The sequence below is a fragment of the Agromyces sp. Y558 genome, from assembly GCF_059445415.1.
Map to the genome: position 1 here is coordinate 325,856 of NZ_JCAIUH010000004.1, position 53,017 is coordinate 378,872.

63 protein-coding genes and 1 tRNA gene (2 of these 64 cut by a window edge) are annotated in these 53,017 nt (G+C 69.0%); 20 read left to right on the top strand and 44 right to left on the bottom strand.

Features of this window, described 5'->3' with window-relative positions:
• Positions 1-347: the 5' portion of a YciI family protein gene (locus AC1C2T_RS19045; protein WP_495363041.1), read on the bottom strand. The gene continues 28 nt to the left of window position 1, outside the view; 347 of the gene's 375 nt are visible here — the first part of the coding sequence; it begins with the start codon at positions 345-347; the stop codon falls past the left edge of the window.
• Positions 348-422: 75 nt separating this feature from the next.
• Here AC1C2T_RS19045 and AC1C2T_RS19050 point away from each other — a divergent pair, with 75 nt between their 5' ends.
• Both AC1C2T_RS19050 and AC1C2T_RS19055 read left to right on the top strand, forming a co-directional pair.
• On the top strand, positions 423-590 hold the full coding sequence (locus AC1C2T_RS19050) for a hypothetical protein (protein WP_495386312.1): 168 nt from the start codon (positions 423-425) through the stop codon (positions 588-590).
• A 323-nt stretch (positions 591-913) separates the two neighbouring features.
• Positions 914-1,471 carry a beta/gamma crystallin family protein gene (locus AC1C2T_RS19055; RefSeq protein ID WP_495363042.1) on the top strand — a complete coding sequence of 186 codons (558 nt, stop codon included), beginning with the start codon at positions 914-916 and terminating at the stop codon, positions 1,469-1,471.
• Here the strand turns inward: AC1C2T_RS19055 and AC1C2T_RS19060 are convergent.
• From AC1C2T_RS19060 to AC1C2T_RS19100, 9 genes are all read right to left on the bottom strand, one after another.
• Positions 1,468-1,968: a hypothetical protein gene (locus AC1C2T_RS19060; protein WP_495386313.1), complete on the bottom strand. Its 501-nt coding sequence runs from the start codon at positions 1,966-1,968 to the stop codon at positions 1,468-1,470. The genes AC1C2T_RS19055 and AC1C2T_RS19060 overlap by 4 nt on opposite strands.
• Positions 1,965-2,603: an RNA polymerase sigma factor gene (locus AC1C2T_RS19065; protein WP_495386314.1), complete on the bottom strand. Its 639-nt coding sequence runs from the start codon at positions 2,601-2,603 to the stop codon at positions 1,965-1,967. The genes AC1C2T_RS19060 and AC1C2T_RS19065 overlap by 4 nt, the downstream gene beginning before the upstream one ends.
• Before the next feature lie 194 nt (positions 2,604-2,797).
• Positions 2,798-4,291 carry an aldehyde dehydrogenase (NADP(+)) gene (locus tag AC1C2T_RS19070; protein ID WP_495386315.1) on the bottom strand — a complete coding sequence of 498 codons (1,494 nt, stop codon included), beginning with the start codon at positions 4,289-4,291 and terminating at the stop codon, positions 2,798-2,800.
• Positions 4,292-4,316: 25 nt separating this feature from the next.
• Positions 4,317-5,318, bottom strand: coding sequence for a proline racemase family protein (locus AC1C2T_RS19075; RefSeq protein WP_495386316.1), 1,002 nt, complete (start codon positions 5,316-5,318; stop codon positions 4,317-4,319).
• Positions 5,319-5,354: 36 nt separating this feature from the next.
• Positions 5,355-6,272 (bottom strand): dihydrodipicolinate synthase family protein, encoded by a 918-nt coding sequence (locus AC1C2T_RS19080; protein ID WP_495386317.1) that lies wholly within the window; start codon positions 6,270-6,272, stop codon positions 5,355-5,357.
• Complete coding sequence (locus tag AC1C2T_RS19085; RefSeq protein ID WP_495386318.1) at positions 6,269-7,879, bottom strand: FAD-dependent oxidoreductase; 1,611 nt, start codon at positions 7,877-7,879, stop codon at positions 6,269-6,271. The genes AC1C2T_RS19080 and AC1C2T_RS19085 overlap by 4 nt, the downstream gene beginning before the upstream one ends.
• Positions 7,876-8,199 (bottom strand): (2Fe-2S)-binding protein, encoded by a 324-nt coding sequence (locus AC1C2T_RS19090; protein WP_495386319.1) that lies wholly within the window; start codon positions 8,197-8,199, stop codon positions 7,876-7,878. The genes AC1C2T_RS19085 and AC1C2T_RS19090 overlap by 4 nt, the downstream gene beginning before the upstream one ends.
• Complete coding sequence (locus tag AC1C2T_RS19095) at positions 8,199-9,383, bottom strand: NAD(P)/FAD-dependent oxidoreductase (RefSeq protein ID WP_495386320.1); 1,185 nt, start codon at positions 9,381-9,383, stop codon at positions 8,199-8,201. Before AC1C2T_RS19095 ends, AC1C2T_RS19090 begins: the two co-directional genes overlap by 1 nt.
• Positions 9,384-9,541: 158 nt before the next feature.
• A complete protein-coding gene (locus tag AC1C2T_RS19100; protein ID WP_495386321.1) occupies positions 9,542-10,213 on the bottom strand; it encodes a GntR family transcriptional regulator in 672 nt (223 codons plus the stop codon).
• A gap of 264 nt (positions 10,214-10,477) precedes the next feature.
• Between AC1C2T_RS19100 and AC1C2T_RS19105 the strand changes: the two genes are divergently transcribed.
• Positions 10,478-10,981 (top strand): GNAT family N-acetyltransferase, encoded by a 504-nt coding sequence (locus AC1C2T_RS19105; protein ID WP_495363052.1) that lies wholly within the window; start codon positions 10,478-10,480, stop codon positions 10,979-10,981.
• 155 nt (positions 10,982-11,136) lie between these two features.
• Here AC1C2T_RS19105 and AC1C2T_RS19110 read toward each other — a convergent pair whose 3' ends face one another.
• Complete coding sequence (locus tag AC1C2T_RS19110; protein WP_495386322.1) at positions 11,137-11,556, bottom strand: DMT family transporter; 420 nt, start codon at positions 11,554-11,556, stop codon at positions 11,137-11,139.
• 218 nt (positions 11,557-11,774) lie between these two features.
• Here AC1C2T_RS19110 and AC1C2T_RS19115 point away from each other — a divergent pair, with 218 nt between their 5' ends.
• Complete coding sequence (locus AC1C2T_RS19115; RefSeq protein ID WP_495386323.1) at positions 11,775-12,404, top strand: CGNR zinc finger domain-containing protein; 630 nt, start codon at positions 11,775-11,777, stop codon at positions 12,402-12,404.
• Positions 12,401-13,426, top strand: a complete 1,026-nt coding sequence (locus AC1C2T_RS19120; RefSeq protein WP_495386324.1) for an aldo/keto reductase — start codon at positions 12,401-12,403, stop codon at positions 13,424-13,426. The genes AC1C2T_RS19115 and AC1C2T_RS19120 overlap by 4 nt, the downstream gene beginning before the upstream one ends.
• A gap of 165 nt (positions 13,427-13,591) precedes the next feature.
• On the opposite strand, the gene AC1C2T_RS19125 is transcribed toward AC1C2T_RS19120, so the two are convergent.
• Positions 13,592-14,173 carry an NUDIX hydrolase family protein gene (locus AC1C2T_RS19125; protein WP_495363056.1) on the bottom strand — a complete coding sequence of 194 codons (582 nt, stop codon included), beginning with the start codon at positions 14,171-14,173 and terminating at the stop codon, positions 13,592-13,594.
• Between the two features lie 35 nt (positions 14,174-14,208).
• Between AC1C2T_RS19125 and AC1C2T_RS19130 the strand changes: the two genes are divergently transcribed.
• Entirely contained in the window at positions 14,209-14,862 is a 654-nt protein-coding gene (locus AC1C2T_RS19130) for an alpha/beta hydrolase (RefSeq protein ID WP_495386325.1), read from the top strand.
• A gap of 16 nt (positions 14,863-14,878) precedes the next feature.
• Here AC1C2T_RS19130 and AC1C2T_RS19135 read toward each other — a convergent pair whose 3' ends face one another.
• A complete protein-coding gene (locus AC1C2T_RS19135; RefSeq protein WP_495386364.1) occupies positions 14,879-15,259 on the bottom strand; it encodes a DUF5997 family protein in 381 nt (126 codons plus the stop codon).
• A gap of 141 nt (positions 15,260-15,400) precedes the next feature.
• Here AC1C2T_RS19135 and AC1C2T_RS19140 point away from each other — a divergent pair, with 141 nt between their 5' ends.
• The gene (locus AC1C2T_RS19140) at positions 15,401-16,132 is read left to right on the top strand and encodes a LysR family substrate-binding domain-containing protein (protein WP_495386326.1); all 732 of its coding nucleotides are present in this window, start codon (positions 15,401-15,403) and stop codon (positions 16,130-16,132) included.
• Complete coding sequence (locus AC1C2T_RS19145) at positions 16,129-16,878, top strand: glutamine amidotransferase (RefSeq protein WP_495386327.1); 750 nt, start codon at positions 16,129-16,131, stop codon at positions 16,876-16,878. Before AC1C2T_RS19140 ends, AC1C2T_RS19145 begins: the two co-directional genes overlap by 4 nt.
• Positions 16,879-16,947: 69 nt before the next feature.
• On the opposite strand, the gene AC1C2T_RS19150 is transcribed toward AC1C2T_RS19145, so the two are convergent.
• The 5 genes from AC1C2T_RS19150 to AC1C2T_RS19170 all read right to left on the bottom strand — a co-directional run bounded on the left by AC1C2T_RS19150 (position 16,948) and on the right by AC1C2T_RS19170 (position 19,880).
• On the bottom strand, positions 16,948-17,223 hold the full coding sequence (locus AC1C2T_RS19150) for a GlsB/YeaQ/YmgE family stress response membrane protein (protein ID WP_056011036.1): 276 nt from the start codon (positions 17,221-17,223) through the stop codon (positions 16,948-16,950).
• Between the two features lie 94 nt (positions 17,224-17,317).
• Positions 17,318-18,133 (bottom strand): YidC/Oxa1 family membrane protein insertase, encoded by an 816-nt coding sequence (locus AC1C2T_RS19155; RefSeq protein ID WP_495386328.1) that lies wholly within the window; start codon positions 18,131-18,133, stop codon positions 17,318-17,320.
• A gap of 104 nt (positions 18,134-18,237) precedes the next feature.
• Positions 18,238-18,531 carry a DUF6412 domain-containing protein gene (locus AC1C2T_RS19160; RefSeq protein ID WP_495380169.1) on the bottom strand — a complete coding sequence of 98 codons (294 nt, stop codon included), beginning with the start codon at positions 18,529-18,531 and terminating at the stop codon, positions 18,238-18,240.
• An 85-nt stretch (positions 18,532-18,616) separates the two neighbouring features.
• Positions 18,617-19,156, bottom strand: a complete 540-nt coding sequence (locus AC1C2T_RS19165) for a GNAT family N-acetyltransferase (protein WP_495363061.1) — start codon at positions 19,154-19,156, stop codon at positions 18,617-18,619.
• 85 nt (positions 19,157-19,241) lie between these two features.
• Positions 19,242-19,880, bottom strand: a complete 639-nt coding sequence (locus tag AC1C2T_RS19170) for a hypothetical protein (RefSeq protein WP_495363062.1) — start codon at positions 19,878-19,880, stop codon at positions 19,242-19,244.
• Positions 19,881-19,993: 113 nt separating this feature from the next.
• Here AC1C2T_RS19170 and AC1C2T_RS19175 point away from each other — a divergent pair, with 113 nt between their 5' ends.
• The gene (locus tag AC1C2T_RS19175) at positions 19,994-21,073 is read left to right on the top strand and encodes a DNA polymerase IV (protein WP_495386329.1); all 1,080 of its coding nucleotides are present in this window, start codon (positions 19,994-19,996) and stop codon (positions 21,071-21,073) included.
• 21 nt (positions 21,074-21,094) lie between these two features.
• On the opposite strand, the gene AC1C2T_RS19180 is transcribed toward AC1C2T_RS19175, so the two are convergent.
• Positions 21,095-21,445 (bottom strand): PIN domain-containing protein, encoded by a 351-nt coding sequence (locus AC1C2T_RS19180; RefSeq protein ID WP_495386330.1) that lies wholly within the window; start codon positions 21,443-21,445, stop codon positions 21,095-21,097.
• Positions 21,418-21,507 (bottom strand) — tRNA-Ser (locus AC1C2T_RS19185). Before AC1C2T_RS19185 ends, AC1C2T_RS19180 begins: the two co-directional genes overlap by 28 nt.
• Before the next feature lie 171 nt (positions 21,508-21,678).
• Here AC1C2T_RS19185 and AC1C2T_RS19190 point away from each other — a divergent pair.
• On the top strand, positions 21,679-22,509 hold the full coding sequence (locus AC1C2T_RS19190; RefSeq protein ID WP_495386331.1) for an SGNH/GDSL hydrolase family protein: 831 nt from the start codon (positions 21,679-21,681) through the stop codon (positions 22,507-22,509).
• Positions 22,510-22,518: 9 nt separating this feature from the next.
• A complete protein-coding gene (gene radA / locus AC1C2T_RS19195) occupies positions 22,519-23,883 on the top strand; it encodes a DNA repair protein RadA (RefSeq protein WP_495363067.1) in 1,365 nt (454 codons plus the stop codon).
• Between the two features lie 79 nt (positions 23,884-23,962).
• Here the strand turns inward: radA and AC1C2T_RS19200 are convergent, their stop codons facing one another.
• Positions 23,963-24,373 (bottom strand): dehydrogenase, encoded by a 411-nt coding sequence (locus AC1C2T_RS19200; RefSeq protein ID WP_495386332.1) that lies wholly within the window; start codon positions 24,371-24,373, stop codon positions 23,963-23,965.
• A gap of 299 nt (positions 24,374-24,672) precedes the next feature.
• On the opposite strand from AC1C2T_RS19200, the gene AC1C2T_RS19205 reads away from it, so the two are divergent.
• Complete coding sequence (locus AC1C2T_RS19205) at positions 24,673-24,999, top strand: hypothetical protein (RefSeq protein WP_495363069.1); 327 nt, start codon at positions 24,673-24,675, stop codon at positions 24,997-24,999.
• Positions 25,000-25,191: 192 nt separating this feature from the next.
• On the opposite strand, the gene AC1C2T_RS19210 is transcribed toward AC1C2T_RS19205, so the two are convergent.
• The 3 genes from AC1C2T_RS19210 to AC1C2T_RS19220 all read right to left on the bottom strand — a co-directional run bounded on the left by AC1C2T_RS19210 (position 25,192) and on the right by AC1C2T_RS19220 (position 29,147).
• Complete coding sequence (locus tag AC1C2T_RS19210) at positions 25,192-25,827, bottom strand: hypothetical protein (protein ID WP_495363070.1); 636 nt, start codon at positions 25,825-25,827, stop codon at positions 25,192-25,194.
• Positions 25,828-25,890: 63 nt separating this feature from the next.
• On the bottom strand, positions 25,891-26,394 hold the full coding sequence (locus tag AC1C2T_RS19215) for an amino-acid N-acetyltransferase (protein WP_495386333.1): 504 nt from the start codon (positions 26,392-26,394) through the stop codon (positions 25,891-25,893).
• A gap of 224 nt (positions 26,395-26,618) precedes the next feature.
• Positions 26,619-29,147 carry an ATP-dependent Clp protease ATP-binding subunit gene (locus AC1C2T_RS19220; RefSeq protein ID WP_495363072.1) on the bottom strand — a complete coding sequence of 843 codons (2,529 nt, stop codon included), beginning with the start codon at positions 29,145-29,147 and terminating at the stop codon, positions 26,619-26,621.
• A gap of 221 nt (positions 29,148-29,368) precedes the next feature.
• On the opposite strand from AC1C2T_RS19220, the gene AC1C2T_RS19225 reads away from it, so the two are divergent.
• From AC1C2T_RS19225 to AC1C2T_RS19235, 3 genes are read left to right on the top strand one after another with little or no spacing between them, the layout of a single operon-like run.
• On the top strand, positions 29,369-30,031 hold the full coding sequence (locus AC1C2T_RS19225; RefSeq protein ID WP_495363073.1) for a hypothetical protein: 663 nt from the start codon (positions 29,369-29,371) through the stop codon (positions 30,029-30,031).
• Between the two features lie 35 nt (positions 30,032-30,066).
• Positions 30,067-30,684, top strand: a complete 618-nt coding sequence (locus AC1C2T_RS19230) for a hypothetical protein (protein ID WP_495386334.1) — start codon at positions 30,067-30,069, stop codon at positions 30,682-30,684.
• Positions 30,684-30,932: a helix-turn-helix domain-containing protein gene (locus tag AC1C2T_RS19235; protein WP_495386335.1), complete on the top strand. Its 249-nt coding sequence runs from the start codon at positions 30,684-30,686 to the stop codon at positions 30,930-30,932. Before AC1C2T_RS19230 ends, AC1C2T_RS19235 begins: the two co-directional genes overlap by 1 nt.
• Here the strand turns inward: AC1C2T_RS19235 and AC1C2T_RS19240 are convergent.
• A complete protein-coding gene (locus AC1C2T_RS19240) occupies positions 30,925-31,407 on the bottom strand; it encodes a hypothetical protein (protein WP_495386336.1) in 483 nt (160 codons plus the stop codon). The genes AC1C2T_RS19235 and AC1C2T_RS19240 overlap by 8 nt on opposite strands.
• Positions 31,408-31,463: 56 nt before the next feature.
• On the opposite strand from AC1C2T_RS19240, the gene AC1C2T_RS19245 reads away from it, so the two are divergent.
• A complete protein-coding gene (locus AC1C2T_RS19245) occupies positions 31,464-32,516 on the top strand; it encodes a pirin family protein (RefSeq protein WP_495386337.1) in 1,053 nt (350 codons plus the stop codon).
• Positions 32,517-32,622: 106 nt separating this feature from the next.
• On the opposite strand, the gene cls is transcribed toward AC1C2T_RS19245, so the two are convergent.
• The 17 genes from cls to tilS all read right to left on the bottom strand — a co-directional run bounded on the left by cls (position 32,623) and on the right by tilS (position 47,657).
• Complete coding sequence (gene cls / locus AC1C2T_RS19250) at positions 32,623-34,089, bottom strand: cardiolipin synthase (protein WP_495386338.1); 1,467 nt, start codon at positions 34,087-34,089, stop codon at positions 32,623-32,625.
• Positions 34,090-34,093: 4 nt separating this feature from the next.
• Positions 34,094-34,270, bottom strand: a complete 177-nt coding sequence (locus AC1C2T_RS19255) for a hypothetical protein (protein ID WP_495363079.1) — start codon at positions 34,268-34,270, stop codon at positions 34,094-34,096.
• Positions 34,271-34,409: 139 nt separating this feature from the next.
• On the bottom strand, positions 34,410-34,568 hold the full coding sequence (locus AC1C2T_RS19260) for a hypothetical protein (RefSeq protein ID WP_495386339.1): 159 nt from the start codon (positions 34,566-34,568) through the stop codon (positions 34,410-34,412).
• 15 nt (positions 34,569-34,583) lie between these two features.
• Positions 34,584-36,131, bottom strand: a complete 1,548-nt coding sequence (gene lysS / locus AC1C2T_RS19265) for a lysine--tRNA ligase (protein WP_495386340.1) — start codon at positions 36,129-36,131, stop codon at positions 34,584-34,586.
• A gap of 83 nt (positions 36,132-36,214) precedes the next feature.
• The gene (gene panC / locus AC1C2T_RS19270; RefSeq protein WP_495386341.1) at positions 36,215-37,081 is read right to left on the bottom strand and encodes a pantoate--beta-alanine ligase; all 867 of its coding nucleotides are present in this window, start codon (positions 37,079-37,081) and stop codon (positions 36,215-36,217) included.
• Entirely contained in the window at positions 37,078-37,836 is a 759-nt protein-coding gene (locus tag AC1C2T_RS19275; protein ID WP_495386342.1) for a Rossmann-like and DUF2520 domain-containing protein, read from the bottom strand. The genes panC and AC1C2T_RS19275 overlap by 4 nt, the downstream gene beginning before the upstream one ends.
• The gene (locus AC1C2T_RS19280) at positions 37,826-39,712 is read right to left on the bottom strand and encodes a PH domain-containing protein (RefSeq protein ID WP_495386343.1); all 1,887 of its coding nucleotides are present in this window, start codon (positions 39,710-39,712) and stop codon (positions 37,826-37,828) included. The genes AC1C2T_RS19275 and AC1C2T_RS19280 overlap by 11 nt, the downstream gene beginning before the upstream one ends.
• Positions 39,709-40,311: a PH domain-containing protein gene (locus AC1C2T_RS19285; RefSeq protein ID WP_495386344.1), complete on the bottom strand. Its 603-nt coding sequence runs from the start codon at positions 40,309-40,311 to the stop codon at positions 39,709-39,711. The genes AC1C2T_RS19280 and AC1C2T_RS19285 overlap by 4 nt, the downstream gene beginning before the upstream one ends.
• Entirely contained in the window at positions 40,304-40,777 is a 474-nt protein-coding gene (locus AC1C2T_RS19290) for a DUF3180 domain-containing protein (protein ID WP_495386345.1), read from the bottom strand. Before AC1C2T_RS19290 ends, AC1C2T_RS19285 begins: the two co-directional genes overlap by 8 nt.
• Positions 40,774-41,259 carry a 2-amino-4-hydroxy-6-hydroxymethyldihydropteridine diphosphokinase gene (gene folK / locus AC1C2T_RS19295; protein ID WP_495363086.1) on the bottom strand — a complete coding sequence of 162 codons (486 nt, stop codon included), beginning with the start codon at positions 41,257-41,259 and terminating at the stop codon, positions 40,774-40,776. The genes AC1C2T_RS19290 and folK overlap by 4 nt, the downstream gene beginning before the upstream one ends.
• Positions 41,256-41,642, bottom strand: a complete 387-nt coding sequence (gene folB / locus AC1C2T_RS19300) for a dihydroneopterin aldolase (protein ID WP_495386346.1) — start codon at positions 41,640-41,642, stop codon at positions 41,256-41,258. Before folB ends, folK begins: the two co-directional genes overlap by 4 nt.
• The gene (gene folP / locus AC1C2T_RS19305) at positions 41,635-42,426 is read right to left on the bottom strand and encodes a dihydropteroate synthase (protein ID WP_495386365.1); all 792 of its coding nucleotides are present in this window, start codon (positions 42,424-42,426) and stop codon (positions 41,635-41,637) included. The genes folB and folP overlap by 8 nt, the downstream gene beginning before the upstream one ends.
• A gap of 79 nt (positions 42,427-42,505) precedes the next feature.
• Complete coding sequence (folE, locus tag AC1C2T_RS19310) at positions 42,506-43,126, bottom strand: GTP cyclohydrolase I (protein WP_495363088.1); 621 nt, start codon at positions 43,124-43,126, stop codon at positions 42,506-42,508.
• A 42-nt stretch (positions 43,127-43,168) separates the two neighbouring features.
• Positions 43,169-45,184, bottom strand: a complete 2,016-nt coding sequence (gene ftsH / locus AC1C2T_RS19315) for an ATP-dependent zinc metalloprotease FtsH (protein ID WP_495363089.1) — start codon at positions 45,182-45,184, stop codon at positions 43,169-43,171.
• Between the two features lie 263 nt (positions 45,185-45,447).
• Positions 45,448-45,999 carry a hypoxanthine phosphoribosyltransferase gene (gene hpt, locus AC1C2T_RS19320; RefSeq protein WP_495363090.1) on the bottom strand — a complete coding sequence of 184 codons (552 nt, stop codon included), beginning with the start codon at positions 45,997-45,999 and terminating at the stop codon, positions 45,448-45,450.
• Between the two features lie 38 nt (positions 46,000-46,037).
• Positions 46,038-46,460, bottom strand: a complete 423-nt coding sequence (locus AC1C2T_RS19325) for a hypothetical protein (protein WP_495363091.1) — start codon at positions 46,458-46,460, stop codon at positions 46,038-46,040.
• 48 nt (positions 46,461-46,508) lie between these two features.
• A complete protein-coding gene (gene tilS, locus AC1C2T_RS19330; protein ID WP_495386347.1) occupies positions 46,509-47,657 on the bottom strand; it encodes a tRNA lysidine(34) synthetase TilS in 1,149 nt (382 codons plus the stop codon).
• A gap of 92 nt (positions 47,658-47,749) precedes the next feature.
• On the opposite strand from tilS, the gene ppa reads away from it, so the two are divergent.
• The 4 genes from ppa to AC1C2T_RS19350 all read left to right on the top strand — a co-directional run bounded on the left by ppa (position 47,750) and on the right by AC1C2T_RS19350 (position 51,432).
• On the top strand, positions 47,750-48,235 hold the full coding sequence (ppa, locus tag AC1C2T_RS19335; RefSeq protein ID WP_495386348.1) for an inorganic diphosphatase: 486 nt from the start codon (positions 47,750-47,752) through the stop codon (positions 48,233-48,235).
• Positions 48,236-48,409: 174 nt separating this feature from the next.
• Positions 48,410-49,282 (top strand): LysR family transcriptional regulator, encoded by an 873-nt coding sequence (locus AC1C2T_RS19340; RefSeq protein ID WP_495386349.1) that lies wholly within the window; start codon positions 48,410-48,412, stop codon positions 49,280-49,282.
• Positions 49,283-49,360: 78 nt separating this feature from the next.
• Positions 49,361-49,879 (top strand): SRPBCC family protein, encoded by a 519-nt coding sequence (locus AC1C2T_RS19345; RefSeq protein ID WP_495386350.1) that lies wholly within the window; start codon positions 49,361-49,363, stop codon positions 49,877-49,879.
• Positions 49,880-50,052: 173 nt separating this feature from the next.
• Complete coding sequence (locus tag AC1C2T_RS19350) at positions 50,053-51,432, top strand: DHA2 family efflux MFS transporter permease subunit (protein ID WP_495386351.1); 1,380 nt, start codon at positions 50,053-50,055, stop codon at positions 51,430-51,432.
• Between the two features lie 19 nt (positions 51,433-51,451).
• On the opposite strand, the gene AC1C2T_RS19355 is transcribed toward AC1C2T_RS19350, so the two are convergent.
• Both AC1C2T_RS19355 and AC1C2T_RS19360 read right to left on the bottom strand, forming a co-directional pair.
• Positions 51,452-51,937 (bottom strand): GNAT family N-acetyltransferase, encoded by a 486-nt coding sequence (locus tag AC1C2T_RS19355; protein WP_495386352.1) that lies wholly within the window; start codon positions 51,935-51,937, stop codon positions 51,452-51,454.
• Positions 51,938-51,991: 54 nt separating this feature from the next.
• A protein-coding gene (locus tag AC1C2T_RS19360; RefSeq protein ID WP_495386353.1) for a C40 family peptidase crosses the window boundary here: on the bottom strand, positions 51,992-53,017 show its 3' portion. The gene runs 258 nt beyond the window's last position; the window shows 1,026 of its 1,284 coding nt (coding positions 259-1,284); its start codon lies beyond the right edge, outside the window — the gene reads right to left on this strand; its stop codon occupies positions 51,992-51,994.

The following is a 53,017-nucleotide window of genomic DNA, read 5'->3' on the forward strand; positions in this document are numbered from 1 at the left end:
CGCACTTCGATGCGGCCCTGCAGGGCCTTCGACGCCTGCGTCGCCCACTGCACGGCGGCCTCCTCGTCGTCGGCCTGGATCACCCAGAAGCCCCCGACGTATGACGCCGCCTCGACGAACGGCTCATCGAGCACCTGCGCCTGCTCGGCCGTCGCGTCGACCGTCTTGGCCGTCGACGGCGGCTGCAATCCGCCGGCGAAGAGGAACGCTCCAGCGTCCTTGAGCGCCGTGTTGAACTCGTCGACCGCGGCCATCACCGCCTCGAGCTCCGCCGGGTCGAAGTCCTGCATCGACGCCATCGTCGGCTCGTCTGCGGAGTCGTGCGGCACGGTCAGGAAGTACTGCATGAGAAGTCCTCTCCTTGGGGGCCGCCGTCCGCGTCCCGTTATTCAAGACGTCGAACGACGAAGGCGCCGATCGACATGTGCCCCGAATCACTGCTCGCGACCGGCATCGGCAACCTCGGCCAGTGCGACGTTCAGTTCAGCGACTGGAACCGCCTCGCTCGCGCGGCAGCGGACTCCGCGCGGGTGAGCGACGAACGGGCCGGTGTCCCCCGACACCGGCCCGCCGCCCGCCGCCCGCCGTGAGGCGGGACCGGCCCGAGTCCCCCTGCAGGCCGGCACCGCCTCACGGCCAGCGCGGCAGCGTGCGATCACAGCACAGACGTGACCGCCCGACCGATCTCGCCGCCGACCATGAGCGCCGCGGTGACGACCGCCGCGAGTGCGCACGCGACGATCGTGGTGGTCATCGCTCTCGTTGCTCTCGTTCCTCGCATCCACAGCCTCCGTCCCTGACACGGGTATGTCCGGCTCACCGTCGCCGGTTCCATCGGCATTCGCGGAACTCCACGCCCGTGCCGGACATAACGGTGTGTGCGGCCGAGCGGCCGCGTGAGAAGAGGAACCCGATGAAGAAGATCCGTGCGATCGGCGCTGTACTCGCAGCGACGTTCGTGTTCGCGAGCCTTGCCGCGGTCTCGCCGGCCACGGCGGCACCACTCGATGCCGCCGACCGGAAGACCACCGCCCCGGTGCACTGCGCCGTCGAAGTGCAACCCGTCGATGCGCCGGTCGCCGACGCGACGCCCGTCTGCTTCGCCGAGCGCAAGGGCGTCGACCGATATCTCGACCTGATCACCGCGGCGAATGCCTCGTCACGCGGTGTGGCTGCAGCCTCGACCCGGCTCGGCACCGTCTATTCAGACAGCAACGGAGGCGGCTCGAGCCTCACCTTCTGGGGGTCGAGCGGATGCTACGGCGTTCTCTTCGGCTTCTCCAGCATGCCCTCGGGCTGGAGCAGCAATGTGAGCTCGGCCGGCGGCTCCAACGGGTGCTGGGTCTCCCTGTACACGACGACGGGGTACGGCGGATCCCGCCTGACCTGCACGCCATGGTGCGGCGGCGTCGGCACCCTGAACGACAAGGTCCGCTCTGTCGTCTTCCGCCCCACCGGCACGTTCGGTTAGTCAAGCGGTGCCAAGCCGAGCGCGGGGCAGATCGACGCGTTCGACGACGGCACGATCGCCGCGCTCCCGTCAGGCAGGACACAGGCCTGCAGCTCGTCGGGGACGCGGCCAGGGGGGTTGCTCGGAGCCGTCGGGTCGTACTCGGCGTCGAGCACCCCCTGCTGCCACATCAGCGAGCAGAGCTCGATCGCATCGGCGACCCGGCCCTCGCCGCTCGGCGAGGCGATCGTCGCCGACGGGCCCGGGTAGCTGCCATCGGCGTTGCGTTCCGCGGCCGTCATGCACAGCACGATCTCGGTGTTCGAGACATCGCCGGGCTGCAAGAGCACCGCACCGGCTGTAGCAGCCGCACCGATCACGAGCACGCCGATGCCGCTCCAGCTGAGCAGTCGAACGCGACGACGCTTGGTCTGGGCGGCCGGCTCGGCGCGCGCATGCTCGACGAGCATCGCGCGGATCGCGGCGTCCCGCTCGGGGCGCATCTCGGGCCCGCTCATCCGGTCACCCCCAGGTCTTCGACGGATGCAGCGCTCGCAGCGCCCGCAGCGCTCGCAGCGCCGTGCTCTCGTGGCTCGCGAAGGTCGCCGAGTGCCTGCTGGAGCTTCGCGCGCGCCCGCGAAAGCCGCGACTTCACGGTGCCGACGGGCAGATCGAGCACACTCGCCACGGTCGCCATCGGGAGTTCGTCGACGAGGCACAGGTCGACGATGCGCCGATCGCTCGCGTTCAGCCGCTGGAGTGCGGCGGCGATGCCGCGCGACACGCGCTCACCGTCGAGTCGCTCACCGACCTCATGGCTCGGATCGGCTGAGAATTCGGCCGCCGGGAGTTTCGCGAGCAAGCGCCGGTAGCGTCTGCTCGACCGCTGGCTGTTGAGTGACACGTTCGTGGTCACGACGAGCAGCCATGGCAGGAGCGAACCGTCGACGAACCGCACCGCGTGTCGGCGCCGCCACGCCTCGAGGAAGACCATGGCGACGACGTCTTCCGATTCAGTGCGGTTGAGCGTGCGGGAATACGCCTTGCGGAAGATGCGCGCGCGATAGCGGTCGTAGACGACGCCGAACGAGGCCTCGGTGCCCGAGGTCGCCTCGAGCCAGAGCACCGCGTCCTCTCGGGCATCGTCAACCATGGTCGAGCCAGCCTAACCGCGCCGCGCCGTATCGGCGCGTGCACGCCGTCGTGCGCGCCGATGCCGCATCCCTTCGCGTCTCGCGTTCCGCCGGTGCCTTCCATGCCGCACGTTCCCCTTTCCATCGGCGAAGCCCGCCGCACAGAGAGGTATGTCCGGATGTCGACGCCGGGTTCCGTCGCGGCCGAGCCCGGCTAACCGACCGAGGCGCGCGACCCCCACGACGTCGACTGGCCCGCGGGCGAGAACGCCTGCGGCACGCCCCACGGATTCGCGGTCTGCAGGGGCGCCGGCAGCAGCGCTTCAGCGGCACCCTGGTAGGCGACCGGGCGGAGGAACCGCGTGATCGCTGCGGTGCCGACCGAGGTCGAAGAGTCGTTCGTCGTCGCGGGCCACGGCCCGCCGTGCTGCATGGCCGGGGTGACCGCGACGCCCGTGGGCCAGCCGCCGAAGAGCACCCGGCCGGCGTGCTCGGTGAGCACGCGCACGAGCGCGCGGAGCGAGGCATCCGCTTCACCGGTCGCCGCGTGCACGGTGGCCGTGAGGTTGCCCTCGAAGAGTGTCGGCACGAGGTTCGCGAGGTCGGTGCCCGCATCGTGCTCGACGAGCACCGAGAGCGGCCCGAAGGCTTCGCCCAGCAGCACGTCGCGCCCGGCGACGAGGTCGTCGAGTGAGACGGCGATGATCGTCGGCGTGGCGCGTCCCTGCCCGTCGCCGTCGATCTCGATGCCGCCGGGCGCGATGACGCGCACGCCCTGGGTGGCCAGGATCTCGTCGCGGCGCGCGCGGTAGCCGGCGGCGATGCGCGGGTTCAGCAGGCGATGCGGGGCGACGGATGCTGCGGCATCCGCGATCTCGCCGTCGAGACCGTGACCGAATGGCACGAACACGAAGCCCGGCTTCGTGCAGAGCTGCCCCGCAGAACCGGCGACGCTCGCGACGTAGCCCGCGGCGATCTCGCTGCCCCGCTCGTCGATCGCGCCCTGCGTGACGAAGACCGGGTTCACGCTGCCGAGCTCGCCGTAGAAGGGGATGGGTGCGGGGCGTGAAGCCGCGATGTCGGCGAGCAAGCGGCCGGCGGGGATCGAGCCGGTGAACGAGCCGGCCTTCACGCGCGGGTCCTTCAGAATCGCGACGCCCTCGGCCTGACCGGTGACGAGCTGGAACACTCCGGCGGGCATGCCCGCCGCCGCGACCGCCGCCGCGACGACCTCGGCGGTGCGCCGGGAGAGCTCGGGGTGGCCGGAGTGGCCCTTCAGGATCACGGGGCAGCCGGCGGCGAGCGCCGCGGCGGTGTCACCGCCCGCGACCGAGAACGCGAAGGGGAAGTTCGAGGCGGCGAAGTTCACGATGGGGCCGACCGGCACGAGGTAGCGGCGCACGTCGGGGCGCGCACCGAGCACGAACTCGGGGTCGGCGGCGTCGATGCGCACGTCGAGGTAGCCGCCGTCGACGATCGTGTCGGCGAAGAGACGCAGCTGCACCGCAGTGCGCTTGAGCTCGCCGCGGAGGCGTGCCTCGGTGAGGCCCGTCTCGTCCATCGCGATGCCGACGAGCTCGTCGGCATTCGCTTCGAGCGCGTCGGCGACGGCGACGATGGCCGCAGCGCGATCGCGCGGGTGGGTATCGGCGAACGGAGCGGCTGCGGCGGCAGCGCCGGCCGCGATGGTCTCGAGGTCTTGCGTCATGAGGTCTCCTGAAGTGCGTCGGCGGTCAGAACTGGAAGCCGGTCGGGAAGGGGTCGGCGGGGTCGAGCGAGTACTGGGCAGTGCCCGTCACCCACGCACGACCCGTGATGGTCGGGATGACGGCGGGCCGACCGTCGACCTCGGTCTCGGCGATCAGCCGCCCGACGAAGCGGCTGCCGATGAACGACTCGTTCACGAAGTCGGTGTCGAGCGCGAGTTCACCGCGGGCCCAGAGCTCGGCCATGCGCGCCGAGGTGCCCGTGCCGCACGGCGAGCGGTCGAACCAGCCGGGGTGGATCGCCATGGCGTGGCGCGAGAGCGCGGCATCCGACCCCGGGGCGATGAATTCGACGTGGTGACAGTGATCGACACCATCGATGAACGGATGCCGCGGCGGCGCGATCTCGTTGATCGCCGTCATGATCGCGAGACCCGCCGTGATGATGTCCTGCTGACGGGATCGGTCGAACGGCAGGCCGACCGCGTCGAGGTCGACCATCGCGTAGAAGTTGCCGCCGAACGCCATCGAGTACGGCACGGTGCCGTACCCCGGCACCTCGATGCTGGTGTCGAGCGCATCGACGTAGCTCGGCACGTTCTCGATCGTGACCGAGTCGGCATGACCGTCGGCGACTGCGACCCGAGCGACGACGAGTCCCGCAGGAGTGTCGAGGCGGATCTCGGTCACGGGCTCGACGACCTCGACCATGCCCGTCTCCACGAGCACCGTGGCGACGCCGATCGTGCCGTGGCCGCACATCGGGAGGCATCCGCTCACCTCGATGTAGACGACGCCCCAATCGCAGTCGGGGCGGGTGGAGGGTTGGAGGATCGCACCGCTCATGGCCGCGTGCCCACGCGGCTCGTTCATGAGGAACAGCCGCAGCTCGTCCATGTGCGCCATGAAGTGCAGGCGCTTCTCGTTCATCGTCTCGCCCGGAATCACGCCGACGCCGCCCGTGACGACGCGCGTCGGCATGCCCTCGGTGTGCGAGTCGACCGCAGAGATCAGCCGCTTCGAACGCATGTGTCCTCCTCCAACCTTGCTCGGCCCTCGCGAGGCCTAGCGGCTCGCGATGTAGTCGAGCGCCTTCTGCGTGTCGCGGCGCACGAGCGCCTCGTGCTCGGCCGAGAGCGGACCGCGCGGCGGGCGGGTCGTTCCACCGTAGCTCTGCCCGGCGACGTCGATCGACAGCTTGATGGCCTGCACGAATTCGGTCTTCGAGTCCCAGCGGAACACGGCGACGAGGTTCTTGTAGAGCTCGCGGGCGGCGTCGATCTGCCCGGACTTCACGAGGTCGTAGATCTCGACGGCCTCCTTCGGGAAGGCGTTCGGGTAGCCTGCGAACCACCCTGTCGCGCCCACGACGAGCGACTCGAAGAGCAGGTCGTCGGCGCCGGCGATGACGTCGATGTCGCAGAGTTCCTGGATCTCGAGCACGCGGCGGATGTCGGTCGTGAACTCCTTGATGGCCACGACGTTCTCGAGCTCGAAGAGCTCGGCGACGAGGTCGGGCGTCAGGTCGACCTTGGTGTCGATGGGGTTGTTGTAGAGCATGATCGGCAGGCCCACCTCGTTGAGGCGCGTGTAGTGCTCGATGACCTCGGCGCGGTTCGCGCGGTAGATGGTCGGCGGCAGGGCGAGCACGCCGTCGGCGCCGTCGGCCTTCGCGTACTCGGCCCACTTCACGGCCTGGTGCCAGCCGACGCCGTGCACGCCCGCGACGACGAGTCCGCGACCGGCCACGGTCTCCACCGCGACCTGGATCACCTTGCGGCGCTCGTCGTCGGTGAGGCTCGAGTACTCGCCGAGCGAGCCGTTGGGGCCGACGCCGCGGCATCCGTTCTCGATCAGGAAGTCGCAGTGAGCGGCGAACTTCTCGTAGTCGACGGCGAGGCCCGCGGGCGCTGATGCGTCTTCCTTGAAGGCGAGGGTTGTCGCGACGACGACACCGCCGAGGTCGAACTTCTGGGTGGTCATGGATGCCCTTCCTGGACGATGGGAGTGGAGTGGACGGAGAGGTCGGTGCGCTCACTCGGGCGTTCGCCCTCGGCGAGTTCGCCGAGGCGCACCGGCGAGGCGATGGGGCGGCGGTCGGTCGAGACGCGCTCCCGCTGGTCGAGTAGGCCGCCTGCGGCCACCCCCTCCCGCTGGTCGAGTAGGCCGCCCGCGGCCACACCCCGCTGGTCGAGTAGGCCGCCCGCGGCCACCTCCCGCTGGTCGAGTAGGCCGCCCGCGGCCGTATCGAGACCCCCAACCGAACCGGCTGCCCCCACGAGTTCCTCGACCGTGCGACCGCAGACGCGGCCCTGGCAGATGCCGAGCCCCGCGCGGGTCGTGAGCTTCATCGAGCGGAGCCCGCTGCCGCAGGTCGCCGTTGCGGTCTCGCGAAGACGCCCGTAGGGCAGCTCCTCGCACCGGCAGACGAGGGTGTCGTCGTCGAGCCACGCAGTCCAGCCCGGTCGGATGCCGTGCGCCGCCTCGAGGCGGGCTGCGAACCCCGTGAATATCGCGCGTGCACGAACAGCCCGTCGAACGGCGGCATCCGTCGGGGCGCCGCCCGCGGCGCAGTGGCCCGCGAGCTCCCCTTCGGCGAGCGCGGCGTCGACCCCGCCGATGCCCGTGATCTCACCGGCGGCGTAGACACCGGCGACGCTCGACTGCTGTGACGCGTCGACCTCGACGAATCGTGCAGAGGAGATCGCGCAGCCCGCGGCGATCGGCAGTTCGAGGCGCGGGATGAAGCCGTGACTGACGCACACGGCGTCGGCGGCGATGCGCCGCTCGGTGCCGGGTACGGGCTTCCAGTTCGCGTCGACCCGGGCGACCGTGACGGCCTCGACCCGGTCGAAGCCGTGCGCGGCGATCACCGCGCGACCGGTCGCGTACGGAATGCGGTGGCGCACGTGCGTGCCGACGTAGCCCGCGAGTTCGCCGCCCTTCTTGACGGCACCGAGGAGCTGCCACGGCTTCGGCAGCCATCCGCGCACGAGACCCGCGAGGCGGCTCGCCTCGTAGACGCCGAGCACCTTCGCACCGGTCGCGACGAGGGAGGCCGCGACGGGGAGCAGGAACGGACCGGCGCCCGCGATGACGACGCGCTGGCCGACGGCGACGCGCTCACCCTTCGCGAAGGCCTGCGCCGCCCCGGCGGTGAAGACCCCCGGCAGGTCCCATCCGGGGAAGGGCAGTGTGCGGTCGTGGGCGCCGGTGGCGAGCACGAGGGCATCGGGGCGGAACGTGCGGCCGGTGCGACCGGTGCCGTCGGGCGGGCCGACGAGCACGTGCACCGCCACGGGGGCGGCGGGGGCAGAAGCATCCGTGGGCTCGATCGCCCAGACCTGGGCGCCCATCACGATCTCGCAGCCGGCATCGGCCTCGAGCGCGTGGCGCATCGCGGTGAATCGATGCCAGCCGTGGTGCAGCACGCGCTCGTTCGCCGAAGGGCGTTCGGCTGGCAGGTGCCGCCAGTACTGGCCTCCGAGTTCGTCGGCGGCGTCGAGCAGGGTCACGGATGCCCCGCGAGCCCGTGCAGCGAGCGCGGTGGCGAGTCCGGCCGGGCCGGCGCCCACGATGACGACGTTCACTCCGTCACCTCCGGAAGTTCGTAGTGCTGACTCTCGACGACGTCTCCGTCGACCGCCCGGCGCTGGCACGCGCGCACGTCGCGCTCGCCGTTCACCGTCACGATGCAGTCGAAGCAGATACCGATGCCGCAGAAGAGGCCGCGCGGGCGGCCGTCGACCGAGGTGCGCCGCCACGCGAGCCGGCCGCTCGCGAGCACGACGCCGGCGATCGTCTGCCCCGCGACGCCAGGCACGGCCGCGCCGTCGAGCGAGATCGCGAGCGACGCGGCCGCCGAGGGACGGATCGGGTCGGAGGAGGCCGGCAGCAGTCGCGCGCCCATCACGCCACCGCCTCGAGGTGGGGCGCGAGGGACGCGCGGTCGAGCCGGAACGGTGTCACATCGATCGGCGCCGGTCGACCCGCGAACTCGGCGACGAGCAGTTCGGCGGTCGCGAGCGAGAGTCCGATGCCCGCGCCCTCGTGGCCGCTCGCGTGCCAGAGACCGGCCGCGCGATGATCGGCGCCGATCACGGGGAGGTGATCGGGCATGAACGGCCGGAACCCGCCGTAGCTGCGCATGATGCTCGCACCGGCGAGGAAGGGGAAGAGCCGCAGCGCCTTCGCGGCGATCTCCTGGAGCACGGAGACGCGCAACCGGTCGTCGAAGCCGATCTGCTCGCGGCTCGATCCGATGAGCACGGTGCCGGCGGCCGTCGATTCGACGACGCTCGAGGTCTGCAGTGCGGCGTCGCTCGACTGGGTCGCCCCGAAGTAGTCGCCGTCGTAGACCTTGTGGAAGACGCGGTGCGGCATGCGCGTCGTGACGAGCACGTTGCCACGGCGGGGCTTGACCGGCAGGTGCACGCCGAGGGAGGCGGAGACTTCACCCGACCACGGACCGGCGGCGACGATCACTGCGCCCGCCGGCACGTCGCCCGCCGTCGTCGTGACGCCGGCGACGCGGCCGCTCACGTCGCGCAGTGCGCCGGTCACGGTGACGAACGAGCGGATGTCTGCGCCATGGTTCCTGGCGGAGGCGAGAAGCGCCTCGGTGGCGATGACCGGCTGCACCTGTGCGTCTTCGGGGTAGTGCACGGCCGCGGTGATCGCAGGGTTCAGGTGCGGTTCGAGGGTGCGGGCCTCGTCGATCGTGATGGCACGCGCGTCGACACCGCCGACACGCTGGGATGCCGCGAACGCGAGCAGCGGCGCGGCGCCCCCGGCGGTGGTGGCGACGACCAGCCCGCCCTTCTGCTCGTATTCGATCGCCGGGAACGGCGAACGGAGCTCGTCGGCCAGTTCGGCGACGAGGCCCGGCCAGAGGGAGGCTGCGTACTGGGCGAGTGCGAGCTCAGCGCCGGGACCCTTGTCGGAGACGAGGAGGTTGCCTTCGCCCTTCGCGCTCGTGCCCGAAGCAGGGGCGTCGCGGTCGAGCACGGTGACGCGGAAGCCGGCCAGTGCGAACGCCCGCGCGCAGGCGGCACCGACGATGCCGGCTCCGACGACCGCGATGTCGCTGATCATGGCGCTGCTCCCTTCCCGTTGGATCGAATCCGTAATATGTCACACATTGCTGGCGTGAAGATGCACTGGGCTTGCCGCAGACCACCGCGTGCCGGGCACCGGCCACGGGACATCCGCTCGCGCTTCGCCCTCACCCTCGCCCCCAGCTCCCTCGGCCCCTACTCGGTCTCGGGGTTGCCCGCCCACCAGCCGAGCGTGCGATGGATGTGCCGGTGCATGAGCTCGCGCGCTCCGGCGGCATCCCCTGCCTCGAGCAGCTGCAGGAGCTCGAGGTGCTCGGCCGCCGACTCGTCGAGCCGATTGGTCTCGAGCATCGCCGAGAGCCCAACGAGTCTCGTGCGCGACCGGAGCTCGGCGACGGTCTCGACGAGCAGGCGATTGCCCAGCATGCGCGTGAGCGTCAGGTGGAAATGCACGTCGGCCTCGAGATAAGCGCGCAGGTCGCCCGTACGCGCGCCGACGACGATCTTCTCGGCGAGCTCGGTGAGCGCCGGCAACTCGCCGACCGGGAACCGTCGTGCGAGCTCTTCCATCGCCGGCGGCTCGAGCAACTGGCGCACCTCGACGATCTCGCGCAGCGCTTCGGGGCTCACCGTCGTGACCCGAAAACCCTTGTTGCGCACCGGTTCGACGAACCCACGCCCCTCGAGATCGAGCATCGCCTCGCGCGCCGGCGTCGCCGAGACATCGAACTGCGCTGCGAGCGTCGGCACGGTCAGCAGTGTGCCCGGCGCGAGCTCGCCGGAGATGATCGCCGCCGAGAGCGACTGCTCCACTTGCGCGCGCAGGCTCTGTTGCTGCTCGACCGGACGAATCGGGGTGACCCCCATGGCTGTTCCGACCTCTCTCATCGGTCGCGGACGGCGGACTACTGCCTGTACGACCAGACCCCTTTGTGCTGTGTCATGCATCACGATGTTGTAGTGGGTGACATATTACGTGCACGGGTTCGGCGTTCGTCAAGCCCCGAAGCCCTGAATTCGTCAGACTTCACATGATCGAAACGAACGGCGGGATGCGCTCTCGACACGCCCGGCGTCGCGGCGCGGCGTCGTCGATTTCGTCGCACGGGCGCGCTGGCTTAGTCTCGGGACATGAGCACCGAAGTCGTTGCCGATGTCGTCGTCCGCCCCATTCGGGACTCCGATGTGGAGGCCCTCGGTCGCGTACACGCCACCTGCTGGCACGAGACCTACGACCACCTGATCAGCGCCGCTGCCTTCGAGCACCTCTCCCCTCGCCGCATGGCCGAGCTGTGGAACCACTACGCAGAGCGCGGCGAGGAGTACTCGCAGTTCGCTGCACTCGTCGACGGCGAGATCGTCGGCTTCGTCGGCTCGGGTCCCGCCCGAGACGAGAACCCGCCGCGCGAGCGCGAGCTCTTCTTCATCTACCTGCTCGACGCCTACCACGGCACCGGCATCGGCCAGAAGCTCTTCGACGCCGCCGTCGGCGATGACGCCGTCTACCTCTGGGTCGCTGCAGACAACCCGCGCGCCCACCGCTTCTACGCACGCAACGGCTTCGTGGCCGATGGCGCGGAGCAGGTGCAGCCGTTCCTCGGCGAAGAGATCCACGAGGTACGGCTCGTTCGCTGAGCAGGACCGATCGCGGCATCCGTCACCGGCAACGCCGTGATCGCGGCGCGAGCCACAAGCGACCAGTACAGACCAAGGTCACCCACCGTCATCGATCATCCCCAGAAAGCCGAGCGCGATTGGGGGCGGCCGGTCCACCCGCCTTGTCTGAGGACTTACGGTTCCCGATGGAGGGCAACGGCGACTCCAATCGCAGCGACAAGAGCGGTCGGGTTGGTGAAGGCAGGCAGGGCGTCTGCAATGCCGAACGGCAAGGCCGCGATGGCGGCGATGAGTATCGCCATTCCGAGCCCGTCGATGCTCGAGAGATGCTCCTGGCGCGAGACTCGGTGGCCGAGGATGATGTATCCCGCGAAGAGGATCATGTTGGCGAAGGCCAAGGCGAAGCCGGTCGGAGCTCCAGCGAAGCTCATCTCGCTGAGTGCGACAACGCCGACGACTGCCAGTGCCACCGCGCCGAGGTTTCGCATGCTGCGGAGCGCGATTGCGGCGAGCGTGATCGGTCCGACGAACTCGATCGCGGCCACAGTGCTGAGCGGCAGCGCATCGATCGCGAGGTAGAAGACAGCGTTCATTGCCGCCAGCAGCATGCCCCAGGGGACGCGGCTCCGGTTCAGGGTGGACCATGCGCAACCTAACGCTCGTATTCAAGAACGCTCGTGATGTAGAGCAATCGCCATGCTAACGTGTCAAATACGAAACGAACGTTATGGAGGCGGCAATGGCGGTCGCAGTCGAACTGCACCCGGGCTCGTACCAGGGCACATACAAACTCATCGGTGGCACACCAGCGTTGGACTTCGCGAACCTCGTGAGCTATCGCAGTACAGAGCGCCGGCACGATTGGCTCGAACCGGACGAGAATGTGCATCGCTGGGCGAAGGCGGCCGGCCTTCCTTCTCCTCGCACCTCCGATGTGGCCACCCTTGCTGGGTTGCAAATGTTCCGCGAGGCACTCGCCGACGTTTTCCTCGCGGTCGCGGACGGCCAGACGCCCGATCCCGACGGTGTCACCCGGATCGGTGCTCGGGCGGCCGCTGCGTACTCCCGGAGACAACTGCGCTTCCCAGATGGAGCCGATGCGGCCGAGTGGACGAGTCCTTCACTCCTCGAAGGGCTCGCCATTGATGCCGCCGAACTGCTCACCTCGGCTGAACGCCTGGCCCGTGTCGTTGCCTGCCAAGAGTGCCGCTGGCTGTTTCTGGACAGCACTCGCAACCACAGCCGCCGCTGGTGCGACCCCGCCGACTGCGGCAATCGGGCACGTCAGCGCCGCCACTACCAGCATCGGCTCGCATCAGCACCGCGGCGATCCGCCGGTGACGTCCACGGTGGAAGCATCCCCGTCGTCGAGCGCGGGTCGACGGCGCGCCAGCCGCCCACCGACATCGCCACTCCCCAGCCGGAAGGATCCGCCCGATGACCGCATCTCCCGACGCGGCCGCTGTCGCTCGCGTTCGCCTCGGCGATGGACTGTTCACGAGCCAGCTCGGCTTCGGAGCGATGGGCCTTGCCGAGGTCTACGGGCCGATCGATGAAGCCGAGGCACTGGCCACCCTCAATCATGTCGTCGACACAGGCGTCGACCTGATCGACACTGCGGACGTGTATGGAGCAGGCTCCAACGAGCGGCTGATCTCCCGCCTACTCCGAGACCGCCGCGCGGAGGTCACGCTGGCGACCAAGTTCGGGATCGTGTCGCGGAGCGACACCGACACGATGGTCTCCACGCGAAACGACGCGGCATATGCCCGGCAAGCATGCGACGCCAGTCTGAAACGACTGGGCACGGAGGTGATCGACTTGTATTACCTCCACCGCCGCCAGGTCTCGGTGCCGCTGGAGGAGATCGTCGGAGCCATGGCCGAACTCGTGACCGCCGGCAAGGTCCGGCACCTCGGCCTGTCAGAGGTCACCGCAGACGAGCTGCGCCAAGCCCACGCGATCCACCCGATCGCCGCAGTTCAAAGCGAATGGTCGCTGTGGAGCCGCGACGTGGAACGACACGTCGTCCCGGCTGCGGCCGAACTCGGCATCGGCTTCGTCCCATACGCGCCGCTGGGCCGAGGCTTCCTCACCGGCACCATCACCAGCGCCGCCGAACTCCACGGCGACTGGCGAGCCAGCATGGACCGGTTCCACGGGGACGCGTTCGACGCCAACCAGACTCTCCTCGAAGCCGTACGCGGAATCGCCCACGAGAACGACGCCACACCGGCGCAAGTCGCCCTGGCCTGGTTACGCCAACACGGCACCCAGCTCGGGCTCCCCGTCGTTCCGATCCCCGGAACCCGACGACCAGCGCGCGTCGACGAGAACCTCCGCTCCCTGACTCTGAGCCTGAACGCGGAGGCGATGTCGGCCCTCGATGTTCTCGCAGCCAGCGTTGTCGGACGCCGCTCCAACCAATCCGACCCTGATTGGGTCTCCGACACCCGCGAATAGACCGCGCAGACGACCAACGGGCAAGGCGCCCCGATGGCGCAGAGCAAGTGCAGCCGTTCCTCGGCGACGAGATCCACGAGGTACGGCTCGTCCGCTGAGCCTCCCGTCCCCTGAGCTCGCCGAAGGGAGCGCGCTTCGACAAGCTCAGCGAGCGATCGGTGCGCGCTAGCGCAGTGCGCCCACCGAGGCGAGTGCCTGCTTGACGAGCGAGCCCCTGCCGCCCTCCATCTCGGCGGCGACACCCTCGCTCACCGCCTCCTCGGGGGTCATCCACGTCACCTCGAGCGCATCCTGACGCGGCTCGCAGGTGCCCGTGACGGGCACGACGAAGGCGAGCGACACCGCGTGCTGGCGTTCATCGGTGAAGTACGAGATACCGGGCAGCGGGAAGTACTCGGCAACGCTGAAGGGCACCGAGCTCGCGGGCAACAACGGGAACGCCATCGGCCCCAAGTCTTTCTCGAGATGGCGGAACAGCGCGTCTCGAATCGTCTCGCCGTACATGACCCTTCCTGAGACGAGCGTGCGGGTCATCTCCCCCACCGCGTTCGCGCGCAATAGCACGCCGACCTCGGTGACCTGCCCCAGCCCGTCGACGCGCACCGGCACCGCCTCGACGTAGAGCAGCGGCAACCTGCCCCGCACCTCGGCGAGCTCGAGGTCGGTGAGCCACCCCGGATTCGCCGGCGGCCTGACGTCGGGATCGTCGTCAGGATTCCAGTCCGGGTCGGGAGTGCGTACGCTCATGCCTTGATTCTGCCTCACACCACTAGCGTTGACCCATGGTTCCCGTGCAGATCGACGATGAGGCGGTGCTCTGGTCCGCATCCGCGGCCGATCGCGAGGGGCGTCCGCTCCTCGTGCTGCTGCACGGGTACAACTCCAACGAGGGCGACCTGTTCGGTCTCACGCCGTACCTGCCGCTCGCGCCGGCCATCGCCTCGCTCCGTGCGCCGACGTTCACGGGATACGGTCACGCGTGGTTCCCACTCACCGATGAGGGTGTCGAGCTCTCGATCGAGGGGGCGGATGCCGCGACGACGGCCGTCATCGATTGGCTCGACCGGGTGGCACCAGACGTCGCGTCGGTCGGCGTGCTCGGCTTCTCCCAGGGCGGCGCGATGGCGCTCGAGCTGCTTCGGCGCGCACCCGAGCGTTTCACGTTCGCGGTGAGCCTCGCGGGTTTCGCGCTGCCGGGCGACCGCGACGGCGATGAGCGGATGTCGGAGCTCGCCCCGCCCGTATTCTGGGGTCGCGGCACGGTCGATGAGGTGATCCCCGCGGCATCCGTCGCTCGCACGCAAGCCTGGCTGCCGACGCACGCAGATCTCGATGAGCGCATCTACGAAGGGCTCGGCCACTCGGTTTCCGAGCGCGAACTCGCCGACGCTTCAGCCTTCCTCGCCGCCCGCTACCCGACACCGCTGGTCGAGTAGCGAAGCGTATCGAGATCTAGACGCCCGAGCCGCCGCTGCGGCGCTCGGCCCGCTCCTTGTCGCGATCGGCGACACGGATCTTCTCGGCGCGCACGGCGGCCTGCGTTGCACGTTCGGTGACGAGCCAGGCAGGCGGGGCCTCGAGCAACGCCTTGATCTGAACGGTCGTGAGCGGTTCGGTGACCTCGCCACGGGCCAGGCCAGAGTTGGAGACGCCGAGCTTCGCCGCGACCACGGTGCGCGGGTGCGGGCCCTCGCGGCGCAGCACCTGCAGCCACTCGGGCGGGTCGGCCTGCAGCGCAGCCACTTCGTCGCGCGTGACGACCCCGGTGCGGAACTCCTCGGGCGCGGCCTCGAGGAGGATGCCGAGCTTCTTGGCTGCGGTCTCCGCTTTCATGGTCTGGGCGTTTCTCGACTGGGACTGGCTCACCTTCACACCGTAGCCCGTCGCGCGGCATCCGCCCACCCGAGCCGGCCGGGCGGCCATCGTCTACGCTGGATGCAGGCTGTGCGAGGCCGCTTGCGAACGGGGGCCGAGGTGACACTGACACTGCGATACGTCGACGGCGTGAGCCCCTCGAAGTGGTTCAAGGTGTGGGGCGAACGCCGGCCCGACCTTCCGCTCGAGGCGCTCGTCGTCGAACAGCCCGAGCAGCTCACCGCGCTCCTCGCGGGCGAGGCCGACGTCGCATTCGTGCGACTCCCAGTCGAGACCGAGGGCCTGCACGCCGTCGCCCTCTGGGAGGAGCTCGCGGTCGTGGTGCTGCCGAAGGAGCATCCGCTCGCCGATGCCGATGAGCTCACCCTCGCCGACTTCGAGAACGAGACGCCCGCACCCGTGCAGCCAGATGCCGCGATGACCATCGAACTCGTCGCCGCGGGCACCGGCCATGCGATCCTGCCGCAGTCCGTCGCCCGGCTGCATCGCCGCAAAGACGTCGTCGCGATTCCGGTGACGGATGCCCCGGCCACGCAGATCTCATTGGTCTGGCATCGCGACCGAGACGACACCGACATCCAGGAATTCGTCGCCGTCGTGCGTGGTCGCGGTGCGAAGAGCTCGCGCGGATCGGCCGACGACCCGCCCCCGATGAAGCCCGCGAAGGCGGCCAAGCTCGCCGCAGCCGAACGCCGAGCTGCTGCGGCCAAAGCGGCCGGCGGCGGCAAGGGCAACGCCGGCGGCAAGGGCAAGGCCGGGGGCAAGGCCGGCCGGCCGGCGCCGCGCACCGGCGGGGGCGCGAAGCAGCGCAGCCGACGGAGAGGTCGATGACGCAAAGGCCGTTCCTCTTCCTCTCAGCACGCCCCGAGGTGGAGGCCGTCGGCCCGGAGTACGAGTCGGTGCGCCGCGCGATGGGCGTCGATGCCGGGAGCCTCGAACACGTGCGCCTCGACGTCGACCCGCTCGGCGATGTCGCGATCGACGACTACGTCGGCATCGTCGTGGGCGGCAGCCCATTCAACGTGACGACCCCTGAGGCGGGCAAGCACGAGGTGCAGCGCCGTGTCGAGTCCGATCTCGCCCGTCTCGCCGAAGAGGCGCTCAGGGCCGACTTCCCACTCCTGCTCACCTGCTACGGCATCGGGGTGCTGACCCGATTGCTCGGCGGCGAGGTCGGCACGGCACACGGCGAACAGGCTCAGGCCGTCGAGATCCAGCTCACCGCCGAAGGCGTGGCCGACCCGCTCGTCGGCGCGTTGCCCGAGCGGTTCGACGCGCTCGTCGGCCACAAGGAGGCCACCGAGCGACTGCCTGCAGATGCCCGGTTGCTCGCATCGTCAAACGGATGCCCCGTGCAGATCTACCGCGTGGGCGCGGGTGTCTACGCGACGCAGTTCCACCCCGAGGTGTCGACCGACGATTTCATCGCCCGCGCACAGGTCTACCGCCACCACGGCTACTTCCCGGCGAGCGAACTGCGCGAGGTCGGCGAACGGCTGGCCGCGGCATCCGTCATCGAACCGCAACGCATGCTGAGACGCTTCGCCGAGCTCGCCCTCGAACGCGCACGCGAATGAGCCGCGTGCCGTCGACCGGCCGGTTGAGGCCGGCCGACGAGCACGCGGCGTTCGTCGTGCCGAACGGTCTCAGGCTGCCGTGCTCTTGCTGCGGCCCCGAGTGATCAGGCCCCAGATCAACAGCACGATGATCGATCCGGCGATGGCGAGGAGCCAGGTGCCGAGATCCCAGAACTGATCCATGCCGATGCCGAAGATGGCACTGCCGATCCAGCCGCCGAGCAGAGCGCCGACAACGCCGAGCAGCAGGGTGACGAACCACCCGCCGCCTTGATTGCCAGGCAGGATCAGCTTGGCGATCGCCCCGGCGATGAGGCCGAGGATCAGGAACGCGAGGAAACTCATGTTGTGCTCCTTCGTTTGATTCCCCTACGAAACCACCGCTGGGCAGGCGGTGCAAGCCCTTACCCCGCGTGGCGTCGATGCAATACAGGGCCGATCAGGCGGTCTTCACCTCGGCGAGCGGGTGTCTGCGCCTGAGCAGGGTCCGCTGCACGAGCGTCCACGCCACCGTGACGAAGAGGTACAGGGCGGCCGCGAGCGGCACGAAGATCGCGATCACCGCGGTGATGAACTGCAGTGCTCCGAGGGCGCGGGCGAACCCCGGCCCGGCGAGCAGGGCAGCGGATGCCCCTGCGGCGTCGGTCTTCGCCGAGGCCTCCGCTCGGCTCGTGCTGGCGACCCCGCCGCCGGGCGGGCGCGGCTGGAAGACGCGTCGGGTGATCTCGCCGACGACGGCGATGCCGACGATCACGACGCCGAAGACGAGCAGTGCGCCCGGCGTCAGCGTGCCGGTCGCGATCTGGCCGGCGAGGCTCGAGCCGAGCGGCACGCCGAAGAAGGTCTGCTCGAGCAGCGCGTTCGGGTGCCCGGCGATCGTCGGCAGGATGAAGAGCGCGTAGATCACGCCGACGATGGGCGCCTGCACCAGCATCGGCAGGCAACCGGCGAAGGGCGTGGTGCCCTCCTCGCCGTAGAGTGCCATCGTCTCGCGCTGCAGTCGCTCGGGGTTCTTCTTGTGCTTCTGCTGCAGCGCGGCGAGCTTCGGGGCAAGACGGGAACGCGTCTGTTCGGCCTTGGCCTGCGAGACGCCGACCGGGATGAGGGCGGCGCGCACGAGCAGGGTGACGAGCACGACGGCCGCCGCGGCACTCGCGATGCCGATGAGCGGTTCGAGGATGCCCGCGAGGGCCATGAGCACGGCGTGTGCGCCGTCGAGAATGGCGGCGATGGGCGGGAAGGCATAGAGGTCCATGAGAGTTCCTTGCGGTCGGAGGGATGTGTGAATCCGTCTGGCCGCGAGGAATCGGGTCGCCGAGCCGTCGCCCGCTGGGCGATGGTGGCGTCGGTCGAGTGTCGCTACGCGGCCGCGATGCCGCCAGCCGGCGCCCTCGGGCGAGCGCGCCCGGGTGCGTCGGGGTCGCTCTGCGCGAGGAGTCGCCACGGGTCGGCCGTCTGCCGGAACCGTGTGGCCGCGCCGCTCGCGTCGGCCGCGACGATCGCCGGCAACGCCTGACAGGCCACGACGACCACGGCGACGGCGGCCGCGCCGACGACACCGAGGAGCACGATCGACATCTGCGCGTTCGAGGCGAGCGCGATCTCGAGTGAGGCCTGCGCGACCCGGAAGAGGGCGACGACGAGTTCGATCATGTCTGCTCCCCTCGGTCGGCACGGCGACCGATGCCGGCGCGCTCGCGTGGGTCCACGCTAACACCGGAGGCAGGTGCCGTTCGGCTCACTCTTCGAGCAGCCGCTCGAAGAGCACGTGATCCTGCCACTCCCCCGCGATGCGCAGGTGTCGGCGGGAGAGCCCGAAGCGTTCGAACCCGTTGCGAGCGAGCACCGCCTGCGACGCGGCATTGTGCACGAGCGTGCCGGCCTGCACGCGGTGCAGGCCGATGCCGCGCGCCGCGTGCACGGCGAGACCGACCGCCGTTGTCGCGAGGCCGCGCCCGGCATAGCGGGCGTCGATCCAGTAGCCGAGGTGCGCATTCTGGAACGCGCCGCGCACGATGTCGGAGAGATTCATCCGGCCGACTATCTCGTCGCCGTCGACGATCACGAACGGCACGGCGAGACCCGCCTCGAGTCGGGTGAGCGATGCCTCGACGTCGCGCCGGTGCATCTCGGCGGTGAAGAAGTCGTCGGTGCGGGTGGGCTCCCAAGGCGCGAGGTGCTCACGGTTGCGCGTGTACGCCGCGGCGAGCGCGGGCCCGTCGCCGATCGCGAGTTCACGGAACACGAGGCCGTCGTCGAGTTCGACCGGTTGATGCACGCTGCGTTCCCTCCGCGGAATCCACGGTGACGGGTGCCGCGTGGTCGGCCACCCACGCTAGCATCGGGTGCGATTCGGGCCCAGCTCACACCAGCACCGGGAACGTGGCGAGGATCACCCCGCCAGCGATCGCGACGACGGCACCGAGCCCGAGCAGGAACCATCCGGGCCAGCGCGAGGTGTTGCGCTCGGACATCGCCGTGAAGAACAGCACCATCGCGAACAGCACCGTGAGGATCGAATAGTTGTCACCGCGCTGGTTGCTCTTGAGCGCGGCTTCGAACTTCTCGTCGGCGAGTTTCGCCGCCGCGACCGATTCCTCCTTCCCGATCGGAACATAGCTGGGTTCGGCGAACGGTGACTTGAGGTCCTCGCCGCCGGCCTGCCAGTCCTCGAACGCGACCGTGAACTCCGGAGTGAATCGAGCACGCACGTAGTCGGCGAGTGCGGTGTCGCCCGTCGCCGTCGCATCGACCCACTGGGTGTAGATGGCGAGGTCCACCGCCTGCGCGTCGCGCGACTCGCTCGCGAGGTCGACCGACTTGATTCGCGCGGCGGATGCCTGGCTGAAGTCGATCGACATCTGCCCGCTCCACTTCGAGGACTCGAAGCCGCACCACGCCGTCAGGATCGCGGTGACCGACAGCAGGAAGACGGCGATGATCTCCCGCGCCTCCGCCCACCGCTGACGCGTCCGCGACTCGGCTGGCTGTTCGGTGGACATCGTGCTCCTCGTGGTTCGGACCAGGACCGGCTCACGGTATCGAAGCCCTCGACGTTCCGAATCACTCGGTTCGGGTGATTGGGGGCGCTGGCGTCACGAGGCAGACTGGTTCCGTGACCGGACACCGGAAGTCCTGGGTGCTGCACGTCGACCTCGACCAGTTCGTCGCGGCCGTCGAAGTGCTGCGACGGCCGGAGCTCGCGGGCAAGCCGGTGATCGTCGGCGGTCGAGGAGACCCGACCGAACGCGCCGTGGTCTCGACCGCGTCGTACGAGGCGCGCGAGTTCGGCGTCGGATCAGGGATGCCCCTGCGCATCGCCGCCCGCAAGGCACCCGATGCCGTGATCCTGCCGGTCGACGCAGAGGCCTACACCGCGGCATCCGCTGAGGTCATGGCGACGCTGCGCGCGCAGCCCGGCGCGACCGTGCAGGTGCTCGGCTGGGACGAGGCCTTCGTCGGCGTGCCGACAGAGGACCCAGAGACCTACGCCCGGATGTTGCAGCTGGCCGTGCTCGAACGAACCCGACTGCACTGCAGCGTCGGCATCGGCGACACACTGGTGCGGGCCAAGGTCGCGACGGGGTTCGGCAAGCCTCGCGGCGTGTTCCGGCTCACCGCCGACAACTGGCTCGAGGTTCTGGGCGACCGCCCGACGATCGACCTCTGGGGCGTCGGCTCGAAGATCTCCCGCCGCCTGGCCGGGCTCGGCATCGCCACTGTCGCCGAGCTGGCGGCGACTGCGCCCGACGCCCTGGTCGCCGAGTTCGGGCCGAGGATGGGGCCCTGGTACGCCCAGCTCGGCCGCGGCGAGGGCGCCGACGTCGTCGACGACACACCGTGGGTCGCCCGCGGGCACAGCAGGGAGACGACGTTCCAGCAGGACCTGACCGAGCCCGCGCAGGTCGATGCCGCCGTGCGGGAGCTCGTCGCCCGGGTACTTGAAGACATCGCGGCCGAGGGTCGGCCGGTGATCGGGCTCACGCTCAAGGTGCGGTACGCGCCGTTCCTCACCAAGGTCTTCACCAAGAAGGTGCCGGAGACGTTCGACGGTGAGGCGGTACTGACTCGGGCGCTGGATCTCGCCGGGCGGATCGAACCCGACCGGCCGATCAGACTGCTCGGGCTGCGCGCGGAGATGCCGATGCCCGACGACGCCCGCGAGGGGCACACGCCGACGCGCAGCGGCTGGTGAGCCGAGCGTGTCGACGCCCGACTAGGACACTGTGCCGCGGGGCACGATCCATTCCTGCTTCAGCTCTGGGACGACGCTGGCGATGAGCTCGAAATCGCGGTCGAAGTGGATCACGGTTGCATCATTCGCAACTGCGTAGGCAGCGATGACGGTATCCAGCGCGCCGGCCGCCCGGACCAAACCGCCATGCCAGAGCCTGCCCTGAATCGCAAGCGTCATGGCGCTGGTGGGAGTTTCAGGACACTCGGTGAAAGCCGCAACTGCGTTCACGATGTCGTCATGCTGGAGCAGCAAAAAGAAACCCCTGACTTCCTTGTGATTACTGGGAAGTAGGGGTTTCTCTGTGGCGGTACCGGTGGGATTTGAACCCACGGTGGGCTTTCACCCACACAACTTTTCGAGAGTTGCACCTTCGGCCGCTCGGACACGGTACCGAGGACGATCTTAGACGACGCGCGCGTCAGTGCCAAAACGAGCGGATGCCTCAGCCGACGTGGCGGCAATCCCCACCGCCGTCGGGTGAGACCGCCGCCAGACGCCTTATGCCCAGCTCGCGCCCAGCCGGCGCGCAGGCAACTCGAAGTCGAAGGTCATAGTTTCGGGTGATGACCGCAGAACTCCTCACGCCGGCGGTGGCTCCCGTCACGAATCGCGCGTCAGGCGACTCGATGAGCGTCTGGCGCGGCATCCGTCTGTCTGCTGTCACGCTGCTCGGTGCAGGCGGAGTGCCTCGATTCCGCGATCGGATGCTCGAGAACAAGGCCACGCTGAACGAGACGCTGCCGGTGCACTCGAAGTGGTGGCGCGACCACGCGAAGGTCGAGGGCGAGCTGCTCTACGTCGCCATCGGCGACAGTGCGGCACAGGGCATCGGCGCGTCGCAGCCTGACCGCAGCTACGTCGGCGTGGTCGCCGACGGTGTTCGCGAGATGACCGGGCGAAGCGTGCGCGTCGTGAATCTCAGCGTCTCGGGTGCGACGACGCGCCTCGCCGTGCGCGACCAGCTGCCGCGGTTCCGCGATCTGCGGCCCGACGTGGTCACGGTCTCGATCGGTGCGAATGACATCGCCGGCTGGAACCCTCAGGCGTTCGAGCGCAACATCCGCTCGATCTTCGCCGAGCTGCCCTCCGGCGCCGTCGTCGCCGACCTGCCGTGCTTCTACTTCCCGCACACCGAACGCAAGGTGGCCGAGGCGAATCGGATGCTTCGCGCTGCCGCCCTCGAGCACGGACTCGTCGTTGCGCCACTGCACGAGATCATGAAACGGCAAGGGCTCCGGGGCATCCTGACGCAGTTCGCGCGCGACATGTTCCACCCGAACGACCACGGGTACGCGGTATGGGCCGAGGCCTTCCGACCGGCTGTCGCCAGGGCGGCCGCGCACCTCGGCGTCGACACGCGCGCCGAAGCGCTCACTGTCGGCGGCCGCGGCTAGTCTCGGGGCATGGCCCGCTCCACCTCCACGTTCCGTTGCACCGAGTGCGGCTGGAGCACCGTCAAGTGGGTGGGCCGCTGCAGCGAGTGCCAGCAGTGGGGCACCGTCGTCGACGTGGCCGAAGCCACCGGCATCGTGCGTGCAGTGCAGGCGGTGCAACTCGGCGAGGCGCGCACCGCCCGCCCGATCACCGACGTGCAGACCGAAGACGCTGCGCACCGCCCGAGCGGCATCGGCGAGTTCGATCGGGTGCTCGGCGGCGGCATCGTCGCCGGCGCCGCGATCCTGCTCTCCGGCGAGCCTGGGGTGGGCAAGTCCACACTCCTGCTCGAGGTCGCGGCGCGCGTGGCGGCCACCGGCAGACGGGTGCTCTACGTCACCGCCGAAGAGTCGGTCGCGCAGGTGCGCCTTCGAGCTGGGCGCACGAAGGCCCTGCACGACGAGCTCTTCATCGCGGCAGAGACCGATCTCGCGACGATCCTCGGGCAGGTCGACGCCATCGCCCCCGAGCTTCTCATCGTCGACTCGGTGCAGACCGTGTCGTCATCCCTCTCCGATGGTCTGCCGGGGCAACCGAGCCAGGTGCGCGAGGTCGCATCGACACTCATCCGCGTCGCGAAAGAGCGGCGGCTGCCAGTGCTGCTCGTCGGCCACGTCACGAAAGACGGCTCGATCGCCGGCCCCCGCCTGCTCGAGCACCTCGTCGACGTCGTCTGCCAGTTCGAGGGCGATCGACAAACGGCCCTTCGCTTCGTGCGGGCCCTCAAGAACCGCTTCGGGCCGACCGACGAGGTGGGTTGCTTCGAGATGACCGGCGAGGGCATCTCCGAGGTGCCCGACCCGTCGGGCCTCTTCCTCTCGAGCGGGCGCAGTGCCGTGAGCGGCACGTGCGTCACCGTCGCACTCGAGGGGCGCCGTGCACTGCCGGTCGAAGTGCAGGCGCTCGTCGTGTCGACGAAGGCGCCGCAGCCTCGCCGCGTGGTCAACGGGGTCGATCCATCGCGGGTGGCCATGATCATCGCCGTGCTCGAGCGTCGAGCCGGCCTGAAGACTCTCGGCGATCACGACGTCTACGTCTCCACCGTCGGCGGCGTGCGGCTCGCCGAGCCCGGCGCCGACCTCGCGATCGCCGTCGCCATCGCCTCGGCCATGCGCGACCGTGCCGTGCCGCACGAGCTCGCCGCCTTCGGCGAGATCAGCCTCGCCGGCGAGGTGCGTCCGGTCACCGCGGCGAAGCAGCGGGGCGCCGAAGCACGACGCCTCGGCTACACGACCATCCTCGACGTCGAAGCCGGCAGCGTGCACGCCGCCGTGCAGCGCGCCATGATGGCCTCGACCGGCCCGCGCGAACGCGAACTCGACGCCGCCTTCTGACGGCCTCACGCGATGCCTCAGGGTGCCGCAGCCGCACACCTGCAGACTCGAGCCTTGCGCGCCGACTCGGCGTACTCCCCTACGCCTCGAGCGCGCGCAGCAGTTCGCCGGGCGACGCTTGCATCGGGTGCGGGCCCGCGATGTCGAGGAACACCGTCGTGATCGTCGACTCGTACCGCTTGAGGAACGACCGCAGCCACGCAGCGCTCTGCAGGCCCACCGCGGGCGGCAGGTTCGCCGGCTTGTTCGCGGCATCGCTGAAGAGCAGCAGTGCGACATCGCCGGTCTTCGGATCGCGGTAGGTCCACACTTCGCCACCGTCGAGCGGCTTGTCGCGCGGCCCCGGCTTCACGAGCGGCACGACGGTGTTGCCGTGGCGCAGGGCCAGGGCGACCGCCGCGATATCTTGCCGTTCGAGCGCCTGCGCGAGCGCCTCCGAACGGAACTCCACGGGCTCCGCCGCCTGCTTCCGTTGTGCCTTGCCTGCCATCCCTCAAGGGTACCGAGCGGATGCCGCGCACCCGCCTCCGTCCGCGCAGGGCGCACTCCGCGGCATCCGCTCGCCCGTCTCTTCGACCACCCGACTGGGATGTGTATTTCGGAGGGAAGCAGCCTATGCTGTCTGTGCCGGACCGTGAGGGTCCGAGGTGTCGACGAAGACGACGGCGTTCTTGTTGACCCCACGGCGCCGGCGCATTCGCTCGTTTCCTGCCCCGCAGACCATGTCGCGGGGCGCGTAGCATCGAAGTAGACCCGCGCGGGCCGGCGCGCTCCATCTCGAGGAGCACCATGGCAAGCAGTCTTCCGAAGCCGATCCGTTACGACGGCGACACGTGGCTGTGCATCCGCAACGACGCTCTCACGCCGAAGGCGATCATCCGCCGGTACCGTGACGTGAAGCGCGGCGAGGTCTACCTCGTCGTCAAGTGGGCACTCGACCCGGCGGAGCAACAACTCATGGCGTCGGCGCCGTCTCTCGACGCGGCCAACGAGCTCGTGCGCTTCGACCCGCCCACCGGCTCCGCACCGGCGTTCGCGGGCTACCCGCACTCTTCAGGCACCGGCCATCGGCCGGGGGCGGCGGGGCGCCCCCGCGAGAGCGCCGGGCAGACTTGATACAAGAGGGGGAACACCCGGCGCTCTCCACCAGCCGGGTGAGGCGGTGGTGCGCGCCCTTTCGGCCGGGAACGCCAGACGCGCACTCAACGAACCTAAGCTGCGAGCCGCTGACTGCGCGGCCCCTCTTCACGGGTCAAATGACGAACACCGCGTCGCCGTCCGCACGAGTGACGAGCGAGCACGCGGGCATCAGTAGAGCAGGAACTGCTTCTGCTCGGCCGACTCGAAACCGTCGACCGACACCCCGAGGTGGTACGAGGCGCCTTCGGCCGGCACCGTCTCGCGCGGTCCGGCGCACGTCTCGGGCGTCGAACGCGTGCGGTCCCAGACGATCGGCACGCTCGAGCTGACCGGCGTGCCGGGGGTCAACGAGACCTCGGCGTCGATCGCGTCGACCTGGCAGTCGGGCGAGGCCCAGTAGACCTCGGTGCCGCTCATGATCGTGAAGACCTGGGCGTTCGTGCCCGCGTTCAGCACGCAGACGTTCTTGCCCGTGTTCGTGATCGTGACCGACAGCTGCGGCTGCTCTCCTGCTTCGTACGACGACTTGTCGGTGACGGCCTCGACGGTGATCTTCTCTGGCGCGCACGGGTCGCCGTCGGCCGCGGTCGGCTCGGTCGGAATGGAGGTCGTCTCCGGCGCAGTCGCCGGGTCGGCGCTCGACGAGGGTCCGCCGCCCGCGCCCTCTTCGCCTTGGCTCGCTCCCGGACGCACGATGATGAGCACGATCGCGATGATCACCGCGATGAGTCCGATCAGCACGATGAGTCGCCGGCGTCGGTACACGTGCGGCGATTGCCGCCCGGCCGGTGTGTTCGTCGACATGCACACAGGGTACGACCGGGATGCCGCTGCCCGCGGCATCCGCTCGGCGCGCCGAATCTCGTTTCAGAGAAGCTTCAGCATGCGGGTGTTGCCGAGGGTGTTCTGCTTCACGCGGGCGAGGTCGAGGAACTCGGCCACACCCTCGTCGTTCGAACGCACGAGCTCGGCGTAGACCTCGGGGTCAACGGTCTCGCGCCCCATGTCGACGAAGCCGTGGCGGCCGAAGAAGGTGGTCTCGAAGGTGAGGCAGAAGAGGCGGCTGAGGCCGAGCTCACGAGCTTCGTCTTCGAGCGTGGTGAGCAGGGCGTGGCCGACGCCGTGGGCGAGCCAACCGTCGTCGACGGCGAGCGTGCGCACCTCGCCGAGGTCCTCCCATATGACGTGCAGCGCGCCCGCACCGATGAGCCGGCCGTCATCGGCCTCTGCCACCCGGAACTCCTGCACCGAGCCGTAGAGGTCGACACGCTCTTTCCCGAGCAGGATGCGTCGGGTGACGAGCGGCTCCACGAGGTCGATGATTCGCGGAACATCGCTCGTGCGGGCCCGCCGCACGCTGAACTCGGTCATCCCCTCATCGTATTCGCCCGACACCTTCTTCTCTTTTCAGGAGTTCTGCGGCGATATCGATCGGATCACCGGAGTTCTTCCTGAAAAGGGCTCGCTTCGGCGGGCGGTTCCTGAGAAAGGAAAGCCTGCGGTGGGGTGGGGTGGGCGGGGTGGGCGGGGTGGGTGGGGGCGCGGACGACGAAGGGGCGGATGCCGCAGCATCCGCCCCTTCGTGTCGTGTCTGCTTACTCGCCCGACGCGGCCGCCAGGTCGGGGCTCACCGGACCGGTGCCGATCGCAGCGTTCGTGTTCACGCCGACGCCGACGGGCAGGGCCCGCTGCGTGGTGGTGAACAGGAACTCTCCGTCTGTGAAGTCGACGTGCACGTGGTCGCCCGCGTTGAGCTCGCCGTGCAGGATCCTCTCGGAGAGGCCGTCTTCGATCTCGTGCTGCACCGCGCGGCGGAGCGGGCGGGCACCGAGGGCCGGGTCGAACCCGACCTCGATGAGCCGCTCCTTGGCCGCCTGCGTGAGCTCGACGGTCATGTCGCGGTCGAGCATGCGCTCGCTGAGCCGCTTGATGAACAGGTCGACGATCTGCAGCAGCTCGGGCTTGGAGAGCTGCGGGAAGACGATGATCTCGTCGACGCGGTTCAGGAACTCGGGCTTGAAGTGCTTCTTCAGCTCTTCGTTCACCTTGCCGCGCATGAGGTCGTAGCCCGTGCGGGTGTCTCCCTCGATCGCGAAGCCCACGGGGCCACTCGAAATGTCTTTCGTGCCGAGGTTGGTGGTCATGATGATGACCGTGTTCTTGAAGTCGACGACGCGGCCCTGGCCATCGGTCAACCGGCCCTCTTCCAAGATCTGGAGGAGCGAGTTGAAGATGTCGGGGTGCGCCTTCTCGATCTCGTCGAACAGCACGACGCTGAAGGGCTTGCGGCGCACCTTCTCGGTGAGCTGGCCGCCCTCTTCGAAGCCGACGAATCCGGGAGGAGCACCGAAGAGGCGCGAGACGGTGTGCTTCTCACCGTATTCCGACATGTCGAGCGCGATCATCGCAGCCTCGTCATCGAAGAGGAACTCGGCGAGCGCCTTGGCGAGCTCGGTCTTGCCGACGCCGGTGGGGCCGGCGAAGATGAACGAGCCAGAGGGGCGCTTGGGGTCTTTCAGGCCGGCACGCGTACGGCGGATGGTCTTGGCGAGGGCTGAGATGGCCTCTTCTTGACCGATGACGCGCTCGTGCAGCGCCTTCTCCATGAAGACGAGACGCGAGCTCTCTTCTTCGGTGAGCTTGAAAACGGGGATGCCGGTGGCCTGTGCGAGCACCTCGGCGATCAGGCCCTCGTCGACGACGGCGGTCGTCTTGACGTCGCCCGACTTCCACTGCTTCTCGAGGCGTAGCCGCTCGCCGAGGAGGTTCTTCTCCTCATCACGGAGGGAGGCGGCCTTCTCGAAGTCCTGCTCCTCGATCGCGGTCTCTTTCGCGGCCCGGACGACGGCGATCTTCTCGTCGAATTCGCGCAGCTCGGGCGGGCTCGAGAGGATCGAGAGACGCAGGCGTGCGCCGGCCTCGTCGATCAGGTCGATCGCCTTGTCGGGGAGGAAGCGGTCGGACACGTAGCGGTCGGCGAGGTTCGCCGCCGACACGATGGCGCCATCGGTGATCGAGACCTTGTGGAACGCCTCGTACTTGTCGCGGAGTCCCTTGAGGATGTTGATCGTGTGGGGCAGCGACGGCTCTGCGACCTGGATCGGCTGGAAGCGGCGCTCGAGCGCAGCGTCTTTCTCGAAGTGCTTGCGGTACTCGTCGAGCGTGGTCGCACCGATGGTCTGCAGCTCGCCGCGGGCGAGCAGGGGCTTGAGGATCGACGCGGCGTCGATGGCACCTTCGGCTGCACCGGCACCCACGAGGGTGTGGATCTCGTCGATGAAGACGATGATGTCGCCGCGCGTGCGAATCTCTTTCGTGACCTTCTTCAGGCGCTCTTCGAAGTCACCGCGGTAGCGGGAGCCGGCGATGAGCGAGCCGAGGTCGAGCGAGTAGACCTGCTTGTCTTTCAGCGTCTCTGGCACCTCGTTCTTCACGATCGCCTGGGCGAGGCCCTCGACGACGGCGGTCTTGCCGACGCCGGGCTCACCGATCAGCACGGGGTTGTTCTTCGAGCGACGCGAGAGGATCTGCATGACCCGCTCGATCTCTTTCTCACGCCCGATGACAGGGTCGAGCTTGCCGTCGCGCGCAGCCTGCGTGAGGTTGCGGCCGAACTGGTCGAGGATCTGCGAGCCGCCCTGCGGGGTGGTCTGCTCGTTCGCGCCGACCTGCACCTGCTCTTTGCCCTGGTAGCCCGAGAGCAGCTGGATGACCTGCTGACGCACGCGGTTGAGGTCGGCGCCGAGCTTGACGAGCACCTGGGCGGCGACACCTTCACCCTCGCGGATGAGCCCCAGCAGGATGTGCTCGGTGCCGATGTAGTTGTGACCCAGCTGCAGCGCTTCGCGCAGGCTCAACTCGAGCACCTTCTTGGCGCGCGGAGTGAACGGGATGTGCCCGGTCGGCTGCTGCTGACCCTGGCCGATGATGTCTTGCACCTGCTCGCGCACCGCGTCGAGCGAGATGCCGAGCGACTCGAGCGCCTTGGCTGCGACGCCTTCACCCTCGTGGATGAGCCCGAGCAGGATGTGCTCGGTGCCGATGTAGTTGTGGTTGAGCATCTTGGCCTCTTCTTGGGCCAGGACGACGACACGACGAGCTCGGTCGGTGAATCTCTCGAACATTTCTACTCCTCACGACCCCGCTGGGTAGGGGCGCCGATATGAAGAGCGTAACCAGCAGAGGGGGCCGCGAAGCCGTTGTTCGCCCTCGGCGCAGCGCTCGGGACGGGGTTGACGAACGATGACGGCGGCGGATGCCGCGGCGCGGCCGCTCTCGTTGACGCACGATGCTCGAAGCGCTACCGTATCGTTTATCGTTATTATCGATATTCGTTAGGGAGAACATGAGTGACACCAAGCCAGCGACCCGCTCTCGCCTCGAACGCCTCGACGGCTGGGGGCTTCGAGCCATCACAGGAGGTGCACTGCTGATCGGGCTCGCTGGACTCGTCGGGCTCGTCGTACGAGCAGTTCATCTGCTCACGTCCGATGCGCTCAACGTCGACGGGCTGCAACTCGCGAACGCCCAGTCGCCCGAATTCGCCGATGGAGTACCGGCGATCGTCAGCGCCCACTACGACTCGGTCACCCTCGTCATCGATGGACTGCCTGCCGGGCTGCGGTGGCTGATGGTCTCGCAGACTGCGGTCGCGGCGCTGTTGGGCATCGGCCTGTGCGTCATCGTCTTCATCCTCGGCATGCGCCTGCTCGAACGGCGCCCCTTCGCTCGGTCGGCGACCTGGTCGATCTTCTCCGCGGCGGTGCTCGTGATGGTGACGGGCATGTTCGCCCCTATCCTGCGGGCGATCTCCGACGCCGAGGTGGTGCAGTTCCTCGGTGACGCGGTCATCCGGAGCGCGGACACCGGTCTGGGTGCCGAGGGGCTCGTCTTCTTCGGCCTCACCATCGACCCCGCGCCCCTCGGCTGGGGACTCGCACTCGGGGTCGTTGCGACCGCATTTCAACTCGGCGAGCGCCTGCAGCGCGATACCGACGGACTCGTCTGATGTCCCCCGACCAACCCGAGACAGCAAGGAACGAAATGCACACGATCTCCGGCCGCTCGATGTCCCGAGCAGATCTCGCGAGCCTCTGGTTCTTCATGCTCGCGGGCACGACCATCGCCGTCTGGGCAGTCGTGGCATCCGTGCAGCGCATCATCGAGGTGGTGCCGAATCGAAACGTGCCTGTGACGGCCGAGTTCGCCGGAACCCCGGCGACGGCGCCGATCGGGCCCGATGGCACGCCGGTGCAGGTGTCGCTCGAGCAAGCAGTGGTGACCATTCCGTCTCTGCCGGGTGCATCGTGGGCATCGCTCATCATCCAGCAGCTGCTCGCCGCGGCGACGATCGGGATCGTCGTCATCTGCCTCCTGATGCTCTGCTGGGCGGTCATGCGGAACCAGGTCTTCACTCGCCGCAACACCATCCTCGTCACCGTGGCGGGCCTTTCTGGGGCCATCGGGTTCGCGGCTGTGCCGTTCTTCGGCAACATGGCGGCGAACGGTGCCTTCACCCGTCTCAGTGACGGTGACTTCGAGAACGTCGTGATGTCGGTCGACCTGTCGTCCCTCGTCTTCCTCACGTTCGTCGCGGCAATGGCCGCCACGGTCTTCGCAGTCGGCGAGCGCATGCAGCGCGACACCGAGGGGCTCGTCTGATGGCCCCTGCAGAGCCCGACGAGGCATCCGACATCCACTGCCGGCTCGACGAGCTGCTCGAGGCGCGCGGCATGACGCTCACGCGGCTCAGCGAACTCGTCGGCGTGAGCGTCGTGAACCTCAGCGTGCTGAAGAACGACCGTGCTCGCGCCATCCGCTTCTCGACCTTGCAGGCCATCTGCGACGCACTCGACTGCGAAGTCGGAGAACTGCTCGTGCTCCGGCCGAACCTGGCCGAGGCTACTTGATCGGAATCGTGATCTCAGTGTCGGCGACTTCGACGACGAGCGGCTCAGTCGTCGACACGTACACCGGCGTCCAGAACAGCGTCGTGTGGGGCACGAGATCCATCGTGCAGACCTGGTCTTCCGGCTGCTCGACGAGGTCGATCGCGACGCGGTTGCCCTCGCCGGCCTTCTCGAGCACACGGATCTCTTTGCCGATCACGGGGCACGTCGAACTGCCCGAGACGATGAGGGCGATCTGACCGCCATCGGCCCACCAGACAGCCACGGGCCCGTCTTCGGACGACGGAATATCTTCAGTGTCACCCGCCGGGTCGGTGCCCGCCTCGACGTCGACCGTGTCGGCGTCGGCCTCGCTCGGCACACCCGGGAAGTTCTCTGCAGCATTGCCCGACGGGTTGCACGCCGAAAGCAGGAACACCGACGAGAGCGCCAGAGCGAGGAGACCGGCACGACGAATGCGTATGGAGGGAGCCATACCGTCATGCTAACGGTCCCCCGGTTCTCGTGCTTGCGCCGCGTACTATTTCCAGCATGAGCAACCTGGAACGTGACCCCGTCGAACTGCTCTGCCCACCCGACGAGCCCACCGGCCCCGTCGTGCAGGTGCTCGCCCCGCGCGATGTGCCGCTCGGTGGCCCGCGGGCGATGAACGTTCGCCGCACGCTCCCCCAGCGCGGCCGCACCACGATCGGCGCCTGGTGCTTCGCCGATCACTACGGGCCCGACGAGGTGCGGGTCTCAGCCGGCATGGTCGTGCCGCCGCACCCGCACACCGGCCTGCAGACCGTCAGCTGGCTCTTCGAGGGCGAGATCGAGCACCGCGACTCCGCCGGCAGCCACACGCTGGTGCGCCCCGGCGCCGTGAACCTCATGACGGCCGGCCGCGGCATCTCGCATTCCGAGGTGTCGACGCCCGAGACCACCCGCCTGCACGGGGTGCAGCTCTGGGTCGCCCTTCCCGATGCCTCCCGGCATGTCGGCCCCTTCTTCGAACACGCCGACATCGCACCGGTCGTCGTGGGCGACGCCACGGTGCGGGTGTTCGTCGGCTCCCTGCCGGGCGGCGTCGCGCCCGAGGCATCCCTTCGGCAGGCTCAGGGCGGCGCCGTCACCGTCTTCTCGCCGTTGCTCGGCGCGCAACTCGACCTGCCGCCGTTCGGCACCGTCGAGTTCGAACTCGACCCCACGTTCGAGCATGGAGTGCTCGTCGATTCGGGTCCCGTCGAGATCAGCGCCACGGATGCCGCGATCGGCGAGTTCGCGACCGACACCGTCTCGACGACCGCCGCATGGAGCGAGCTCGTCTACCTCGAGGCCGGGCGTCGCCGCATCCGCCTATCCGCCGAGGCGCAACCCGTGCGCGTGATCCTCCTCGGCGGCGTGCCGTTCGGTGAAGAGCTCGTGATGTGGTGGAACTTCATCGGCCGCGATCACGACGAGATCGTCGAGTTCCGTCGGCAATGGCAAGCCGACGTCATCGGCCGCGACAACCCCGACGGACGCTTCGGCACGGTTGCGGGGTATGACGGCCCGCCGCTGCCCGCGCCCGAGCTCCCGACGGTGCGACTGAAGCCGCGCCGTTGATCGTGGGTTGAGGAGCGGTCGACGGAGGAGGCCGCTTCTCAATATCCTTGCTCGAACACATGGTTTCGAGACGGCGCTGGCGCGCCTCGCCAGTCCACGGGTCGCGCTACTGCAGCGCCGAGGTCAGTCGCGCGAGGTTGTCGAGCACGGTCGATCGCAACGGCTGCTTCATCCACGCCTCGAGCGTCAGCTCGTGGCTGTCGCGCCGATAGCCGTCTTCGATGGCGCGCATCTCGCGCACGAACGAGGCCCCGCGCACGAGCAGCGACACCTCCATGTTGAGTTCGAACGAACGGATGTCCATGTTGCTCGAGCCGATGACGGCGACGTCGTCGTCGATGGTGAAGTGCTTGGAGTGCAGAATATACGGCGCCTTGTACATGTAGATCTTCACGCCTCCGCGGAGCAGCGCCTCGTAGTACGAGCGCTGCGCGTGATACACCAGCGCCTGGTCGCCGATCTCCGAGACGAAGAGCTCGACGTGGATGCCGCGCTGCGTCGCGCCGCTGATCGCGCGGAGCATCGCGTCGTCGGGCACGAAGTACGGGCTCGTGATGATGATGCGCTCCTCTGCGGCGTAGAGCAGCGCGAGGAAGAGCTTGAGGTTGTTCTCGTTCGGGAACCCCGGCCCGCTCGGCACCACCTGGCAGTCGAGATCTTGCGCCTCGCCCGGCTGGTCGAGCGACGCCGCGAGGTCGCGCACCGGCTCCTCACCGGTTTCGAGGTACCAGTCGGTGGCGAAGATCGCATCGAGTCCGGCCACGATCGGCCCTTCGACGCGCACCACGAGCTCTTTCCATTTCAGGCCGCGACGGATGTTGCTGCGCTTGTTGTAGCTGCGGTCGATGACGTTCTGCGAGCCCATGAAGCCGACCTCGCCGTCGACGACGAGGATCTTGCGGTGATTGCGAAGGTCGGGCCGCTGGTACTTGCCCTTGAACGGCTGCACGGGCAGCATGAGCTGCCACCGCACCCCCATCGCGGTCAGACGCTTGAGCGTCTTGCGGTAGCCCTTCACCCGGAACGACGCCACATGGTCGAGCAGCACGCGCACGTCGACGCCACGAGCAACCGCTTCGCCGAGCGCGTCGAAGAACGGCGCCGTCGTGGTGTCGTAGGCGAAGATGTAGAACTCGACATGCACATAGCGTTTCGCGTCGTGCACGGCCGCGGTCATCGCGTCGAGTGAGCCCTGGTAGTGGCCGATGAGGCTCGCACTGTTCGAGCCGATGAGGGGCATCGAGCCGAGGTTGCGGTTGAGGCGCACGACGCCTTCGAACCACGCGGGCCAGTCACCGGGATCACTGACCCGCTCGACACCGTGCGTCGATTCGCGGATGTAGCGGTCGACCTCGGCCTGCTTGCGGCGCCGGTGCTTCGGCAGTTTCGGATTGCCGATGAGCAGGTAGGACAGCACCCCGATGTACGGGATGAAGAAGATCGCGAGGAGCCACGCCATGCCCGCGGTCGGGCGGCGGTTGCGGGGCACCACGATGATCGCGGTGATGCGGATGACGACGTCGATGACGATGACGACACCGGCGACGAGCAGCGTCGTCTGCTCCCCGGTCATGCGTTCAGGCTGCCGGTCGCTGTTGGGCGAGCTTCGCCCGCTCCTCCGCTTCGATGCGGGCGTACGCCTTGCGCTCGTTGCGGTCGGAGTGGATGATCGCGCGCATCACGAACCAGAAGATGAGCCCGATGAGCACGGTCGGCGCGAGCGACCAGATCGCATTCGCCCAGAATTCGTCCATAGAGCTACAAGGATACGGGGCTTTGCTCGGTTTCGCCGCATGGCGGCTCTGCATCGGGGCGCGCCGCGGTCAGCGGATGCCGCGACATGGCGTATTTCGGGCGAGCGGATGCCGCGGCATCCGCTCGCCCGAAGGCAGGTCAGCCGCCGGTGATGAGGCCCCAGATGCCCGAGCCGACGAGGTAAAGGCCGATCGCGCCGACGACGATCCAGATTCCGAGGCGCGTGTTGGAGGGGCGCTTGGGGTCTTGCTCGGGTTCGAGCTCGCCCTTCGGGAGGAAATCGTTCATCTGGGGCATCCGCTCACTCGAAGCTCACTTGACCAACGGGAAGAGGATCGTCTCGCGGACGCCGAGGCCGGTGAGCGCCATGAGCAACCGGTCGATGCCCATGCCCATGCCACCCGACGGCGGCATGCCGAACTCGAGCGCGCGCAGGAACTCCTCGTCGAGGCGCATCGCCTCCGGGTCGCCCGCCGCGGCGAGCTGGGCCTGCGCCACGAAGCGCTCACGCTGCACGACGGGGTCGACGAGCTCGGAGTAACCGGTCGCGAGCTCGAAGCCGCGGATATAGAGATCCCACTTCTCGACGACGCCAGGGATCGAGCGGTGCTCGCGCACGAGCGGTGAGGTGTCGAGCGGGAAGTCCATGACGAAGGTCGGGCGCTCGAGACCGGACTTCACGTGGTGCTCCCACAGCTCTTCGACGTACTTGCCGGGCAGCGGGTGGTCGACCTCGACCCCGGCCTCGTCGGCGAGCTGCTTCAGGCGCTCCATCGGCGTCGACGCCGTGATCGTCTCGCCGACCGCCTCGGAAAGCGAGTCGTACATCGAGATGCGCGGCCAGTCGCCGCCGAGATCGAACTCGGTGCCGTCGACCGAGGTCACGAGGTGCGAACCCGCTGTGGCGAGCGCGGCGTCTTGGATGAGCTGCTGCGTGAGGTCGGCCATCGTGGTGTAGTCGCCGTACGCCTCGTAGGCCTCGAGCATCGCGAACTCGGGGCTGTGCGTCGAGTCGGCGCCCTCGTTGCGGAAGTTGCGGTTGATCTCGTACACCCGCTCGATGCCGCCGACGACGGCGCGCTTGAGGTACAGCTCGGGCGCGATGCGCAGGTAGAGCTCGGTGTCGAACGCGTTGGAGTGCGTGACGAAGGGGCGAGCGGATGCCCCGCCGTGCATGACCTGCAGCATGGGGGTCTCGACCTCGATGAACGCGCGGGCATCGAGCGTTCGACGAACGCTCGCGTTGACCTTCGCGCGGTCGATGACGTTCTTGCGGGCCTGTTCGCGCGAGATGAGGTCGAGGTAGCGGCTGCGCACCCGCATCTCTTCGGAGAGCTCGTTGTGCAGGTTCGGCAACGGCAGGATCGCCTTCGAGGCGATGCGCCACTCCTTCACCATGATCGAGAGCTCGCCGCGCCGACTCGTGATGACCTCGCCTGCGACGAAGACGTGATCGCCGAGGTCGACGAGCTCTTTCCACTCGGCGAGCGACTCCTCGCCCACCTCGGCGAGGGAGACCATCGCCTGGATGCGGCTGCCGTCGCCCGACTGCAGCGTGGCGAAACAGAGCTTGCCGGTGTTGCGGGAGTGCACGATGCGCCCCGCGACACCGACCTGCTCGCCGCTCGCCTCATCGACGCCGAGGCCGACGAAGCGGTCGCGCACCTCGGGAATCGTGGTCGTGATCGGGAGGCGCACCGGATACGCACCGAAGGCCGGGTCGTCGGATGCCGCGATCAGCCGCTCGCGCTTGGCGAGCCGCACGGCCTTCTGCTCGGAGATCTCATCGGCGCTGATCTGGTCGGCGCTGATCTCCTCGGCAGTGGGCTCGGGCGTGGCATCCGTGTGGTTGTCGGCCATCGTTCTCTCTCGTCGCGCGAAAAGGTGCGTGCACCAGCCTACTTGGGCGCTCCTGCGGGCTGAGCCCGTCGAGACGCCGGCCGTCAGCCGAGCGTGATCGTCGCGTTGTCGATGAGCCGAGTGGCGCCGACGCGGGCGGCGACGAGCACGACAGCCTCGCCCCTCGCCTCATCGGCGACCGGCAGGAAGGTCTCGGGATCGACGACGACGAGATAGTCGAGTGTGACCTCGTCATGGTCGCCGAACGCGGCGGCTGCCTCGGCGAGCACCTCGGAGAGACCGTCAGGGGCCGCGTCCTGCGCCGCCTTGAGCGCCTCGGAGAGGGTGAGGGCCGATGTGCGCTGCGCCGGGTCGAGGTAGCGATTGCGGCTCGAGAGAGCGAGCCCGTCGGATTCGCGCACGGTCGGCACCACCTCGATGTCGGTCGGCACGTCGAGATCGCGCACCATGCTGCGCACGAGGAACACCTGCTGGGCGTCTTTCTGGCCGAAGACCGCGATGTCGGGCCGGGCGATGTTCAGCAGCTTGCTGACGACGGTGAGCATGCCGTCGAAATGGCCAGGGCGCGACGCGCCCTCGTAGAGCGAACCCACCCGTCCGGCGGTGAGCTTCGTTCCGACCTCGCCGCGCGGGTACATCTCGTCGACCGTCGGAGCGAACACGAACTCCACGCCGAGGGCCGCGAGCGAGGCGGCATCGGCGTCGAGGTTGCGTGGGTAGCGGTCGAGATCTTCGCCAGGGCCGAACTGCAGCGGATTCACGAAGATCGACACCACGACGACCTCGGCGAGCTCGCGCGCACGCTCGACGAGCGCGAGGTGACCGTCGTGCAGGGCGCCCATGGTCGGCACGAGGGCGACGGATGCCCCGGCCGCGCGGCGCTCGGAGAGGAGCCCGCGCAGCTCGGCGATCGTCGGCACCACACGCGTGCCTGCAGCGACCTCGGTCACGCGCCACCTCCAAGAGGCCAATCGGTACCGGCCCCGTCGATCGTATCGGCACCCTCGGCGTACGCGCCGCTGTCGTGCCTCGCGAGCGCGTTCTCGACGGAGGAGCGCACGAGCGGCGCGAGCACGGCACCCGAGCGGGCGACGCCGATGCCGTCGAGGAGCCCGCTCGCCTGGTCGACGATCGCACGCGAGAACGACACCGCGGTGTCGATCGCCTCACCGTAGGCGGCGCGGTCGCGCTCGGCGACGTTGAAGGGTTCGCCGCCCATCTCAACGACGAGCGCCTGTCCGATCGGCAGCACCGGCGCCGGAGCGGTGACCGCGAACCACGTGCCCGGCAGCCGACCGAGATCGACGCTCGTGCCGGTGAAGCTCATGGCGGGATGCACGGCGAGCGGGATGGCCCCCGCGAGTCGCGCGGGATCGAGCACTTCGGTGCCGAAGCGTGCGACGGTGTGCAGCACGAGTTGCCCGGGCTGCCAGACGCCGGCGTCGGCGAGACCCGCGACGAGTGCGCCGAGCTCGTCTTCGGGCACGGCGAGCAGCACGAGTTCGCTGCGCTCCACGATCTCGGGGATCGTCAGTATCGGAACCGACGGCAGCATCGCCGCGGCGCGCTCGCGGCTCGAGTCGGAGACGGCGGAGATGCCCGTGAGGGCGTGGCCCGCACCCGCGAGTGCTGACGCGAGCACCGCGCCGACGCGCCCGGCGCCGATGGTGCCGACACCGAGCCGGCCCGGACGATCAGTCGACACGATCTGGTTCCGTTCCGACGGAATCTGTTCCCTGAGCGTGCCGAGGGGAGGGCGAACCTGGCTGCGCTTCGGCGGAATCTGTTCCCTGAGCGTGCCGAAGGGAGGGCGAACCTGGCTGCGCTTCGGCGGGCTCAGCGAGCGCAGCCGATGCAGCCGATGCAGCCGATGCAGCGAACGGGACCGCACCCCAGTGGTGCGAGGTGTCGCTCGCCGCACGCTCGACCGCTTCGTGCGAGAGGCGCTCGAAGAGCGCCGTCGCCTCGGAGCGGTCGACGACGGGCAGCAGCGCCGTGACCGGGCCGGTGACGGTGTGCAGGCGAAGGGTTGCGAGGTCGAGTGCGCGCGCGATCGGGCCGACCGACACCGCGAGCGACTGCATGCGCGCGAGCGGCACGAGGCTGAGGCTGCGCACGAGCGCGCCCCGCCGGATCACCGCGACGCCGGAGGCGGATGCCAATCCGATTCGCCGCCACGAGAACGGCCGCAGCCATGCTGCGCGCTTCGGCGTGCTCGAGAAGCCACCGGCGCCGCCCCGGCCGATCAGGCCGGCGTCGACGAGCGGCTCGACGTCGGCTGCGGCATCCGGAAGCAGCAGGGCCAGCACCCGGTGCACGTCGACCGCCATGCCGACCGGCAGCACGATGGTGCGCTGCGCGGCATCGCCGGAGGCGGAGATCGATTGTCCGGCGACGTTGATGCGCACCGACCACCAACCGAACGGCCGCCAGAACACCCACTGCGTCGCTTCGATCGCGTGGACGCGCCCCGGGGGGATTGTTTGGTTCGCGGTGGAGAGCAGCCCGTGACCGATACGCACGCCATCGGGCGTGCCCGCGATCGAGTAGCGGAGCGACTTCGTTATGCGGGTCCACATGTAGCTCACGAGACCGATCCCCGCTGGCACGAAGCTGAAGAGCACCCACATCTGGCCCGTCGTGACACCCACCACGATGATCGCGACGAGGATGATCGCCCACAGCGTCGAACCGCCGAGCAGGGTCGATCCGATGACGCGCCCGATCGGCAGGTGCACGACCGACTCGGGCGGCGCGAGCTCGGGGTCCAGCTCGGGCGCGAGGAACTCGCCGACGCGCTGGGTGACGATCGCACCTGCGCGGGAGGTCACGGGCTGGTGCGCGCCGCTCGGGTCGACTCCTGACGCGACGCCCGTGTCGGTGCCCGGGACGACGGCTGGGCCTGCGCCCCCGTCACGATCGGGGCCAGCCGCGACCTGGCCGGATACCGCGGCCCGGGCGGCGGCAGGGCCCTGTTCCCGTTCGGCGCGGGCACCAGACGCCAGCCGAAGTATGTCGGCCCGCAGGGCGTCGGCCAGCGCCGAGCCGAGATAGGCGAGCTGCACGTTCGCCGATTGGCCGGCGACCGAGACCTCGAGCTTCGCGGTACCGAAGAGTCGTGCGAACAACGGCCGGTTGACGTTGATGCCCTGGATGCGATCGAGCCTGGCGCTTCGATGAGAGCGGAAGAAGATGCCACTCTTCACCTCGACCGCCTCGTGCGTCACCCGGAACGTGTGCATGCGCCACGACAGCCAGAAAGCCGCCACGACGGCGATGATCACGACGGTGAGGCCGAGGATCGCCCAGCCCACAAGCCCGTTGGAGACGATGCCGCCGACCGGGTCGTTCGCCCAGTCCTGCCGCCACCCGCCGTACTCCGCGTCGAGCCCCTCGCCCGCCTCGGGTGCGACGACCGATATCCAGATGTCGACGACCCGCTCGCGGAGGTTCGCGATCAGGAATCCGATCACGGCGATGAACACGAGACCGCCGCGCAGCAGCGGGCTCGCCGGATGCAGGCGGTGCCACTCGCCGTCGGCGAGGTTCACCACACCCTGCGGGCGCTCGATTCGGCTCACAGCCCCGCCCGGCGCGACTCGGCGAGGGCGACCAGCTCGTCGCGCAGGCGGTCTGCCTCTTCCATCGGCAACCCCGGCACGGTGACCGCGGTCGACGCGGCGGCCGTCACGAACTTGAGGTCGGCGAGCCCGAGCCACCGCGCGACCGGGCCACGGGTGATGTCGACCAGCTGCATGCGCCCGTAGGGCACAGCCACCTGTCGCTGGAACATGATGCCTCGCCGGAACAGCAGGTCGTCGGCTCGCAGCCGATACTCGATCGAGCGCACCCGACGCGGCTCGAACGCGATGCCGATGATCGAGGCCACGGCGATCGCGATCGCGATCCAGAGCGCCCACTGCTGCTGCCAGAGGAAGTACACGACGAGGAGGGCGCCGACGAAGATCACCATGCCGATGATCGAGCCGATCACCTCGACGACGAGGTACTTCGGTGAGACACGCTGCCAGCCGGTATCGGATGCCGCGTCAGCCGCCGACCCGCCAGATCTCGTCTCGTCGGGCTCGGTGCCGGGCAGTTCATGACCCGTTTCGTCGGGCCGGGTGCCGGGCAGTTCATGACCCGTTTCGTCGGGCCGGGTGCCGGGCAGTTCAGGCATGAGCGGGTTCTTCCTTCTCGGTCTCGGTGTCGTCGGGCGGAAGCGTGCAGAAGTGCTCGGCGATGAGCCCACCGGCCATGAGCAGGGCCGCACCGATCGCCGTGGCAAGAGCGAGCCAGATCGTCGATGGAGCCGGCACCACGCTGCGGGTCAGGAGGAAGAGAGTGATGCCGAGGCCGAAGCCGAAGACGAGCGCTCCGCTCAGGCTGCACGCCTTCGCGAGCACCGCGGTGCGCATCGCCCGGAACGGGTCGAGGTGCTTCGTCGCCTTGCCCTTCACTGCCCGCCTGATGGGCCAGGCGAGGGCGACGACGAGAATCGCGACACCCGTCAGCGTGATCGGCAGCGAAATGGGGGGCACGAGCGCCTTCGCCCCGGAGGAGACGGTCGCGAGGTCGACGAGGTAGCCCGCGACCAGGCCGGCGAGCACGAACGCGATGATCGTGGAGACGTGCGTGCGCTTCATCGGCGCGTCACCTCGTCGGATGCCGCAGCGCGAAGGGCATCGATCGGCCCGCGCCCGGCCAGCACGGCGTCGGGCTCCACATCGAGCCACGGCGCCAGTACGAAGGCCCGCTGCCACGCGCGCGGATGCGGCAGCACGAGTCGCTCGTCGGCGATCACGGTGCCGTCGACGTCGATGAGGTCGAGGTCGAGGGTGCGATCGCCCCAGTGCTCGGAACGCACCCGCCCGTGCTCGTGCTCGATTTGCTGCAGCACGTCGAGCAGGGCGTGCGGGTCGATGCTCGTCTCGACGACGACCACGCCGTTGAGGTATTGCGGCGCATCGTCGTCGACGCCCGCGTCTTTGATCGCGGGTGTCTCGTAGACCGGCGACACGGCCACGAGCACGAGGCCGTCGGTCTCGGCGATCTCACGCGTGGCGGCCGCGATCGTCGCCTCACGATCGCCGAGGTTCGCCCCGAAGGCGATGACGGCGCGCGTCATGACCGCGCCCGAACGATGGTGACCGCGACATCCGCGAAGGGAACGCTGATGGGTGCATGCGGCTTGTGCACCGTGACTTCGACCTCGTCGACGGTCGCGAAGCCGAGCGCAACGACGGCGACGCGTTCGGCGACCGTCTCGATGAGGTCGACCGGGTCGCGTTCGACGGCGGCGACGACCGCTTCGGCGAGTTCGCCGTAATGCACGGTGCGGTCGAGGTCATCGGCGGATGCCGCGGCGGCCAGGTCGACCGAGACCGTGACGTCGATCACGAACTCCTGGCCGTCGGCGCGTTCGAAGTCGAACACGCCGTGGTGCGCGCGCACGCGAAGCCCGGTGAGGGTGATGCGATCGCCCCGGTCGCGTTTGCTCAGTTCAGGCACGTCGACCACTCTGCCACGCTCCGAGGACGTCGAGGGCGCGGCGCGTGCCCTGCACGTCGTGCACCCGCACCCCCCAGGCGCCTGCTTCGGCGGAGAGCACACTCACGACGGCGGTCGGCAGGTCACGGTCGGTGACGGATGCCTCGGCAGGCAGCATCGCGCCGAGGAATCGCTTGCGCGAAGCGCCCACGAGGATCGGCAGCCCGAGCCCGGCGAGCACGTCGAGTCGCCCGAGCAGCTGCCAGTTCTGCGCCCCGCGCTTGGCGAAGCCGAGTCCGGGGTCGAGGATGAGCTTCTCGGGAACGACGCCCGCCGCCACGAGTGCGTCGACCCGCTGGGCGAGTTCGTCGCGCACTTCGAGAGCGACGTCGTCGTAGTCGGCGAAGTCGTCCATGCGGTCGGCGTGGCCGCGCCAGTGCATCGCGACGTACGCCGCCCCTGTCTCGGCGGCGATCGCGCCCATCGCGGTGTCGGCGAGGCCCGCGGAGACGTCGTTGATGATCTCGGCGCCCGCTTCGACGGCCGCGAGCGCGGTGGCCGCACGCATTGTGTCGACGCTCAGGCGGATGCCGCGGCCGGCGAGCTCTCGGATGACCGGTACCACCCGGCGCAACTCCTCTTCGGGTTCGACACGAGCCGCGCCGGGGCGCGTCGACTCACCGCCGACGTCGAGGATGTCGGCGCCCTCGGCGACGAGCTCGAGCCCGTGCGCGATCGCCGCGTCGGCATCGAACCAGCGACCGCCGTCACTGAACGAGTCGGGGGTGACGTTGACGACCCCCATGACCAAGGTGGGCTCCCTGAGCCCGTCGAACGGAGGCTTCTCGCGGAGCGCTTCGACGGGCTCAGGGAGCGAACGCTCGTCAGGCATTCGCCTGCGCACCGATCAGCGCGATGATCTCACTGCGGGCGGCGGGCTCGGAGAGCGCGCCGCGACTCGCGATCGTCACCGTGGAGCTGCGTTCCTGCCGGGAACCCCGGGTCGTCACGCAACGGTGCTGCGCGTCGAGCACGACGAGCACGCCCTTGGGGTCGAGGCCGGCCACCAGAGTGTCGGCGATCTCCTCGGTGAGCCGCTCCTGCAACTGGGGACGGCGGGCGAGCGTGTCGACGACCGCGGGAATCCGACCGAGCCCGACGACCCGGTCACCGGGCAGGTAGGCCACGTGCGCCGTACCGACGAACGGCAACAGGTGGTGCTCGCACACCGAACGGAACGCGAGGTCGCGGAGGATGACCGCTTCGCTCGTCGCGGGCACGCCGGCATCCGCGCCGCCCTGAGCCTGTCGAAGAGCTGACCCGATCGGAACCGAGTCGGCGAGGTGACTGAGCGGATCGACGTCGAGGCCGCCGAAGAAGTCGGCGTAGGCCTCGGCGACTCGCTGGGGCGTGCGCACGAGCCCGGGCCGCGATGGGTCTTCACCGATCGCGAGCAGGATCTCGTGCACCGCGCGCTGGATGCGCAGGGCGTCCACTCCGGCCATGGCTCCCCTTCTTCGGGTCGACGGACTTGGACCGACCGACGACTACGCCGTGGCGGGGCGCGGGTTCGACCGGGGCGCGCGCGCCGCGGTCTCGTCGACGGGCAGCTGGCCGGAGTCGACTCCGCCGTCGACGGCACCCTGGTCGATCGGCATCTTCTCGGTCGGGAAGGCGATCGGAGGCCGGTCGGACACGGGGCGCTTGTCGCTCGACAGCCACTGCGGGCGCTCGGGCAACCTCTTCACGTCTTTGAAGATCTCGGCGATCTGCTTGTGGTCGAGCGTCTCTTGTTCGAGCAGTTCGGCCGCGAGCTTGTCGAGGATGTCGCGGTTGTCGTTCAGCACCAGCCACGCCTCGTCATGCGCCTGCTCGATGAGCGAGCGCACCTCGGCGTCGACCCGCTCGGCGAGCCGCTCGGAGTAGTCGCGCTGGTGACCCATGTCACGGCCGAGGAAGACCTCGCCGCCCGACTGGCCGAGCTTGATCGCACCGACGTTCGCGCTCATGCCGAATTCGGTGACCATCTTGCGAGCCGTCGACGTGGCCTTCTCGATGTCGTTCGACGCGCCGGTCGAGGGGTCGTGGAACACGATCTCTTCGGCAACGCGGCCGCCCATCGCGTACGTGAGCTGGTCGAGCAGTTCGTTGCGGCTGATCGAGTACTTGTCTTCGAGCGGCAGCACCATCGTGTAACCGAGGGCGCGCCCACGCGGCAGGATCGTGATCTTCGTGACCGGGTCGGTGTAGTTCATCGCCGCGGCAGCGAGTGCGTGGCCGCCCTCGTGGTACGCCGTGATGAGCTTCTCCTTGTCTTTCATGACGCGGGAGCGGCGCTGCGGGCCGGCGATCACACGATCGACGGCCTCGTCGAGGGCCCGGTTGTCGATGAGCTGCGCGTTCGAGCGCGCAGTGAGCAGCGCTGCCTCGTTGAGCACGTTCGCGAGGTCGGCACCGGTGAATCCGGGCGTCTTGCGCGCGAGCACCTCGAGGTCGACGCCGTTGGCGAGCGGCTTGCCCTTGGAGTGCACCTCGAGGATCTTCTGGCGCCCCTTGAGGTCGGGCGCGTCGACGCCGATCTGCCGGTCGAAGCGGCCGGGGCGCAGCAGTGCCGGGTCGAGGATGTCGGGGCGGTTCGTCGCCGCGATGAGGATGACGTTGGTCTTCGGGTCGAAGCCGTCCATCTCGACGAGCAGCTGGTTCAGCGTCTGCTCGCGCTCGTCGTGCCCGCCGCCGAGTCCGGCACCGCGGTGCCGGCCCACGGCGTCGATCTCGTCGACGAAGATGATGGCGGGCGCGTTCTGCTTGGCCTGCTCGAAGAGGTCGCGCACGCGGGATGCACCGACGCCCACGAACATCTCGACGAAGTCGGAACCCGAGATCGAGTAGAACGGCACGGCCGCTTCACCGGCGACGGCTCGTGCGAGCAGCGTCTTGCCGGTACCGGGAGGGCCGTACAGCAGCACGCCCTTGGGGATGCGCGCGCCGACGGCCTGGAACTTCGCGGGTTCCTTCAGGAACTCCTTGATCTCGTGGAGCTCTTCGATGGCCTCGTCGGCGCCGGCGACGTCGTCGAAGGTGACCTTCGGGCTCTCTTTCGAGACGAGCTTCGCCTTGGACTTGCCGAACTGCATGACCTTGCTGCCGCCGCCCTGCATGCCCGAGAGCATGATCCAGAAGAAGAGGCCGATGAGCACGAGCGGCAGGAGGATGCCGAGCATCGAGAGGAACCAGTTCGGCTGCGGCACCTCGTCGTTGTAACCGTCGGCCGGGTTGGCCTCGTCGACGGCGGCGACGATGTCGGCGCCGCGCGGCGTCACGTAGTAGAACTGCACCTGCTTGCCGAGCTCGTCGTCTTCCTTGGCGAGCGTGAGGTCGACGCGGTTCTCACCGTCGACGATCTTGACCGAGGCGACCTTGCCGTCGTTCAGCAGTTCGAGGCCTTCTTGCGTCGACACCTCTTTGAACCCAGAGGCGGTGATGAGGCTCGAACCGATCCACACGGCGACAATCGCCAGCAGAATGTAGATGATCGGCCCGCGCAGGATCTTCTTGATGTTCATGGTGCTGACAGGCTACCGCGGCGGTGCTGCAGGTCGGCTGCGTGTTCGCTGTGGGCTGCGCAGCAGGGCTCAGCGAACCAACAGGCGCAGCCGCTGTGGGCTGCGCAGCAGGGCTCAGCGAACCAACAGGCGCAGCCGCTGTGGGCTGCGCAGCAGGGCTCAGCGAACCAACAGGCGCAGCCGTCCCACGAGCCCGACTGCGGTCGCACCCCCCTCCCATGCGATGACGCTAGGGCCTGCGACCCCATGAGCGCCCGGGAGATTCAGCTGTAGACGTGCGGTGCGAGGATCGCGACGTCGCGGAGGTTGCGGTACTGCTCGGCGTAGTCGAGGCCGTAGCCGACGACGAACTGGTTCGGGATGTCGAAACCGAGGTACTTGACCGTCACGGCGACTTTCGCGGCGTCGGGCTTGCGCAGCAGGGCGCAGATCTCGACGGACTCGGCGCCGCGTGACTCGAGGTTGCCGAGCAGCCAACTGAGGGTGAGGCCCGAGTCGATGATGTCTTCGACGATGACCACGTGCTTGCCGGTGAGGTCGGTGTCGAGGTCTTTCACGATGCGCACGACGCCCGAGGACTGCGTGCCCGCACCGTAGGAGGAGACCGCCATCCAGTCCATCTTCACGTGCGGGCGCAGCTCGCGTGCGAGGTCGGCCATGACCATGACGGCGCCCTTCAGCACGCCGACGAGCAGCACGTCGCGGCCCTCGTAGTCGGCCTCGATGCGGCGGGCGAGCTCGGCGAGCTTCGCGTGGATCTCGGCTTCGGTGACGAGCACCTCGGTGAGGTCGGCCTCGATCTCGCGCGCGTACATTCCGGTCTGCTCCTCGTTGCTCGGCGGATGCCACGAGCCTACCGGTCGCCTCCTGTGGATGCCGCGCCGGTCGTCGTTGCACGCTGCGCGTCCCGCAGCCAGAGCGTCGTGATGACGATCAACGGCACCTGCGTGGCGGCGTAGACGACGTGGAATCCGTAGTGCTCGATGGTCTGCGCCGGCTGGAACGGCAAGAACCCGAGCGGGAGCACCGTGAGGATGCCGCCGGCGAACGAGAGCCAGCCCCAGACGAGGAGCGCCCACGTCGCGACCCGCCTGATGGGGCGGACGAACCAGCAGCCGGCCAGCACGAGCGTGATGAGCGTCGGCACGAGCGTCTCGGCGCTGAGGATCGTCTGCCCCGGGAGGTCAGCGACGTTGTGCACGAACATGCCGAGCCAGGCGATCGCCGCTGATGCCACGATCGCGACGGGCCATCGCCGCACTGAGGGCTGTTCCATGGCCCGACGTTGGCACGCCCCGCGCCCGCGCGCAAGGCGCGCTGCACCTCAGGCCGCCGTGAACACCAACAACTCACCGATGCGTGCAGCCTGGACGCCCTGCAGGTCGATCGGGCCCTGGCCGTGCCAGTCGGTGACGAGTCGTGCAACCTCGAGGGTCTGGGCGCGAGAGAGCGACACCCCGAACTCACTGCCGACGACGTGCCTGATGATGCGTTGGCGCAGCGCCGCCGGGTTCGCCGCGAGGGCGCCGACCGACACCGCGATGCCGGCCTCGGCGGGCTCGCAGATCTCCTCGATGAACTCCTCGATCTGCTCGGCGAACGCCGCCTCGTCTTCACGCAACTGCTCGGCGGTGCGCACGAGCGCCTCGGCGATGCCCGGCCCCAGCTCGGCTTCCAACACGGGCAGCACCCGTTCGCGCACGCGCACGCGCGCAAAGGAGTCGTCGGTATTGTGCGGGTCGTCCCACGGGGTGAGCCCCGCGTCGAGGCATGCCTGCCTGGTCGTCGCACGGCGGATGCCGAGGAGCGGCCGGGCGTACCTGCCGGCACGCGCCGGCATGCCCGAGAGGCTCGCGGCGCCCGAGCCGCGGGCGAGGCCGAGCAGCACCGTCTCGGCCTGGTCGTCGAGCGTGTGCCCGAGCAGCACGAGCACTGCACCCGTCTCGATGGCGACGGCATCGAGGGCGGCATAACGCGCTGAGCGAGCGGATGCCTCGGGCCCGCCCTTGCTCCCTGAGCCCGTCGAAGGGACCTCGGGCCCGCCCTTGCTCCCTGAGCCTGTCGAAGGGACCTCGACGCGGCGCACGATCACGGGGTCGAGCCCGAGCTCGCGCGCGGTCGCCGCTGCGGCGGCCGCGACATCCGCCGACCCTGCCTGCAGCCCGTGGTCGACGACGACGGCGCCCGCGCGGAGCCCGGCGCGCGGCGCCTCGAACGCCGTGGCCGCGGCGAGCGCGAGCGAGTCGCCGCCGCCGGACAGCGCGACGAGCACGAGCTTTCCGTTCGCTGAGCCCGTCGAAGCGGGCTGGGCCGCCGCGTCCCCTTCGACAGGCTCGGGGAACGGGACGAACTCGGGCAGCACGCCGCGCACGGCGCGGCGCACGTCGGCGATCGGCGGTGTCAGTCGCGGCCGGCGCGGGGTCGCGACCCCTTCGGCAGGCCCAGGGAGCGCCGTCGGCTGGTCAGGAGGCATCAAGTAATCTTATTCCGCCGATCGCGGCCGCTCCCGAACGGGTCGGCCGCAGGCCAAGCTTCGAGAAGTGCTTCCAGAAGAAGGAGAACACCATGGGCGAGTACGCCGCCATCATCGAGATCCCCAAGGGGAGCCGCAACAAGTACGAGATCGACCACGAGACCGGGCGCGTCTTCCTCGACCGTGTGCTGTACACGACCTTCGTCTACCCGACCGACTACGGCTTCTTCGAGAACACCCTCGGCGACGACGGCGACCCGCTCGACGTGCTCGTGCTGCTCGACTTCCCGCTCTTCCCGGGCGTGGGCGTGAAGGTGCGCCCCGTGGGCGTGTTCCACATGACCGACGACGGCGGCGGCGACGCGAAGGTCATCGCGGTGCCCGCGGGCGACCCGCGCTGGAACCACATCCAGGACCTGACCGACATCCCCGAGTTCACGCGCAAGGAGATCGAGCACTTCTTCGAGCACTACAAAGACCTGGAGCCCGGCAAGTGGGTCAAGACCGAGGGCTGGGGCGACGCGGCCGAGGCCGAGGAGCTCATCCAGAAGGCGATCGACAAGTTCCCGGGTCACTGACCAGGGCATGAACTGAGCGGATGCCGCGAGCTCGCGACATCCGTGATGCAGAAGGGGCGGGCCTGACGGCCCGCCCCTTCGCTGTGCTCGGGCCCGGGTCGGGAGGACATCGGTCGATTGGGAGGACGATGACGCGCCGGACGCGCACGCGACTCTCATAGATACTGTTGATACATGTTGGATGTCACACGGCTCCGCATTCTGGACGCCGTCGCCCGGCACGGCTCGATCACGGCGGCAGCGAAGGAGCTGCAGTACTCGCAGCCCTCGGTCAGCCATCATCTGTCGCGGCTCGAGAGCGAGAGCGGCGCGCAACTGCTTCAGCGGGTTGGCCGCGGCATCCGGCTGACCGAGGCCGGGCAGGTGCTGGCCGAGCGCGCCGCCGAGATCATCGGCCGTCTCGACGCGGCGACCGCCGAGCTCAGCACCTACGTCAGCCTGGGCGCGGGTCGCCTCCGGGTCGCCGCATACGCGACGGCCGTGGTCGCGCTGATGCCGCGGGTGGCGGAACTGTTCGAACGGCAGCACTACGGACTCCGCATCGAGATCGTGGACACCCACCCACCCGAGGCGATCGACCTGCTGCGCCGCGGTGAGGTCGATGCGGCCATTGTCTTCCGTTACGACGAGAGCGCCCAGGACCCTCCGGGGGTGCGGTTGCAGTTCCTCCGTGACGACCCGACGTACCTCCTCACGCTCGACGGCAGCACGATGGCCGATCTACATGACGCGACCTGGGTGGGCGGATGCGCGCGATGCACGCAACACCTCGTGGAGTTGTGCGAACGTCAGGGATTCGAGCCCCGCATCGCCCACTCGACCGACGACATGGTCACCATTCAGGCGCTGGTCGCCGGCGGCATGGGAGTCGCGACCATCCCCGGTCTCGCCCTAGAGGCACACCGCCACCCGAACATCCAGGTCTCGGTCATCCCCGGTGGGGCGCGCCAGATCTTCCTCGCCACCTACGGGGACCCACCTGATCCGCCCCCGGTGGCCGCCTTCGCGGCCGCATTGGAGGTGGTCGTCAGCAGGTCACGGGCCTGACGATCCATCAACGCGGTCTATAGATCAGGTCGAGGATTGACATTGGACGGCATACGTGGATCGGGCAACCCTTGGAGTATGACAAAGCCACCTGCCACCAAGGACTACTCCACGACCGTCACCATCGCACGCAACCCAACAGAGGTGTATGCCGCCATCTTGGACGCGCGCTCCTGGTGGAACGACACGATCGATGGTCCGACCGAAGCGGTCGGGGACGAGTTCGGACTCGAGGTCGAAGGATTGCACCGAGTGCGGATGCGTGTCACCCGACTTGTCCCGGGCGAGTTCGTCGAATGGGTGGTCGTCGAGAACTACTTCGCCTTCGTCGAGGACCAGACGGAGTGGGTCGGCGACCGCATCGTATTCGAGCTCGAGGAGATGTCTGGGGAAACCCGCCTGACGTTCACTCAGCATGGTCTGCTGCCCGAGCTCGAGTGCTACGACGTCTGCTCGAATGCCTGGTCCTTCTTCGTTCGCGACAGCCTGCGCCAGCTTGCAGAACACGGTGCCGGTTCGCCCGAGAGCCGATCCGGCACGGCTGCGCCGGCGGAGCGCGCCCACGCCGCAGCCGACGCGCTCCGCGACCGCGCCTGAGCGACGTCCGGGGCGGTCGGGGTTATCGCCACGGGCGGCACGGTTGCCCAGACCCTCGAGATGGTCGCGGGCGGGTTTGACCCCGGCGCGTCCGCGATCAAGGTTTGCATTTTGTCCGCCGCCAGCCGGGCTTGGAGTGGGAATCGTGATGAGACCGACGAAAGGAACCTTCCATGACCGAATCAGCTAACGTCCGGCCTCAACAACAGACCGCCCAGGCGAATCGCTGGCGCATCCTTTGGCTGGTCGGTATGGCACAGCTGATGCTGATCATCGACGTCACTGTCGTGGCCGTGGCCCTCCCGCACATCGGAGCTGACCTGGATGTCGGGCGTACCGGTCTCACGTGGGTGGTCGCCGGCTACACGTTGGCTTTCGGGGGCCTGCTGCTGGTCGGTGGGCGCCTTGTGGATGCTTACGGCGCGCGGCGCGTCGTGCTGCTCGGACTCGCGGCATTCACGCTCGCCTCGCTTGCTGCCGGGATGTCGAACTCGGAGAGCATGCTCTTGACGGCGCGCGTGGCCCAGGGAGTTTCGGCGGCTGCGCTCTCGCCGGCGGCGCTGTCGATTGTGGTGACGAGCTTCGATGGCGAGGAGCGCAATCGCGCACTCGGGATCTGGTCGGCCCTGGGTGGCGCAGGCGCCGCTCTGGGAGTGTTGTTGGGCGGTGTGCTCGCAGGTGGTCCGGGTTGGCCGTGGGCGTTCCTGATCAACGTGCCGGTAGGAGCGGTGTTGTTCGTGGCGCTGTGGAGGTCGCTGCCGCGCCGAGCGCGACCGCAGTACGTCGCGCGAATTGATGTGCTCGGTGCCGTCCTGGTTACAGCAGGGACGGGGTCACTGACCTTCGGTCTGATTCAGGCCGGAGAGGTGGGGTGGCTCGACCCGGTGGTCCTTGTGAGCGCGGCGGTCGCCGTCGCCCTCTACGCCGCGTTCGTCGCCCGGCAGCTCACGACCCGTCATCCCTTGATGAACATCCGGCTCCTGGCGCGGCGACCTGTCGCGACGGGCACCGCGCTGATCACCGTCGCGACAGCGCTGATGGTCATGGTGTTCTTCCTCGGGACGTTCTATTACCAGCGCTTCGAAGGTTTCGGTGCGCTCGCCACTGGCCTGCTTTTCCTGCCCGTGGCGATCGCCACCATGGTCGGGGCGCAGGTGGCGGGACGTCTCCTCGGCCGCCTCGGAGCTCGGACGCTCGGCGCGGCTGGATTGGTGGTCGCCGCACTCGGGATGACCGTAGCCGCGCTGGTGGGAAATCCGGTCGCCGTGACCATCGGGGTGTCGATCGCTGCGGCGGGTACTGGCGTCGCATTCGTGGTCGCCTCCGCCACCGCGCTCGGGCAGGTGGCGCCCGAAGAGGCTGGGGTGGCGTCGGGCATCGTGAGCACGTTCCACGAGTTCGGCGCAACGCTCGGCGCAGCGCTCGTCTCCAGCGTGGCGGCTGCCAGCATCGCCGGTGATGGCCTGAAGGGCTTCTCGGCCGGGTTCGGCGCTGCGGCGGTCGTAGCGGTCGTCTTCGGTCTGCTGGTCGCGATCATCGCACCGCGCCGATGACGCCAGGGCAGCGGTCGTCCTAGCTCAGGTCCTTCACGTAGCGTCGGCACGGCACCGCGACCGTGCCGCCGGGCACCTCCGCTTCGTAGTCCACGACGCCATCGTCGCGCCAGCCCGCCTTCTCATAGAACGCACGGGCTTGTGCGTTGGCGGTCACGACCGCGAGCCAAGCGCGTCGGTGACCTGCCCTCGCGATCGTGGTCTGCGCGTGATCGAGGAGGAGACGAGCGGATCCGCTGCCCCGCGCGGCCCTGTCGACGTAGATCTGCTCGACTTCGTCGTCGATCGTGATGATGAAGCCGAGGACTACCCCCGCCTGTTCGGCGACGGTGGTGTGGGGGATGCGGGCGCGAACGCGCTCTGGGTAGCTTGCGGCGGTCCGGTGCTGGTAGAGCTCGCTGGGCACGTGGCCGTCGTGTGCATCGCGCCACCCTTCATGCCAAATTCGCGAGAGGTCATCGACGTCCTCCGGGGTCGCCGCGCGGATGACCACTGACTCGTTCACGCATCCCCCTCAATGATGGGGTGTTCACGAGCGCTCCGCGCTCGCACACCGGAATCAGCCGGCAGGGCGCGCTGCGGCTGAAGGGCTGCCCCAGATCGGCCACTCGCGCACGGGCTTGCCGTAGTCGGGCGCTTCGAGGATGCGGCCTCCGCCGAGGTAGATCGCGACGTGGTAGTAGTTGCCCGACGAACCCCAGAACAGCAGGTCGCCGCGCTGCGCGCTGCCGAGCGAGACCGCCTTACCGCGATTCGCGAGGGTGTGATACTGGTTCGTCGCCGAATGCGTGCCGATGCCGATGCCCGCCGCGGCGTACGCGGCTCGTGTGAGGCCCGAGCAGTCCCACGAGTCTGGACCTGCACCGCCGAGCTGGTAGGGCTCGCCGAGTTGCTGGCTCGCGAACCAGATCGCCGTCTCGACGGCACCCGCGTTCGGCGGGGCCGGGTCGGGGTTCGGGGCCGGAGTGCCGCCGCCGCTGCCGCCACCATCACTGTTGCCTCCACCGCCGCCGGGCGCCGGGCCCGGTGCGGGCGCCGGTCGAGTGACTTCGGCGAGCGCCGCAGCAGCCGCTGCCCGCGCCTGGCCCTCGATGCGTTCACGTTCGAGCTCGGCGGTCGTGTCCTTCAGGGTCGCGAGCTGGGCGTAGAGCTCGACCGAACGCTGCTCCTGCGCCGTGACGGCCGAGAGCGCGGCTTCTGCTGCGGCATTCGCCTCCGTCGCCTTTGCCTCGGCGAGTGCGGCGAGGCGAGTGCGTTCGGCAGCGGCGGCGGCGGCCTGGGCGCGCAGCGCGTCGGCGGTGTTGCGATCGGCGACCGCCTGCTCATACACGGACTGCGACTGCTCACCGAGCTTGGAGGCCATGCCGAGCTGCTTCAGCAACCCGTCGGCGTTCTCGCCCGAGAAGACGAGCTCGGCGCTCAAGTCATTACCGGCGGTCTTCGCGAGATGCGCGGCGAGGAGCCCGGCGCGCATCTTCGAGATCTCGGCGACCGCGTCGGCCTCGTCGGCCTGCCGGGCGAGCGTGCCCTCGCGTTCGGCCGCCCGATCGCGCTCGTCGACGGCGATGCGGTACGACTCGGCCGC

Bases quoted from the DNA above. Each gene is read 5' to 3' on its own strand.
- AC1C2T_RS19050 (WP_495386312.1), top strand. From the start codon at position 423: ATGTGCCCCGAATCACTGCTCGCGACCGGCATCGGCAACCTCGGCCAG.
- AC1C2T_RS19055 (WP_495363042.1), top strand. From the start codon at position 914: ATGAAGAAGATCCGTGCGATCGGCGCTGTACTCGCAGCGACGTTCGTG.
- AC1C2T_RS19060 (WP_495386313.1), bottom strand. From the start codon at position 1,968: ATGAGCGGGCCCGAGATGCGCCCCGAGCGGGACGCCGCGATCCGCGCG.
- AC1C2T_RS19065 (WP_495386314.1), bottom strand. From the start codon at position 2,603: ATGGTTGACGATGCCCGAGAGGACGCGGTGCTCTGGCTCGAGGCGACC.
- AC1C2T_RS19070 (WP_495386315.1), bottom strand. From the start codon at position 4,291: ATGACGCAAGACCTCGAGACCATCGCGGCCGGCGCTGCCGCCGCAGCC.
- AC1C2T_RS19075 (WP_495386316.1), bottom strand. From the start codon at position 5,318: ATGCGTTCGAAGCGGCTGATCTCTGCGGTCGACTCGCACACCGAGGGC.
- AC1C2T_RS19080 (WP_495386317.1), bottom strand. From the start codon at position 6,272: ATGACCACCCAGAAGTTCGACCTCGGCGGTGTCGTCGTCGCGACAACC.
- AC1C2T_RS19090 (WP_495386319.1), bottom strand. From the start codon at position 8,199: ATGGGCGCGCGACTGCTGCCGGCCTCCTCCGACCCGATCCGTCCCTCG.
- AC1C2T_RS19095 (WP_495386320.1), bottom strand. From the start codon at position 9,383: ATGATCAGCGACATCGCGGTCGTCGGAGCCGGCATCGTCGGTGCCGCC.
- AC1C2T_RS19100 (WP_495386321.1), bottom strand. From the start codon at position 10,213: ATGGGGGTCACCCCGATTCGTCCGGTCGAGCAGCAACAGAGCCTGCGC.
- AC1C2T_RS19105 (WP_495363052.1), top strand. From the start codon at position 10,478: ATGAGCACCGAAGTCGTTGCCGATGTCGTCGTCCGCCCCATTCGGGAC.
- AC1C2T_RS19110 (WP_495386322.1), bottom strand. From the start codon at position 11,556: ATGAACGCTGTCTTCTACCTCGCGATCGATGCGCTGCCGCTCAGCACT.
- AC1C2T_RS19120 (WP_495386324.1), top strand. From the start codon at position 12,401: ATGACCGCATCTCCCGACGCGGCCGCTGTCGCTCGCGTTCGCCTCGGC.
- AC1C2T_RS19125 (WP_495363056.1), bottom strand. From the start codon at position 14,173: ATGAGCGTACGCACTCCCGACCCGGACTGGAATCCTGACGACGATCCC.
- AC1C2T_RS19130 (WP_495386325.1), top strand. From the start codon at position 14,209: ATGGTTCCCGTGCAGATCGACGATGAGGCGGTGCTCTGGTCCGCATCC.
- AC1C2T_RS19135 (WP_495386364.1), bottom strand. From the start codon at position 15,259: ATGAAAGCGGAGACCGCAGCCAAGAAGCTCGGCATCCTCCTCGAGGCC.
- AC1C2T_RS19145 (WP_495386327.1), top strand. From the start codon at position 16,129: ATGACGCAAAGGCCGTTCCTCTTCCTCTCAGCACGCCCCGAGGTGGAG.
- AC1C2T_RS19150 (WP_056011036.1), bottom strand. From the start codon at position 17,223: ATGAGTTTCCTCGCGTTCCTGATCCTCGGCCTCATCGCCGGGGCGATC.
- AC1C2T_RS19155 (WP_495386328.1), bottom strand. From the start codon at position 18,133: ATGGACCTCTATGCCTTCCCGCCCATCGCCGCCATTCTCGACGGCGCA.
- AC1C2T_RS19160 (WP_495380169.1), bottom strand. From the start codon at position 18,531: ATGATCGAACTCGTCGTCGCCCTCTTCCGGGTCGCGCAGGCCTCACTC.
- AC1C2T_RS19170 (WP_495363062.1), bottom strand. From the start codon at position 19,880: ATGTCCACCGAACAGCCAGCCGAGTCGCGGACGCGTCAGCGGTGGGCG.
- AC1C2T_RS19190 (WP_495386331.1), top strand. From the start codon at position 21,679: ATGACCGCAGAACTCCTCACGCCGGCGGTGGCTCCCGTCACGAATCGC.
- radA (WP_495363067.1), top strand. From the start codon at position 22,519: ATGGCCCGCTCCACCTCCACGTTCCGTTGCACCGAGTGCGGCTGGAGC.
- AC1C2T_RS19200 (WP_495386332.1), bottom strand. From the start codon at position 24,373: ATGGCAGGCAAGGCACAACGGAAGCAGGCGGCGGAGCCCGTGGAGTTC.
- AC1C2T_RS19205 (WP_495363069.1), top strand. From the start codon at position 24,673: ATGGCAAGCAGTCTTCCGAAGCCGATCCGTTACGACGGCGACACGTGG.
- AC1C2T_RS19210 (WP_495363070.1), bottom strand. From the start codon at position 25,827: ATGTCGACGAACACACCGGCCGGGCGGCAATCGCCGCACGTGTACCGA.
- AC1C2T_RS19215 (WP_495386333.1), bottom strand. From the start codon at position 26,394: ATGACCGAGTTCAGCGTGCGGCGGGCCCGCACGAGCGATGTTCCGCGA.
- AC1C2T_RS19220 (WP_495363072.1), bottom strand. From the start codon at position 29,147: ATGTTCGAGAGATTCACCGACCGAGCTCGTCGTGTCGTCGTCCTGGCC.
- AC1C2T_RS19225 (WP_495363073.1), top strand. From the start codon at position 29,369: ATGAGTGACACCAAGCCAGCGACCCGCTCTCGCCTCGAACGCCTCGAC.
- AC1C2T_RS19230 (WP_495386334.1), top strand. From the start codon at position 30,067: ATGCACACGATCTCCGGCCGCTCGATGTCCCGAGCAGATCTCGCGAGC.
- AC1C2T_RS19235 (WP_495386335.1), top strand. From the start codon at position 30,684: ATGGCCCCTGCAGAGCCCGACGAGGCATCCGACATCCACTGCCGGCTC.
- AC1C2T_RS19240 (WP_495386336.1), bottom strand. From the start codon at position 31,407: ATGGCTCCCTCCATACGCATTCGTCGTGCCGGTCTCCTCGCTCTGGCG.
- AC1C2T_RS19245 (WP_495386337.1), top strand. From the start codon at position 31,464: ATGAGCAACCTGGAACGTGACCCCGTCGAACTGCTCTGCCCACCCGAC.
- cls (WP_495386338.1), bottom strand. From the start codon at position 34,089: ATGACCGGGGAGCAGACGACGCTGCTCGTCGCCGGTGTCGTCATCGTC.
- AC1C2T_RS19255 (WP_495363079.1), bottom strand. From the start codon at position 34,270: ATGGACGAATTCTGGGCGAATGCGATCTGGTCGCTCGCGCCGACCGTG.
- AC1C2T_RS19260 (WP_495386339.1), bottom strand. From the start codon at position 34,568: ATGCCCCAGATGAACGATTTCCTCCCGAAGGGCGAGCTCGAACCCGAG.
- lysS (WP_495386340.1), bottom strand. From the start codon at position 36,131: ATGGCCGACAACCACACGGATGCCACGCCCGAGCCCACTGCCGAGGAG.
- AC1C2T_RS19285 (WP_495386344.1), bottom strand. From the start codon at position 40,311: ATGCCTGAACTGCCCGGCACCCGGCCCGACGAAACGGGTCATGAACTG.
- AC1C2T_RS19290 (WP_495386345.1), bottom strand. From the start codon at position 40,777: ATGAAGCGCACGCACGTCTCCACGATCATCGCGTTCGTGCTCGCCGGC.
- folK (WP_495363086.1), bottom strand. From the start codon at position 41,259: ATGACGCGCGCCGTCATCGCCTTCGGGGCGAACCTCGGCGATCGTGAG.
- folP (WP_495386365.1), bottom strand. From the start codon at position 42,426: ATGGGGGTCGTCAACGTCACCCCCGACTCGTTCAGTGACGGCGGTCGC.
- folE (WP_495363088.1), bottom strand. From the start codon at position 43,126: ATGGCCGGAGTGGACGCCCTGCGCATCCAGCGCGCGGTGCACGAGATC.
- ftsH (WP_495363089.1), bottom strand. From the start codon at position 45,184: ATGAACATCAAGAAGATCCTGCGCGGGCCGATCATCTACATTCTGCTG.
- hpt (WP_495363090.1), bottom strand. From the start codon at position 45,999: ATGTACGCGCGCGAGATCGAGGCCGACCTCACCGAGGTGCTCGTCACC.
- AC1C2T_RS19325 (WP_495363091.1), bottom strand. From the start codon at position 46,460: ATGGAACAGCCCTCAGTGCGGCGATGGCCCGTCGCGATCGTGGCATCA.
- tilS (WP_495386347.1), bottom strand. From the start codon at position 47,657: ATGCCTCCTGACCAGCCGACGGCGCTCCCTGGGCCTGCCGAAGGGGTC.
- ppa (WP_495386348.1), top strand. From the start codon at position 47,750: ATGGGCGAGTACGCCGCCATCATCGAGATCCCCAAGGGGAGCCGCAAC.
- AC1C2T_RS19340 (WP_495386349.1), top strand. From the start codon at position 48,410: ATGTTGGATGTCACACGGCTCCGCATTCTGGACGCCGTCGCCCGGCAC.
- AC1C2T_RS19345 (WP_495386350.1), top strand. From the start codon at position 49,361: ATGACAAAGCCACCTGCCACCAAGGACTACTCCACGACCGTCACCATC.
- AC1C2T_RS19350 (WP_495386351.1), top strand. From the start codon at position 50,053: ATGACCGAATCAGCTAACGTCCGGCCTCAACAACAGACCGCCCAGGCG.